Here is a 57,671-nt window from a genome sequence, read left to right as displayed (position 1 = left end):
GGTCGAGGGCATGGATTCCCGCCGTCATGAGCATGCCTCCTCCGGTCCGTGGGTCAAGATGCCAAGGCCGGCGGTTGGATTCCATCCATAGTTTGACGAGGCTGCTCATGCCCGTCATGGGGCGGCCGAGCCGCCCGCTCGCGAGGATCTCGCGTGCCACCATGATCGGGCGGAAGAAGTGCATCACGTGGCCGATCGTCAGGATCGTATTTGAGCGACTTGCTGCGGCTTCAATAGCGCCGCAATCCCAAGGCGTTGGTGCCATCGGCTTCTCGAGCAGGACATGCTTGCCGGCCTCGATCGCCGCAACGGCAATCTCAGTATGCATATGATGGGGAGTAGCGATCACGACCGCGTCGACGGAGTTGTTATTGAGCAGCGCGTGCCAGTCGCGGCACGGCTGGCCGCCATGCAGGGCGGCGAATGCAGCGGCCTGCGCGGGATCACTGCTGCACACGGCGTGGACCCGAGCTGCAGCCTGTCTCCCGACCGCACGAGCGTGCACGGCACCGAAATGTCCGGCGCCGATTATGCCGACGTTGATCATGGCAGCGCTTCCTCGTAGGCACGGTCGATCAGGTCCATGGCGCAGGCATAATCCGAAATCCCGACCAGGGGAGGGGCGCCCGCGGCGAGGCGGTTGATCGTGTCGATCATGAAGGCGGTGTAGCGTTCGGATGACGGCAGCGGCGGCAATGGTTCGCGACGCCGGTCATCCAGTGTGGCGGCGAGGGCAGTATCGCCGTGATCAATGAAATAGGCGTTGGCGGTCGCGATGCGCCATTCGAAATCGCCGCCCGGCTGCATAGAGGCGAAGGTATATCCCGCCTCTATCGTGAAGACGGCGCCATTGGCGTCCGTTAGCACGACGACGGCGTAATCCTCCACATCCTCCTCGCGGTGGATATGCTTGCCGATCTGTGCGCAGACGATCTGCACCGGCCCCTCGGCGAGGCTGAGTGCGCAATCGATACCGTGGATGCCCAGATTGCGCAGGGCACCACCACCGGATACGGCAAAATCGAGCATCCAAGCCACACCGTCGTCCCGATAACGCTGGGGCGGACCGTTGATGATGCGGAAGTGCGCGTGGGCGATAGGACCGGACCGTGCCTCGGCAGCCAGTCGATGGTATTCGCGCATAGCCGGCCCGAGGCGGTTGGGGAGGGGTACCGCCACAAAAACCCCGGCGGAGGATGCCGATCTTGCAAGGGCTGCAACGGCGGCTGAATCGGGCGCCGCAGGTTTTTCGAGGATCACCGGTACGCCGGCGGCAATCGCCATTTCTGCCAGTGGCGGCACGTTATCTGGCCGCCCCATGATGACAACCAATGAAGAGTGCTCGATGACCGCTTGAGGCTCATTGGAAGCAGAAATCCCGTGCTGCGCCGCGAAGCTCTCGGCGACCTGCCGGTCTGCATCCCATATCGTACCAAGTTGGGCTCCAGCGGAAACGACCGCTTTGGCGTGCATATGGGCGTGCCAGTGCCCTACTCCGATCAATCCCACACGCATTGTGACGCGTCCTTTGCTATTGACTTGCAACATATCCTACAAGTCGCTATGCTACAAGCCAGGGTCACGATAGAATGGACGCGAACGGGAAATCGGAAGGACAGGCCGTCAAGATGAAGCCGATCAAGCCGCTGGAGAGGCCACCGCTATTACACGTCAGCGTACAGGAGAGCCTCCGCAGCTATGTCGAGGACAACGGTCTTAAAGCTGGCGATCCGCTGCCGCCAGAAAGCTTTCTCGCCCAGCAGCTCGGCGTTGGGCGCAACTCGGTTCGCGAGGCGATCAAAGCCCTGGAATCTGTAGGAGTTCTCGAGACCCGTCGCGGCGTGGGCGTATTCGTCAAGGAATTCTCGTTTCAACCGTTGCTCGACAATCTGGCCTATGGACTGCGGGCATCGCTCCGGGATGTGGAGGAACTGCTCGAAATTCGCCGCGTCCTGGAAACAGGCCTGATCGACAAGACCATCGCCATGATCAGCGCGGAAGATGTGGCTGCCTTGCGCGCGGTCACGGAGCGGATGCGCGAGCGCGCCGAACACGAAAGTTTCGCCGAGGAAGACCAGCTTTTCCATCAGCTGTTGTTCCGCTGCCAGAACAACAAGATGCTGAGCACGCTGATCGACATCTTCTGGACGGCCTTCCACAAGGCTTCCGATTTCGCCAACCTGGCCAGCCCGACGCCGCTCGCCACCTGGCGCGAACACCATGAGATCGTGGAGGCGATCGCTGCAAGGGATGTCGAGGCGGCGCGACGCCGCCTTGATGCGCACTACAGCGGCATTCAGCAGGTCATCGCCATGAACCGCTCCCGCCATCAGGCGGTGAGCCAGGAAGACTAGTCAACCAGGGAGGAGACTATGCAACGACGGACTTTCGGCCGCCTTATGGCGGCAGCGGGAATTTTGCTGGCGTCAACCGCGCTGACAATCCCGACGACGATGGCGCAGGGCGAGAAGACCATCACCGGCGGGTTCGACGTGGGGCCGGGCGGTTATCCCGGCAATTTCCATCCACATCAGGCGACGGCAGGCTTCACCTGGCTCAGCACCTATTACGAGCCTCTGGTCATCTATAATCCGGATCTCAGCGAGATTGTCGGCGCCCTCGCAGCGGATGTTTCGATAAGCGAGGATAGTCTGCAATACACGTTCAAGTTGGCCGACGCGAAGTGGCATGACGGCGAGCCCTTCACCTCGGCTGACGTGAAGTTCTCACTGGAGTTGGCCAAGAACCCGGACAGTGGCAGCCTCTTTGCCGCCAGGCTCGGAGACATCGCCTCCGTTGAAGCGCCCGACGACAGCACGGCCGTGGTCACCCTCGGCAAGCCCAATGCGGCTTTCCTGGCGATCCTGACGCAGGTGATGATGTTGCCCGAGCATCTTCTCGGCCCCAGAGATCCCGCCGAGCTTGCCAATAGCGACTGGTGGTCGACCGAGCCGGTCGGCACGGGACCCTTCAAGTTCGTTAAATATGTCAGTGACCAGTATGTGGAACTGGCGGCCTTCGACGGCTACCGCAACGGCCGGCCCAAGGTCGACCGTCTGATCAACCGCTATTTCGCCAACGCGGCCGCTGCGGTCGCTGCACTGAAAGCCGGCGAGATTCAGTTCACTTATGTCGAGCCGGACGATGCCAAGACCTTCGAAGGCAATGACGGCTTCCGGGTGATCGAGGGCGATTCCTACGTCGTCAACTACATCGGATTCAACCATAAAGTCGATCTATGGCAGGATGTGCGTGTGCGCCAGGCGGTCATGTATGCCATCGACCGGGAGCAGATCATCGAAAGCCTCTATGGCGGAGCCGCGAAAGTGGCCAGCTGCGGCTATGTGGCGCCTCAGATCGTCCCGGACGGTCTCAATGACTACGCCTACGACCCGGAGAAGGCCAAGACCCTACTGGCCGAGGCCGGCTGGGATCAGATCAACGGCACCGAGACGATCCCCTGGCTCACCTATTACAACAGCCCGCAGGTCGGCAACGTCATGGCGGCGATCCAGGCGATGCTCGCTCAGGTCGGCATCAACGTTTCCCCGCGCGCGGTTGATGTGCCGACCTACAACGGCATCGTCCGCGGCACGGATTGGGAACAGTTCCTGCTGGTCTACGCCGGCGCGCAGAACGGCCCCAACCCGGCGAGCTTGAACGTCAACCTGAATGCCGCGCAGGTGCCGCCGGTGGGCAACAACATCATGCACATCGACATGCCGGAGCTGACTGAGGCCATAGAAACGGCGATGGCGGAAACCGACACCTCCAAATCCAACGAACTGTGGCAGCAGGTCTGCAGCGTCATAAACCAGAAGATGCCATGGGGCTCCATGTGGGTCGCAAGCCGCTATGGGGTCGCTTCCGCCAAGCTAGAGGACTTCTACTGGACGCCGGCTCCGGCCGGCGGGCCCTACCAGGCGCATCCCGAAAACTGGGATATCGCTCCCTGACCTAGGCAGTCGTAGCGGCGGACGGGCAATCATCTGCCTGTCCGCCGCGATGGCAGGGATCATTCCGCATGTCGCAATACATCATTCGCCGCGTCGCCGTCGGCTTCTTCATGCTGCTGGCCCTCACTGTGCTTATCTTCGGCCTGCTGCGGTTGGCGCCGGGCGACCCGATCGACGCCTATATCAACCCGTCGGTGCCGATGTCCGCATCCGATCTTGACGCCTTGCGTATCGGGCTCGGTCTCGACCAGCCGCTGCCCGTGCAGTATCTGGCTTGGCTGCGTGCGGCGCTCAGCGGCGATTTCGGCTATTCCATCCAGAGAGGAGGAATCCCGGTCCTGCCGCTCGTCTTCGATCGCATCGGTCCGACGATCCTGCTCATGTTTTCCGGGCTCGCCATCGCCATCGTCGTCGGCATAGCCACCGGCATCCTCAGCGCCGTTCGCCGGAACACGGCCACGGACGTCTCGCTTTCAGTGCTCTCCTTCATCGGCATCTCAAGCCCCGCGTTCCTGACTGCTCTGCTCGGCCTTTACGGATTTTCGGTTCTGCTCGACTGGGCCCCCTCGGGCGGCATGCTGACACCTGGAGCGCCGTTTTCCCTCGGCGATCTGCTCAGCCACCTCGTGCTGCCCGCCTGCCTGCTATCGATCGCCCACAGCGCCATGATCATGCGGTACATGCGCGCGTCGCTGCTCGAGGTCCTCTCCCAGGATTATGTGCGGACGGCCCGCGCCAAGGGCGTTCGTGAATTCTGGGTCATCGTCAAGCATGCCGTTCGCAACGCGCTTCTGCCCGTCATAACGCTGATCGGCTCGACCATCGGCATCGCCATCGGCGGCGCCATCTTCATCGAGAGCGTCTTCAACTGGCCCGGCATGGGCCTTCTCATGATCAATGCCGTGACGAGGAGGGATTATCCCGTGATCATGTGCGCGACGCTGCTCACCGGGGCCTGCGTGATCATCGTCAACCTGCTGACCGACATCATCTACGCCGCGGTCGATCCGCGCATCAAGGTGAGTTAGATGGCCGCGTCCGCATCCGCTTTCGCTGCCGAGCGCCCCAAGGGCCCCCTGCGCCGGGCGGTGGACCGGTTTCTGACCAACAGAGCCGCGGTCGCTGGCGTAGCGATCCTGCTCCCGATCGTGCTGGCGATCCTCAGCTACGATCTCTGGTGGCCCTACGCCCCCAACGACATCGACCTTGTGGCCATGAACAAGGGCCCCTCGGCGTCCCACTGGCTCGGCAGCGACGGGGTCGGCCGCGACGTGATGGCACGCCTCATGCAGGGCGGCCGCATCTCGCTGCTGGTAGCGACGGTCTCGATGGCGATTTCGACGGTCATCGGCTTCGTCATCGGTGCAGTGGCCGGCTTCGGAGGCCGGTTCGTCGACAGCGTTGCGATGCGGCTGGTCGATCTGGCGATGACCTTACCGCCCGTCATCTTCCTGCTGGTGCTGGCGTCGATCGCAGGCACCGGCATCGCCCCCACCATCATCGTCATTTCGCTCCTCTCCTGGCCGGTTCTGTCGCGCATGGTGAGGGCGCGCCTCCTGGAGCTGCGCGAGCGCGATTTCGTCATCGCCGCCCGCGGCATGGGGGCGGGTCTGCCGCATCTGTTGCTGCGGCACGGCCTGCCCAACAGTATAGACATCCTGGTGGTCTACGCGACGCTGCAGGTCGCCAGCGGTATCCTGCTGGAGGCTGGCTTATCGTTCCTCGGCATGGGGGTGCCCCCGCCGGAGGCGAGCTGGGGCAACATGCTCAACTCGGCGCGCTCGACGCTCGTTCTGGAAAGCTACCCCTGGCAGTGGATGTTCCCCGGCGCGGCAATGGTCATAACGGTCCTCGCCATCAACTTCGTGGGTGACGGGCTTCGCGATGCCTTCAACCCGCGCGCCGATCTCAACTGAATTTCAAAAAGAAGGTCTCACATGCCTCTGTTCAAAGGTGTCGTTCCACCGGTCGTCACGCCGCTCAACGAACGATTCGAAGTCGACTACGTTTCTTTCTCCAGGGTGATCGACCATCTGCTGGATGCCGGCGTGCACGGCCTGTTCGTCCTTGGCTCGACCAGCGAGGTCGTTTTTCACGACGAAGCCACCCGTGTGAAGATCATCGAGCACGCGGTCGAGCAAACCGGGGGCAGGGTGTCCATCTTCGCCGGCGTCATCGCCCCGACGACGGAGTGCGTTATCGAGCATGCGCGCAACGCACAGGCAGCCGGCGTGGATGCGGTGGTCGTGACCGCTCCATTCTACACCCGCACCAGCCAGCCGGAGATCATCGACCACTTCCGCTATGTGCGCGAAGCATTGGATGTGCCGGTCATCGCCTACGATATACCGGTTTGCGTGGGCACCAAGCTCGAGCGCGCCACGACCGTGACATTGGCACGGGAGGGCGCGATCGCCGGACTGAAGGACTCAAGCGGTGACGACGGCAATTTCCGGTATGTCCTGATGGACATGGCAGCGGATCCCAATTTTTTCGCGATGACGGGTTCGGAAATCCTGGTCGACGGAGCACTTGGCATGGGCGCGCACGGTGTGGTGCCCGGCCTCGGCAATGTCGATCCGCGTGGCTATGTACGGTTGTGGGATCTTTGCCAGGCGGGAGACATCGCAGCAGCGCGCGCGGAGCAGGAGAGGCTGTGCCGTCTGTTCGAAATGGTCCGGGTGAGCCTGCCGCGCACCAGCACCGGCTCCGCCGGCATCGGTGCGTTCAAGACCGCGATGCGCAGTCTCGGGATCATCGACACCAATCTCATGCCCCGTCCGCAACGTGCACTCAACGGCGAAGAAGCTGCGCGCATCGACACGATCCTGCGTGCAACTGGCCTCCTGGAGTAGTTGATGGCAGGTCTGCCCGTCATCGAGATCAAAGGACTGACGACGACGTTCCGCATCGGCGGCCGCGAGGTGGCGGCAGTGCGCGACCTGGACCTCACCATCGCCGCCGGAGAGACCCTGGCTCTCGTCGGCGAGTCCGGCTCGGGCAAGTCGGTGACCAGCCTTTCCATCGTCGGGCTGTTGCCCAAAGGGATCGGGCGGATCGCGTCGGGCCGCTTGATGCTGCGACGCAAGTCCGGCGAGACGGTCGAACTTCAGGCCCTCGATAACGAGACCCTGCGCTGCATCCGAGGCAACGACATCGGAATGGTGTTCCAGGAGCCGCTGACAAGCCTCAACCCGGTCTATACCATTGGTGAGCAGATTGCTGAGCCGATCCGTATCCATCTGGGAAAGTCTCGTCGTGAAGCCATCGCTGATGCCGTTCGGCTGCTGGTCGACGTCGGTATTCCCGACCCGCAGCGGCGGGTTAGGCAATACCCGCACGAGCTGTCGGGCGGCATGCGCCAGCGCGCCACCATCGCCATGGCGCTCGCCTGCAATCCAGCCCTGCTCATCGCCGACGAGCCGACCACGGCGCTCGATGTCACCATCCAGGCCCAGATCCTCGACCTCCTGGCCAAACTCCAGGCCGAGCGCGGCATGGCGATGCTGTTCGTGACCCACAATCTCGGCGTTGTTGCCGAGATCGCCGACCGGGTTGCGGTGATGTATGCCGGTTCGATCGTCGAAGCGGGGAACGTGCCCAGCGTCTTTTCCCACCCCCGTCACCCCTATACCAAGGGCCTGATGCGCTCGGTGCCGCAGCTCGGTGAAGCGACAGCGCTCAAGGAGGCCGGTGCTCCGCTGCAGACGATTGCCGGCTCCGTTCCGAGCCTTATCGACTTGCCGCCCGGCTGTGCGTTCGCGCCCCGCTGCCCTTATGCGATCGACGCCTGCACCACCGCCTTCCCGGACCTTGTCGACACGGGGAAAGGCCATGCGAGCCGCTGCATCCGATGGCAGGAAATCTGACCATGCCAGAGGAACCATTGCTTTCCGTCACCCATCTGACCAAGCACTTCGCGCCTGTCGCATTCGGCCGCGGCCCGGTGGTGCGGGCAGTGGAGGACGTCTCGTTTGAGGTTCCGCGCGGCAAGGTGGTCGGCCTGGTCGGCGAATCGGGCAGCGGCAAGACCACCATCGGCCGCATGGCAGCGCAATTGATCGAGCCGACCTCAGGCAGCGTGCGCTTCGACGGTGTCGAGACCACGCGGCTCTCGGCCCGGCAGTTGCGCCAGCTCCACGCCCGCGTGCAGTACATTTTCCAGGATCCGTTCGCCAGTCTGTCGCCACGAATGACCATCGGTGAAATCCTCACCGAGGGGCTCGAAATCCAGCGCGTCGGCACCAGGGCCGAGCGCGCCGAGAAGGCGGTGAAGGCGCTTGCCGCGGTCGACTTGCCGGCCGATGCCTTCAGCCGGTACGCGCACGAGTTTTCCGGCGGCCAGCGCCAGCGCATCGGCATTGCGCGGGCACTGGTACTCGAACCCGAACTGATCGTCGCCGATGAACCCGTATCCGCGCTCGACGTGTCGATACAGGCCCAGATCATCAACCTTTTGCGCGACCTGCAGCTGCGGCTCGGGCTGACGATGCTTTTCATCGCGCATGATCTGGCGGTCGTCGAATATGTCGCCGACACGGTCATCGTGCTCTATCTCGGGCGGATCATGGAAATCGCCCCCAGCCGGGCGCTCTATTCCAGTCCGCGTCACCCCTATACGCGGGCGCTGCTATCGGCGGTGCCGTCGCCGGACCCGGCACGCCGCGGAAAGCGGCAGATCCTTACCGGCGACATACCCAGTCCGGCCGACCCGCCCTCAGGATGCGTCTTCAGAACCCGCTGCCCCTTTGCCCTCGACGCTTGCGCCGGGCCCGTTCCCGCGCTGCGCGAAGTCGCGCCCGGACACGCGAAGGCCTGCATACGGGACGATTTGGATTGACCGGCGGTGCGCTCAAGGGAAGAGTCCTCCGACCTTCCAGAGCTTTTCCAAACCAGACATACACGCTACCAATGGTGGCGGGCCTTTGCTGGCTTGCGTGGGCTACAATCCGATTTCGCCGCTCTCCTATCTGCTAAACTCAAATGAATATTCGCCAACTCGAGTACTTTCTGACGGTCGCGGAATGTAAAAGCATGACCCTCGCGGCGACTACCTTGGGAATCGCGCAGCCGACGCTCACAAAGACCGTACGAGCGCTGGAACTCGAACTGGGCGTGAAGCTGTTCGAGCGCATGCCGCGTGGGATGGAACTGACACCCTACGGCCAGAGCCTGTTGCGGCATGCGGAAGCCATAAAGGTCCAGTTCGGCGATGCGAAGAACGAGATCGAGGCGCTCCGTGGAGGCAAGGTCGGCACCGTGACGATCGGAGCAGGACCAGCCTGGCTGAGGCGGCTTTTGCCGGCGGCCGTGGCGAAGGCTGCCGCCAAGAATCCATCGATAAGGGTCAGGATCGAGGGTGGCTTCGACGATGCGCTGCTGCGGGCCTTGCGCCACGGGGAGGTCGACCTCGTCGTTGCCGAACTGCCCGCCTCGGATGCTGCCCGCGACCTCAGGATGCAGCCGCTCTCCACTGATCGGCTGGGTGTGTGCTGCCGGAAGAATCACGAGCTTACAAGCAGGCGAAATCTCGCTGCCCCGGAGCTCTTGAAATATCCCTGGGCGATGCCGCCGGAGACGACGCGGGCTCACCAGAGACTGAAAGCCTTGTTCACGGCCATGGACCTCCCGTCCCCGAAAGCGGTCGTCGAGACCGATTCTTTGGCATTTCTTCTGCAGATGGCTCGTTTTTCCGATGCGCTGACATTCACAGTGTCGACCACGCTCAAGCTGCCCGAGGCGGTCGACCTCGTCATGCTCAAGGTGCCGGAGCTCGACGCCTTCCGCAGCGCCGGCATCGTCACACGGAAGGACGGGTGGCTCTCGCCGGCGGCAGAGGCGATCGTCGAGGAGCTGGTCGCGATCTGCAAGCAGGAGCCTACCAACTAATCATTCCGATTCGGCATCGATAAGGCCGAGTTATTTATTTGTGGGAATGGGACTTTTGTGAAAATTTCCTCTCGGAGCACGAGGTCGTCGTGAGGGAGGAAATCATGAAGAATCTGCCCGAAATCAACAGACGTCACGCCCTTGCCGGCATGGGAGCGGCCGCAGCGACGGCTGCCACATGGCGGCCTTTGTGGGCGCAGACGGTTGCGCCTATCACCATCGTCATCAACCAGTCGCCCTGGTTCGATAGCTTCCGCAGGACCGTAGAACTTTACGAATCCGAGACCGGCAACCGGGTAGAACTCGACGTCAATCCTTTCGCGGGCTCACTCGAAAAGCAGCGCAATTCGGTGCGCGCGAACGAGGGCCAGTACGACATCCTGATCATGAACTCCGGCTGGTTCACGGAGATGTACGCCGGCGGCTTCGTCGCACCCATCACGGATATCGATCCGGGCTTCAAGCTCGATCCGAAGGTCTACACGCTGGGCGACACTGTCTACTACAACGCTGAAAAGAAGACCGTCACAGCTGACGGCAAGCTGATGTCGGTGCCCGTCCAGCCCAATATCCCGATGCTCTATTATCGCGGCGACCTTTATGCCGAGGCGGGACTCGAAGCGCCGGCCACCTTTGCCGAGCTGGAAGAGAACGCGCGCCGCTTCCATGAGCCGCCGCAGCGCTACGGCATCGTCCAGCGCGGGGCGCGCGGCCCGCACACCGTGGCCTACGACTTCTACCCCTATCTCTACGGCCATGGCGGCGGCATCTTCAGGGACCAATCGTCCGGAGACTACACAGTCACGCTGAACAGCCCGGAAGGGCGGGAAGCGCTCGAATACTATATCCGACTTGCCCGTGAGGCCGGACATCCCAAGACGGCGGCAATGGACCAGGCCGAGGTCGTTCAAAGCATTGTGACCGGGCAGGCTGCCCACGTGATGATGGTGATCGCAGCGTGGTCGCAGATGGACGACCCAAACAAGTCTGCTGTCGTCGACAAGGTGGAGTGGGGCCCGCCCCCCTCGCTGCCAGGGCTGCCGACCGCGCCCGGCCTCGGCCACTGGCTGGCAGGCATCGCCCACAACATACCCGACGAGCGCAAGCGCGCCGCAGTCGAGTTCCTGCGCTGGTTCCAGACCAAGGAGGCCCAGCTCACCACGGCGGAGGCCGGCGGCATCCCCGTACACGCGGCGGTCTACGACGAGCCGATCGCCGACGAGCACCGCTACCGCTGGATGAAGCCGCTGGCGCAGGCGCTTCCGCACGCCGTCAATATCTACCAGTTCCCGGAAGCGAGCGAGGTGATCGCCGTGCTGGAGCTCGGGCTCAACCGAGCCATCGCCGGTGAGATCTCCGCCGTCGAGTCGCTGAACGGCATGGCCGACGAGATCCACGCCATCATGGACAAGCACCAGTACGATACCAGCCAGATAGAGCCGCTCTGAGGCGGAAAGGGGGAGTCACGATGAGCACGGCCTCGGTCGCCACACTGGTGGGAGACCGGACAGGCGGGCGCAAGGCTGGCGCCGCGTTCGGCGATGACCGGTTGTGGCGCTGGCTGACGATCTCACCGGCATTGGCGCTGATGCTGTTGCTCAGCGTGCTTCCCCTGGCCAACCTGTTCGTAAGCAGCTTCCAGGACATCACCTGGGCTGGCGGCGACTCCACCCGCAGCTTCGTGGGCCTGTCGCATTATCGTGCGCTCGGCTCCGACGCGCTGTTCAGGGCAGGGCTCGTCAACACCTTCATCTTCGCCTTCTGCGCCGTTGCTGGCCAGATGGTGCTGGGGCTCGGGCTTGCGCTTTTGTGCAGCAAGGTGACGCGCGGCCGCGTCCTCTACCGCGCGATCTTCATCCTGCCGATCCTCATTCCCGGCATCGTCATTGGCGCCATCTGGAAGCTGATGCTCAACTACGATTTCGGGCTCATCAACCAGGGGCTCGCGCTCCTAGGCGTCATGCAGCACGACTGGCTGGGCTCCGCCGAGACGGCCCTCCTGTCGGTGATCGTCGTCGACATCTGGCACTGGACGCCATTCTGTTTTCTGCTCTTTCTCGCCGGCATCGAATCGCTGCCGCAGGACATCTTCGAGGCTGCGAAAGTGGATGGCGCGAAGCCCTGGCAGGAGTTTCGCTACATCACGCTGCCGCTGATGATACCCACCATAGTCGTAACGTTCGCCTTCCGCCTCGTGCTGGCCTTCAAGGTGTTCGACGAGGTCTACCTCCTGACGAGTGGCGGTCCAGGGACGGCGACGGAGGTGGTCAGCTTCACGCTTTACCAGCGCTTCTTCACCGAAGACCGCATCGGCTACGGCTCCGCCATGTCCGTTGCCGTCATCTTCCTCGTTTCGCTTCTGCTCGTCATCGCCCTTTCGGCCCGCCGCGGCCTCGGGAGGACATGATGAACGGCCCCGTCTCTCGCCAAGGGCGCATCGCGCTTACCCACCTCGTCCTCGTTGCCGCGGCGGCCATCGTCATCGCGCCGGTCGCCTGGACGGTCGCCGCCGGTTTCCGCACGCAGATCTCGCTGCTCATGGGCGAGTTCTTCTTCAGTCCCGTCTGGTTCAATTTCGCCGAGGTCCTGTTCTCGAAGACATCGGATTTCCTGCTCAACTACCGCAACTCGCTGATCGTCGGCATCGCCAGCACCGCGCTCTGCCTGGCGGTCGCCACGCTGGCGGCATGGTCGCTCCACCGCATGCGCTGGCCGGGCTGGATCGTGCATGTATTCCTCGCCTGGACACTGATCTTCCACATGATCCCGCCGGTAGCGCTCGCCAGCGCCTGGTACGCGATGGCGCGGCCGGTCGGGCTAGACAACACCTTCATCGGCCTCATCCTGGCGCACACCACACTGAACCTGCCGATGGCGCTGTGGCTGATGAGCGTCTTCGTGCGGGATGTGCCGCGGGAGCTGGAGGAAGCCGCCAGGATGGACGGCGCCACGACGCCCATCCTGCTGCGGCATGTGGTGCTGCCCATCATCGCGCCCGGCCTGGCGGCGACAGCGGTGCTCACCTTCGTCTTCTCCTGGAACGAGTTTGCCGTGGCCCTGACCCTGAGCATGAAGCAAACGGCAACGGTCCCGGTGGCCATCGCCAAATTTGCCCAGGATTTCGAGATCCAATACACGCAAATGGCGGCGAGCGCAGCGCTGTCGATCCTTCCAGCGCTGCTGCTGCTTCTCGTCGCACAGCGCTATATCGTCAAGGGGCTGACCCAAGGGGCGGTGAAATGACGGGCGCCCATATTCGAACGTTCGGAAAATCTCGGGGATAACAGTGAAATGAAGGTCGTCTTCGTCCTCTTCGACTCGCTTAACCGGCACATGCTTTCGCCCTATGGGGGAAAGCGCGTCCCGACGCCGAATTTCGACCGCCTCGCCCGGCGCGCCGTCACTTTCGACAAACATTATGTCGGTAGCCTGCCCTGCATGCCGGCGCGGCGCGACATGCTGACGGGCCGGCTCACCTTCCTGCACAGGAGCTGGGGGCCCCTGGAGCCCTTCGACAATGCCTTTCCCGAGCTGCTGCACAAGAGGGCGGGGGTCTACAGCCATTTGGTCACCGACCATTTCCACTATTGGGAGGATGGCGGCGCGACCTACCACAACCGCTACGATTCCTACGAGTTCGTGCGCGGACAGGAGGGCGACCGCTGGAAGGCGATGGTCCAGCCGCACTGGGAGCGGCTGCGCGAAATGTATCATGCGCGCCAGTTCACGACCGAGCGGCGGCAGTATTTCTCGCAGAATGTCGTCAACCGGGAATTCATCCGCGAGGAGAAGGATTTCCCTTCCGTCCAGTGCTTTGCGCACGGCTTCGACTTCCTCGACGTAAACCGCGACGCCGACAACTGGCTCCTGCAGATCGAGACCTTCGACCCGCACGAGCCGTTCCACGCGCCGAGCCGCTTCAAGGAGCCGTTCGACACCGGCTGGGAAGGGCCGATCCGCGATTGGCCGCGCTACGGCCGCGTCGATGAACTGCCCGAGGAATGCGAGGAGCTGCGCGCCAACTACTACGCGGTGGTTGCCATGTGCGATCACCTGCTGGGAGAGCTTCTCGACTATTTTGACCGGTACGACATGTGGAAAGACACCACCTTGGTGGTGACCACGGACCACGGCTTCCTACTCGGCGAGCACGACTTCTGGGCCAAGAACCGCATGAACCTCTACGAGGAGGTCGCGCGCATCCCGCTCTTCATCCATGATCCGCGCCAGCCGGATCGCGCGGGATCGCGCTCCTTCTCCTTGACGCAATCGATCGACCTTGCGCCCACCTTCCTCGACTTTTTCGGCGTCGAGGCGGCCGAGGAAATGGAAGGCTATCCGCTCACGTCCATGATGGCAGGCGAGCGGCGGCGGGAAGGCGCGCTGTTCGGTTATTTCGGCGGGGCGGTGAACATCGCCGACGGCCACTATACCTATCACCGCTTTCCTGAAGATCTGGCGCAGCAGGAGATATATCAGTACACGCTGATGCCGACGCACATCTTCGCCCCCTTCACGCCGGAGGAACTGGCCGACGCCGGCATTGCCGATCCGTTCTCCTTCACAAAGGGCGCGCGGCTCCTCAAGGTGCCGGTGGTCGAGCGCTCACCCATGTACAACAACTACGGTCCCGGTGCGCTCCTGGAATCCGGCACGCGGCTCTACGACTTGCAGACGGACCCGGGCCAGCAGCAGCCGCTGAACGACAAGGAGCAGGAGGACAGACTGGTCGCGCTTATGGTCGACCTCATGCGTGCCAACGACGCACCGTCGGAAGCCTTTGCGCGCCTGGATCTGCCTCGCAGCGACCAAGCCCGCCTGGCGGTCACCGAGTGAGCTCGCAGCTGCTCGATTCACTGAGAATGCGCGTCGGCGACCTGCGGCAGGTCGCAAGCGTGCGACGGATCGTGCTCGACGACGGCGCGGAGCGCGGCGTGCGGGCCCTTTCCTTTTCCACCGGCGGCGGGCTCGACTTCTGGGTCCTGACCGACCGGTCGATGGATATCGGCACGCTATCGTGGCAGGGCGTTCAACTTGCCTGGCAGACGGCCGCAGGGTTCCGCGCACCCGCCCTCATCAATCCGGAGGACGACGGAGGCCGCGGCTTCAACCGGGGCTTTGGCGGTTTCCTGATTACATGCGGCCTCAATCATATCCGCCAGCCGATGAACGGGGAGCCGCTGCACGGCCGGCTGCCCTTCACGCCCGCCAGGCTGACCGGCTACGGCGAAGAATGGGAGCGCGCGGAGCCGACGCTTTTCTGTGAAGGTGAAGTGGTGCAGAGCCGCTATGGAGGCGAGACCCTGCGGCTCAAGCGCCGCATCGAGGCCCCGATCGGCGGCGCGTCCATGCGAATTCTGGATACCGTGGAGAACCTGGGCGCGGAGCAAGTGCCGCAAGCCATTCTCTACCACTTCAATCTCGGCTTCCCTGCGATTGCCTCAGGAAGCACCATTGAACTGAACGGCGACCGCCTATTGGGGCCGACGGAGCTTCCCGACGGCGGTCTGATGCCAGCGAGAACCTGGCCGACCGGCGGGGAGGGCGAGGCGCGTTGCGTCGTCAAGTCCCCGTCGAACGCGGGTGCGGCCGGCCTCGCCGTCACTTTCGCCTTCGACACACGCACGCTCGGCCACCTGCAAGTCTGGCACGACCTGCGCAAGCACGCCGGGGTCCTGTCCATCGAGCCGTGCAGCAGTCCGTTTCCGGAAAAAGGAGATGGTCCGCCGGAAGCGCTCGCGCCCGGGGAACGACGCGAATACCGGCTTGAGGTTTCCCTCGCGGGTACACCAGCCACCGCTTTTGCTCCGAATTGCCAGGTAGTGGAGAAAGCCGATGGCTTCCTTCCCAATCAGTAGCACCAGGAAATCGCTTGGCTCGCGCCTGCTCCATCGCATGCGCGACCTCTTTAAGCGTCCCGGGAGATACAGGCCCGAGCGTCACTACATGCGCGGCCCTGGCCCTGCCAGCTTGTCGAAGCAGGTCCACGAAGCTGCTCAAGCTCGTGGGACTGGAGAGCGCCGGGCGGGGCAGTGCTCGACGGATGGTACCGTCGATGGCGCGAACGCCCCGGCCGCAGATGAAACGATCGAGTGGTGATCGCGGACCTTAGCGCTCCGTGGCCATCCGGGCGGCGTATTGCTTGAGGTAGAGCGGCCAACCCTGATCGCCTGCCACGCCCTCGCGGACGCCTTGCCAGCCCTCGCCGTGGCGGTCGAGGTTGCGGTGCTCGATCTCGACCCAGGTGCGTTGCGGGGTTTCGGCGATGAACCGTACTTCCCACTCGCTTGTTTTGAGCGGGTCGTCCTCGATTTGCCACTGCGGGCTGATGTCCCAGCTCAGCAGCACGCTGTTGGGCGGGTCGTAGGCCAGTACCCGCGCCCAGCGGCATACGCTCCCGTCAGCCCCGCGGTCGTAGAGAAAGCCGCCGACCTTCGGCTCGAACACGGTCTCAGCGATCTCGACTTTGAGCAGGTTGTGTTCGGCGGGTTTGAAGCTGCCGAAGTCTTCGATGAACACCTTGAATGCGCGCGAGATCGGCACCTCGACGACGATCGACGCTCGCACGGACGTGTCTGCTGCTTCGATACTCATCGGATCTCCTTTCGTCGGTTGCTCGACGACCGTCTTGTAGGCCGCGAGAGTCTTGGTCCAGAAGCGGTCCAGCTCGGCCCGAAGTGCTGCCAGCCCATCGGGGTCGACCTGGTAGATGCGCTGCTTGCCGGCTCGTTTGTCGACGACCAGACCGGCGTCCTTCAGCACCTTCAGATGCTGCGAGACCGCCGGCCGGCTGACAGGCAGCTCACGGGCCAACTCGCCGACCGCGCTGGGGTGCTCGATCAGCCGCTCGAAGATCGTTCGCCGCGTCGGGTCAGCCAGTGCCGCCCAGCTGTTCATTGCGTAAGTCATCACTAACGGTAAGTATAGACTTACGCGTACCGCAGAGTCAACCCGGCCCGCTTCGGCCTCACAGTCGTTCTAGATTCCAGAACATTATCTTCGAAAATGTTCTGGTTTTTTCGACATTCTGTTCCTGATATGCCGTCCTGCCAAGCGATACCGGTCTCCCGAGACACTCGCGACGCATGCACCGAGATGAGATTTCCCTGCCACGCCCATATGCGCCGCCGGCAAGGTCATCATAGCCCCCACCCGGGGCGGCCGCCGCCGAAACGGTTGTAACGCGCGCGATCCAAGCGCGAGGCTCTATTCCCCGCCTTTACCGAGGTGCTTCCGCGCGATCCAGGAGGACAGTGGTTCAGAAATGCCTATGCTTTGCTTCGCCGGAGGGCGGGCGAAACTGCCCGCATTCGCGCCGTCCGGGCGGAGATGATGCAAGGCTAAGACCTGCAGGACTGCTGTCTGAACCGGATCTATCAGCACGGCAGGGACCTCGTCTGCAATGTCTCCGGCAAGGCCCGCGATCGGCGCGCCCGCAAGGATGAGAACATCGGCGTGGGTGGCGGCGCGACGGCATGTGTGTACGAGCGGGTGCCGCAGTTCCTCCGCCACGTCGGAAATGGAGCCGAAATCGGCATCGGGGGTGAAGGTTCCAGCGAAGCGGCGTTCAAGACCGACCCGTGTGACCTGCTCCTCATACCAGGCAGAGAGCCGGGGCGAGAACGTGACGAAGGCGAAGCGCTGCCCGAGTGTGAGGGCGGTCAGCATCGCGGACTCGGACATTCCAGTGACCGGCAGGTCGAACAGTTCCCGCGCCGCGCTGAGACCGGGATCGCCGAAGGCGCCGATCACTGCGGCGTCGAAGCTGCCGACCCGCTCGGCAAGCATCGACAGGATCGCCGTGCCGGCGATCTGCGCTTCGGCGCGGGACGAGATGTAGGGGAACCCCTCACGCGCGGTGACAGGAAGCAGTGTCATCGTTGGCGGCAGAACGCGTCTGGCCGAGGCGGCAAGTCTGTCGGTCAGCGCCTGCGTCGTGTTCGGGTTGCAAAGCAATAGCCGCATCAGTAGCCGAGCCTTTCCGGCAACCAGGTCACGACGCTCGGAAAGATCATGCAAAGCAGCAGCACCGCATACATGGCGGCGATAAACGGCCAGCTTTCGCGGACAAGTTCGCCCATCCTGACCCCCGTAATGCCGCACACGACGAACAGCACGACACCCACCGGCGGCGTCAGCATGCCGATCACGAGGTTCAGCACGAAGAGGAAGCCAAAATGCAGCGGGTCGATCCCGTACTGCAGCGCGATCGGGTGAAACAGCGGCACGAGCATGATGTAGGCGGCGTTCGATTCCAGGAACATGCCGACCACCAGCAGCATCAGCGCGATGAGGCAGAGGAACAAGAACGGGCTGTCGGTGATCCCCTGCATCAGTGCGGCGAGCTTCATCGGCAGGAGGTCGATGGTGAACAGGAACGTCACGGTGGAGGCGAAAGCGATCATCGCGCCGACGAGGGCAGAGGTCTTTGCTGCACTCAAGAGAACCACGGTCAAGTCTGCGAGCCTGAGCTTGCGCGTCACGAAAAACCCGAGGAACAGCGCGTAGCAGACACCGATCGCCGCGCCCTCGGTGGGGGTGAAGACCCCTGCGACGATACCGCCAATGACGATGACAGGCATCAGAAAGATGATGAAGCTGCGGCGCAGTTCGAGCAGGATGTTGGACAATGTCACGGGATTGCCCGCCAGCGGATAGTCCCGTTTCCATGCGATGAGCCAGCACAGGACCATGAAGGTGGCGAAGAGGATCAGACCCGGTATCACACCCGACATGAACATGCCGCCGACCGAAACGCTCGATCCGGCCATGAAGGCATAGACGATCATCGCACCGGAGGGCGGGATGATCGGACCAAGATTTGCCGCCGCCGCAACGATCCCGGTGGAAAAGCCGAGGCCGTATTGTTTCCTCAGCGAGGGCACCAGTGTCGAGGACAGCGCCGATGCATCCGCCACCGCCGCGCCGGACACCGAGGCGAGGCCTGCTCCCGAGATGATGGTGACCTGCGCCAGCCCGCCCCGCACCCGTCCGATGAAGGCGTTCGCGAAATCGACGAGCCTATCCATGATCCCGCCCTTCAGCATCAACTCGCCCGCGATCATGAAGAGCGGAATTGACATGAGTGGGAAGGAATTGACTGCGTTCATCAGCCGGGGCGGCAGCACCAGAAGATCGAAATCAGCTAGCCACAGCCCCGCCAGTGCCGAGACTCCGAGCGAAAAGGCCAACGGCATGCCAAGGAACGCAAGGATCAGGAAGGTGGCGATGACGAAGAGGCTCATGCGCGGGACTCCGTCGGGAAAAGGGCGAGATGAGCAAGGTGAAGCGCCGAATGAAGCGCGCCGAGGATCACAGGGAAGAAGAAGACGCTTGAAGTGAGATTGATGGCGCCTAGCCGTTCGGACCATGTAGCCAGCGCGACAACGACCGAGGTCCAGAACACGACCGCCATCATCACGGCCGCGAGAGCGCTCATGAGCCGGGCGATGAGGCGGCGCAGGCCGGCGGGAAAGCGCTCCACCAAGAGCTCGATCCCGACATGGGAGCCGTCACGGATGCCAAGCGGGATGGCGAGGAAGATCGTCCAGACGAAGGCGATTCGGCTGACCTCGTCCGCCCAATCGAAGGAACCGTTGAAGACATAGCGCATGACCACCTGCGCCGAGACCACGACCACCATCATGGCCGCGCCAAGGATGACGAGGAGGCGCGCGCCAATGTCAGCGCGCGCGAGGAGCCAGGTCAGGAGGCGATCGAGCACCATCGGATCACATGCCGAGCCGGGCGATCTCGTCCTCGAGCAGCTTCGTCAGCTCCGGGTCGAGGCGCGATTTAGTCTCGGCGGCAACATTCGCGGTTCTTTCGCGCAGGGCGGCGGCCAATTCCGGCGAGACTTCGGTATAGGTCATGCCCTTCCCGGTCAGTTGGGCAAGCCCCGCAGCGTCCTGCTCCGCCGCCAGTTCGCGCTGGTACGCCACGGCGGTCGCCATTGCTTCCTTCACCATCGCCTGCTTGTCGGCGTCGAGACCGTCGAACCAGTTCTTGTTGGCGACGACCGAGATGAAATCGAAGAAGTGCCCGGTGTTCGAGACGTGTTTCTGGACTTCGGCATAGCCGGCGACATTGATGATGGCGAAGGGGTTCTCCTGCCCGTCGATCACGCCCTGTTCGAGAGCGGAGTAAAGTTCCTTGACATCCATCGCCACCGGGTTTGCACCAAGAGCGCGGAAGGTGGCCAGATGCGTCTCGTTCGGCTGGAGGCGGATCTTCAGACCTTCGATGTCCCCGATGTTTTCGATTGGGCGGACGTTGTTGGTGAGTTGACGAAACCCGAGTTCCATGTAGCCCATGGAGGTCATGCCCTCGTCCGCCAGTTTCGCGTCGAGCGCGGCGCCGACGGGGCCGTCGACCACGGCGAAGGCCAGTTCGCGGTTCGGGAACTGGAACGGCAGGCCAACGATCTCAAGCTCGGGGACGGTGCGGGTCAGATAGGCTGTGCCGACCCACATCAGCTCGATCGCGCCGATCTTGACGGCCTGCACATTCTCGGCCGCGCCGCCCAATTGCTGAGCCGGAAAGATGTTGACGTCGATCTCGCCGTTCGACAGGCGCTCCAGCTCTTCCTCGAACTTCGCCATGGCGAAGGAGGAGGAATGCTCGGTCGCGAAGTTGCCGGCGACGCGGATGGTGTCCTTCGCTTCGGCCACGACGGCTGAAAGGGCGATGGCGGATGAAGCAATGAGAGGCAGAAGGGCTTTCATGGGGTTACTCCAGGGTTGTGGCGGCGAGGTTCGGAGGCGTATTCGTGCCCGCCCCGAAGGCGCGGGCGGCACGGGACCGGATCACCGAGGCGATCTCGGCCAGTGTGGCGGTATGCTCTCCAGGCGGCGTCGCGGCGAGGCGGCGCTCGAATGTGGCAAAAAGTGTTTGCAGGTCCGGCACGCGGTGCAGCGCGACGATGAACGGGTGGCCGAAGCGGGTGCGGTAAGCCGTATTCATTCGGGTCAGCCGCGCGGCATCGGCGGCGGACAGCGACAGCAATCTCAGACGGCCCTGTTCGCTGGTCGAGGCCTCGGTCATTCGACCTTCGGCCGCCTCATGCCCGGCTAATTCGGGGTGGACGTTGAACAGGGCGATCTGGCTGCCGGAATCGGCGCGGGTGATCGTTTCCACCAAAGCTCCCGCCAGGGCCTCGTCATCGGCAAAGGGGCGCTGGTCCACGATCGCTGCGGCGACCCAGGGTGAACGCTCGACCAGCGGCTCGATCATGGCGAGCGCGGCGGCGCGGGGCACGGTGTTGAGAATGTCGAGGGCGGAAGTCATAAAGTCGGGCTTGCCATCTGATCTGTGTCAGCTTGACGCTAGCCGCATTGCCGCATTGCATTCCATGACATTATCGACAATCCTGCATTCTATTTTTTGGAACGCAGGCACATGTCGTTGCACCTTGTCCCGCGCGGTTTGCAGTATATCGAAGCGGTTGCCGAGCACGGCTCGATCCAGGCGGCTTCGCGCGCCATCGGCATCGCCGCCTCGGCCATCGACCGGCAGATCAAGCTCCTGGAGGATCGCCTCGGTGTGCAACTCTTCGACCGGATGAACACAGGCATGACCCTGTCGCCCGTGGGCGAGATGTTCGTCGTGCTGGCACGCCGCTGGAAGGCGGACGAGAACCGTATTTGGTCGGACGTCAAGCAGATGCAGGGGGTCGATCTTGGCCATGTCCGTCTGGTCACGATGGACAGCCTGGTGAACGGCGTCCTCCCGCGTTTCTTGCACCATGTCGCCGAGGTATATCCGAAAGTTCGCATCGACGTGGAGGTCGCCACGCCGGATGATGCGATGTCGACGCTCGACGCGGGCAATGCCGATGTCGCGCTTACGTTCAACCTTCGCGCACAACGGGATGTTCACGTCATCTGGAGTGCGGAACTGCCATTACACTGCGTTGTTGCTCCCGACCACCCGCTGGCAGAGCACCGGCAGATCGGCCTGGCGAAGGTGCGCGATCATGCCATCGCGGTACAAAGCCCGGCACTTGCGATCCGCCGCATACTCGAGGCGCGCCATGGCTGGATGTTCTCGGAAGGCCGCCCGCCGGTGGTGACCAATTCCCTGCAATTGCTGAAGCAGCTTGTCGTGTCGGGCAGCCACGTCGCCCTGACTTCGGAACTGGACACGGCACAGGAACTGCTCGACGGCCGGCTCGTTGCCATTCCGGTGACGGGGCAGAACATTCTTCTACAAAACATCGCTCTTGCCATCAGTTCCCGCCGCGCTTTGCCGCGCATTGCGATCATGGTGGCCGATCTGCTGGTCGGTGACACCGCGACCATGCTGGATGAAGTCAGGGCGCGCTGCCTTGAATCGCGTTCAGAGAACGCTGACTGGGCCCCACCAACGGATTCGAGTTGAATGCTCGCATTGATGGTCGTGGAGCCAACGCAAACGGTTTGCTCGACGAGGCAGCCAGGATGATCGGCGTACGCAATGCGGTGGGACAACAACTGCCTGACGGACTTTCTGGCCAAAGCCATCACACCGTGAGGGGGCTCGGTCTTGGTCTGACGCTTCCGTCAGTCTCCCCAGGCGCGCTTTTTGACACTGAAAGCACCGACTTGGCTGATGTTCTTATAGTGTTCCTGGATGTATTCTGGAACCCATTTTGCAAGGTCATCGCGGTTTTCAAACTTAAAGACGCCCCAGTTAGGGTCGAAAAATTTCGGATTGTCTCCAAATGTCAGGCCGACAGCATGGCCGGCCCCTGATTCTCCAATAAAAAACATGTATATATAATCCCTATTATTAGAAGAGTTTATGATATTTTGAATTGTATTATGCCTACTTTGTGGGATTTCTTTGTAAATGTACAATTTTCTACTTTCTAGAAGGGATTTATCGGATATTCGACCGCGAAAATTTTTGATATAATCTGATTGGGCAGAAATAAGGTTGTTTTGAAGTTTTAAATCTAATGCAATATTCTTTGAGTCATAAAGGTATTGTATCCATCTTATAACAAAAGAAGCGCACAATCCACCACCGTTTGATTGTATTCTAGCTGTAAAAGATGTAAGCTCTGGTACTACATTTTCATATTTTGGTGTATCGGCAATAACCAAATACTTCGGCATTTTCACTTTAAGTTTTCTTTTGAAAATTCTGCCAAATAGAGATCGTGATCCCAGAAAGGAATTGTTTTCCGCTTCGCTTGTATTCAGGTGCGCCGGATCTTCGGTCGAAGCGGTAGCGAAGTTATCTCTGGTTTCCCTGGAAAATCCGCTGCTTCCTTTGGAAAGGAGCGTGTCTGTTTCGTCGGGGGTGAGGCGTCGGCCATAGGACAGGCCGGTCTGCGGGTTCGCCAGCGTATAGAAACTTTCTCCGGCTTCGTTGAAGTGCTCGTTGAGGAAAAGGATCTGGTCCTCGTCGGTATACCTGATTGTCAGCCTGGCATCGTCAAGATCGATGCTCCCCTCGCCAAGCGGGAGGTGAATAGCGTCGAGCTTGATGGTCTCGACGCCATTCGCACCCTTGGTTACCTCGACGCCGGGTGCCAGCTTCTGTTGGCCGTCGGCGGTCATCTCTATGATGTCGGAGCGCTTCGAGACCTGCTCCAGCGCATCGGCCAGCTCCGGCTGCGTGGCTCTAAGACCTTTCACAACGCGCGCGGTGTTCCCCGCACCGGCGACCGAAATATGGGAGGCAAGGCTGGGCATTGGGATCGGCATGACACTTTCCAGGCCGGTCACGGCAGCTTTGAGCGTTTGCCCGCCAAACTCACGGCCGAAGGAGGCGGCGGTGCGAAGGCCGGCTGAGATACCCTTGCTCAGGCCCTGTTTGAGTGATGTCTTGAGTGCGGCGGACAGGCCGGTCACAACCGCTTTGCCCCCTACCTGAAGGGCTTTTATCCCTTCCCCGACGAAGGGAATGAAGGACAGGACGTCGAACAATCCGTTAAAGATCGCCCCCGCCACGTCACCCTTCTGGATGGCGACGACTATCGCGCGGAAGGGAATGAGATCGAGGAAGAAATTGCTGATCGCCTCGCCGGGGGTCTCTCCGCGGGCTTGATCGTGATACTGCTGGATCTGGGCCGCGAAATATTCATTGATCTTGCCCCGAATCTCGGCCCCTGCGCCACTGCAAAGCTCTTTTATGGTAACTGAGTTCTCAGCCACGTGAAAGCCGGGCGCATTCAAAAAATTCGTGTACTCGTCTACTTGCTCTTCGGTATAGAATGTACTGGAATTGTTATATACCCAATCGTTCACCGATGTTTCCGCTGGGATGTCTTGCAGGCCTTTGTCGAGCTCCGGGAGCGAGAAAAACCCATAGCGGGAGCCGGCCTCCGGAATGGTCATCTCCACGATCAGTACGCTGTTGCTTTTTTCGGTTTTGTCGGACCACCAGTTACCATTGTTGATGGAAGCGGTGGCCTGAGGTTGGGAAAGCTTTATAGCGGCACCCGTCAGGTCGAGGTTGTTGCGCTCGGCATAGTCGTCGAGGAATCGGCCGAAGATGGTTGTCATCCCTGCCGCATATTGGGATTTATAGGTTTCGAAGCGCGTCTCGAATTCCTCGGTTAGATTCGGCAGGTCGCAGTCACGGTAACCATCCAGGTTTCCCTGTTCGAAATAAATCTCGGCGAGTGTTCTCTCACGGGTGGAATTGTAGCGATATGTGATCCCGTCCGGCGAGTGGCGCCAATCCGTGATCTTCTCATCCGGGTCAAACTTGTGCTCTTCCAGGATCTTTCTGGCGACTTCCTCGCGGGTAGGCATCTCCTGGCCGAGTGTCTCGAAGGCCTCGGCAATCGCGAACTCCTCCTTGAACACTTCCTCGGCGACGGATTGCAGAACCTCTTCCACTTCCGCGCGGTTCTCCTCGGTGATCTCCTGGCCGTCGAGCTTGCCCTTGGCCCGGGCGATCAGGGCGAGGAGCTTGGTGACCGAGTAGGCGGCCGCCGCCGCGTCGTCCTCGGCGGTATCGCCGTTTGTTACCGCCTCCGTTGCTTCCTCGTCCGTCGCGGGATCGGTGATCGTGGCTGCCCGGCCAAGCGCGAGAAGCTGGTCGATGGTAAGCTTTGCCGGATCAAGGGATTGGCCTTCGGCATATTCTATGCCGATCCAGAGCTGGGCCCATTCCAGGCTGCCATAGAGAATCTTGCCCGACGCCTTGGGTAGGAACAGCGTTGGATCATTGATCAGGACGGGCGCCAGCGCATCCGCTATGGGCACGGCCCAATCGCCGAGCTTTGACGTAAGCGTTTCGCGGATATTGTCTTTGGCCGCCGCTGCGGCCTGCGCGATCGTCATCTCGTTGGCGCCGTGCAGCACCTTAGCGTCTGTGGTGACGCCATTCGCGACATCGGTGGCCGGCGTGGCAAGTTCGGTCTTCCAGTCGACGTCCGAAGTCAAGGCGAGCAACAAGCGCTCTACGAGTGCCTTCTTCTGAGCCGGGGCGACATTGTCTTCGCCTTCCTCGCTGCCATAGAGGCCGGCCGCACCGGCCAGCCGGCGCATCAACGTGCTGTCATTCAGATTCGGGAACGCAGTGATATGCTCGAGCACTTGGTCATCGCTGAGACCGCTATCGCCGAGCTGCTCGCGCATATAGGACACGAACACGCCGCGCAGCTTCCCTCCGAGCTCCGCCTCGGCCCCGCCCACCGCATCGGCCGCTTCCGTCTGCGCGTCGTCGGCTTCCTGCGCCGCCGCCGCCCTCTTGCCCCGGGTCTTGGTGATACTGGCGTGGACATCTCCCAGACGGCTCAAGGGGGCGTGCATCGACGGTTCGGGAGAAAATACGGCAGCTCCGACATCCGAATTCGGAAACAGCCTCTTCTCGACGCCAAAAGTAGCGTCGGTGACGGGGTTAACAGGCGATGGGCCAAGCATTAGATGATATCCTTATAAATAAATAACTTTCAAATAGTATATAGAAGATAGTATCAATGCCTGCGAATATAATTATGGTCCTCATAATAGGTTGGTTTTCTTGCTTAAGCAAGAATCTCCATTGGTTGGCCGCTATTCGATTTGATCGCAAGGCGCCACATGCATTACGCCTACTCATCGCTCGCCGCGTCGATCGCCAGCTCAGATGCGGATTAGCGGTCTGCCATCTTGCCAAATTATGCACAGATCGTTTATATAAACCAAAGGGACGCCTATATAAACAAGAGAGGTGCCCTACCTCGTTGTCGTCACTTAGGGACAGGGCACGCATATGTGTCGGGATTTGCTTAGACTATTTTAGCGCGGAGTTTCGTTCAGCCTCCTTCCGGATATGTGGTACGAACGAGATTCAGTCATCAAACGTACTTTATATCATTGATAACACATGAAAATTTCTGGATACTCACAGCCTTCTGAGCGAACGGCATCCCTGCTCGCATGTGTGCTGACGATAGGCACTATCACGCAGTGCATCGACGATCCGGCTGAGGCGGAAGCAGTTGCGTCGTCCCTGGTCGACCTGAGTCCGGAGGCAGCTGTCCGCCTCTTATGTAAACGGCTGGGATTGCGGGCGCGCTGGCGCCGCAGGGATCTACGCAAGATAAGGGCAGCAAGCCTGCCCATTGCCTGGCGGCCCGTCGGAGGCGGATGGGCGATCCTGGCGAAGAAGGACCAAGGGAGGGCGCTTATCCAGCGCGAAGACCGCCCGGGGCCGGAACTGATCCTTCTTGATGAACTGGAGGCGATGTGGAGCGGTGAGGTCGTCGAAATATCCGGCAAACGGGGCGGGCTCGGCGGCGTCCGATCCTTCGATATCACCTGGTTCATTCCCGAGTTGCTGCGCTATCGCAACATAGCCTGGGAGGTTTTGGCGACGTCCGCCGTCATGGAGTTGCTAGCGCTTCTTTCTCCCCTCTTTTTTCAAGTGGTCATGGACAAGGTTCTGGTCCATCACGCTATGGCCACCTTGGACGTGCTGGCGATGGTGCTGGTTGTGGTATCGGTGCTGGAGGTGGGCTTGAAATGCCTGCGCCAATATGTGGCCTCGCAAACGGCCACGCGCATCGATGCGCGGCTGGGCGCCGGGCTTTTCGGGCACCTCATGAACCTGCCCCTATCCTATTTCAAGGCGCGCAGCGTTGGCGTCACCGTCATGCGCGTGCGCGAACTGGACTCCTTGCGCGAGTTTCTGACGGGCGCGGTCAATACGCTGGCGATCGATCTCGCATTCACCGGCATCTTCTTCGCCGTCATGTATCTCTATTCCCCCTTCCTCACGGCAATCGTCGCCGTATCGATCCCCTGCTACTTCCTTCTGGGCTATTTCACCACACCACCGCTGCAGCAGCGCATCGAGACGCTCTATCGGGACGGCGCCATCAACGGCGCTTTCCTCAATGAAACGCTCAACGGCATGGAAACCGTGAAGTCCCTGGCGCTCGAGCCGCAGCTTGCCCGGCGCTGGGAAAGGCAGACCCAAGCGTTTGTCGCCTCGAACTTCGAGGTTCAGCGCCTGATGCAGCTTTCAGGCAACGTGGTCCAGGCGATCCAGAAAGTCACGTTGGTCCTCGTCACCTGGTTTGGCGCGCGCATGGTCATCGATCTCGAATTGTCCATCGGACAGTTGATCGCCTTCAACATGATGGCCAATCACGTGAGCCAGCCCGTCGTGCGCCTGGCCGAGCTTTGGCGCAAATATGTGCAGGCCAGGGTCTCCATCGACCGCCTTGGCGACGTGCTGAATACACCCGCCGAGCGCAACGCAGAGCAGGAAGTGGTGGGACGGAGGTCGACGGGTGCCATCCACATCGACAACGTTACGTTCCGCTACAGGCCGGATCTGCCGCCCATTTTGAAGGACTTCAGCCTGGACATTCCCGCGGGCGCCACAGTTGCTCTCGTCGGTCGGTCCGGTTCCGGCAAAAGCACGATCGCCCGCCTGGTCCAGAAGCTTTACGTGCCGGAAGAGGGGCGGGTTCTTCTCGATGGTCTGGATATTGCCCGCCTGAATGCCGTGTCGCTGCGTCGGCAGATGAGTGTGGTCCTCCAGGAGAATTATCTTTTCAACCGGTCTGTCCGGGACAACATCGCACTTGCCGACCCGGCGGTTCCTTTTGAGAGAATCGTCAACGCGGCACAGACGGCCGGTGCCCACGAATTCATCCTGGAACTACCGGAAGGTTACGACACAGTATTGGCGGAAGGAGGCGCGTCGCTTTCCGGAGGACAGCGGCAGCGCATTGCGATCGCGCGTGCCCTCGTCACGGATCCCGCCATTCTGATCTTCGACGAAGCGACCAGCGCGCTCGACGAGCATTCACAGGCGATCGTCCAGCGCAATATGCAAGCGATCCGTTCTGGCCGGACGGTGCTTATCGTCGCCCATCGGCTCTCCACGGTGCGGGCCTGCGACCGGATCTTCGTCATCGACAAGGGACGTGTGATCGAAAGCGGCAGCCAGCAGGGCCTGCTCGCCCAAGGGGGTGCCTATGCCCGGCTCTGGCGCCTTCAAGCGGGCGGATTGCAAGACGAGACCCCCTTGAACTCAGCCCCAATCGGGCATGGCTTTGCGGACGCGGAACCGCTGTCGGCGCAAACCGCTGAAGCACCGGAGGGGTAAACCGCATGATGCTCAAATGGCTCCGGCAGCACGTCGGCATCGTCCGGCAAACGCTGAAAGCGCAGCGCAAGGCAGAGAAGTCGCCGCAGAAGAAGGATTTCGAACTCGAGTTCCTGCCGGGCTACCTGGAGATTCTGGAGCGTCCGCCATCCCGTGTGGGGCGTTTCTTCGGATGGGCGATCATGGGCCTGTGTGCGCTTGTGCTCCTCTGGGCGATTTTCGGAAGGATTGACATGATCGCCTCGGCGCCCGGCAAGATCATCATCAGCCAGTACTCCAAAATCGTGCAGGCCCCTGAGGCGGGCGAGGTCGCGAATATACACGTAGGCAACGGCCAACCCGTCGCCCGCGGTGACGTTCTGATAGAGCTAAACCCCACCACCGCAGGGGCAGAAGCGGAGCGCCTGCGCACGCAGGTGGAATTTTCCGCACTCGAAATGGCGAGGCTGGAGGCCCTCCTCACCGACGATCCGCCGGGCAAGTTCAACCCGCCCCAGAAGGTCTCTCGTACCAGGCTGGCGATCGTACGCGATCGGCTGATGGGCGCCTATCAGGAGCAGCAGGCAGAGGAGGAGACCTTCGCAGCAAAGCTGGCTGGCAACGAGGCGCAGCAGCAAGCCGCAACGCGTGACATCGCTGAATTGGAGGCGCTGCTTGCCAATGTGCGCGAACGCTACAAGAGCCGGAAAGAACTCACCGATAAGGGGCACTTTCCGCGCCTGCAGCTCTTGGAGTTGGAAGAAACTCTGCTCAACCGGGAGCGTGAGCTTCTAGGAAAGAAGTCCGAGTTCGACGTGTTGCTCACCGATCGGAAGGCCCTTCAGACCGAGAAGCTGCAGCGCAGGACCGAACGACGCCGGAACGTCCTGGAGCAGCTCGACGAGGAGCGCAGAAAGCTGGTCGATCTCAGGCAAGAGTTGATCAAGGCGGAGGAAAGATCACGACATCTGACAATCCAAGCCCCCGTCGATGGCGTTGTTCAACAACTGGCCACACACACGCTGGGCGGCATCGTAACGGTGGGCCAGGAATTGATGGTGATCGTGCCCGATCACGCCACCCTTGAGGCCGAAGTCAACGTGCTGAACAAGGACGCCGGTTTCGTCCGGGCGGAGCAGGCCGTGGAACTGAAGATCGAAAGCTTTCCCTATACGCGCTATGGGACGATCAAAGGAGAGGTCCTTCACATCTCGCGCGATTCGATCGCGGACGAGCGGCTTGGGCTCATCTATCCTGCGCGCATCCGGATGTCGGCGGACAGTATTGCCGTCAAAAGCAAGGAGGTAGCCCTTTCCGCCGGAATGCAAGTCACCGCCGAGATCAAGACCGGCAGCCGCCGTATCATCGATTATCTCCTGAGCCCGCTGATGGAATACCAGCACGATGCATTGCGCGAGCGGTAGGTAAATGAGCGCGGTTGCCGAAACCCTTGCGGAAACGTCCTGGACCGACAGCGCGGAAGCAGGGTCGGACCTTCGCCAGGATAGTGGTCTACATGCCGTGGTGGTGGCCGCTCGTGCGTTTGGAATCGCTGCCGACGCCGGGCAGGTCTGGCACCTCCAGGCTCCCGCGAAGGGCTTTTTCCAAGAGATGGACATCCTGCGGGCCGCCAAGCAGCTGGGCTTGCGGGCACGCGCCGTCGATGTTTCGTTTAAAAGGCTACGCTTCACGCCTTTGCCAGCGCTCGTCTCTGAAAGCGGCCACGGGGAAAGCGGCCACGGGCGCTATTGCCTGCTCCGGTCAATCACGGAAGAAAGCGTTCACCTGCTCTCGCCGTTGGACGGGAAGGATATTGATCTCTTCCCTGCGGAATTCGCGCGGCGGTTCTCCAGGCGCGTGATCCTCCTGTCGCGTGCTGCGCCCGAAGCGGAGGAAATAAGGTCCTTTGGTCTGGGGTGGTTTCTGCCGTCCATTCTAAAGCATGTGGCGCGGTTTCGTATGGTGATCGTCGCCGCTGTCGTCCTCCAGCTTTTCGCGCTCGCCTCTCCCAAGCTGTCGGAACTGGTCATCGATCGCGTCCTCGTCGGCCGCGGGCTACAAAGCCTGGAAGTGCTGGCGATCGGGCTTCTGGGCATCGCTCTCTTCAACCCGCTGATGGAGTATTTTCGCGGCCTCATCTATGCGCACTTGGCAAGCTGCGTAAACGCAGAGCTCTCGACGAAGCTTTTCCGCCACCTCATTCACCTGCCGCTCGGCTTTTTCCTCAGAAGGCAGGCAGGCGAAATCATTGCCCGTGTGCGCGAGCTCGACCATATACGCAGCTTCCTCACCGGATCCGCCCTGATGCTGGTGCTCGACTTCGCCTTTGTCGGCATCTTTATCGCGCTCATGTACAGCTATGCTGTCAATCTCGCCTCGATTGTACTTGGGTCGCTTGCCGTCTATTTCATCCTTTGGATGATCATCGCCCCCTTCCTGCGCCGCCGAATGAAGCGGGAGCTGGAGCGTCAGGCCGCCAACACCGCATATCTGACTGAGACCATCGCGGGCATCGAAACGGTGAAGAGCTTGGCCATCGAGGATCGTTTCTCCCGCGACTGGGAGGACCGCCTCGCCGCCCTTCTCAAGGCTTCCTTCGGCGCCGCCATGCTCGGCAATTGGGCGGGCGGCAGCATCAATCTGGTGCACAAGGTCACCAGCGCCGTTCTACTTTGGTTCGGCGTGCACCACGTGCTCGCCGGCGAACTTACGGTCGGGCAATTGGTGGCTTTCAACATGCTGGCCGGTCACGTCACTATGCCGATCCTGCGCCTTGCCCAGATATGGCAGGACTTCCAGCACACGGGTGTTTCCCTCAGGCGGATCGGCGATATTCTCGATGAGAAGACGGAGACTACGTCGGGCGCGGGACGCTCTTCCCTTCACCGGGTCCGCGGCGAGATAGAACTGCGCAAGGTCACGTTCCGCTACACCGAAGCCGGGCCGGAAGTGCTACGGCGCCTAAGCCTGAAAGTCGCTGCCGGGGAGAAGCTCGGTGTCACCGGTCGCAGCGGTTCCGGCAAGAGCACGATCACGAAGCTGATCCAGCGGCTCGATGTGCCGCAGAGCGGCCAGGTGCTCATCGATGGCGTCGACCTCGCCATGGCCGATACCGCCACGCTGCGCAAGAACATGGGCATCGTCCTGCAGGAGAGCTTCCTGTTCAACGGGTCCGTTCTTGAGAACCTCAAGCTCGGCAATCCACAAGCGACCGAGGAGCAGCTTATGAAAGCCGCACAGCTAGCCGGTGCGCACGACTTCATCGTCAATGACCTGCCGCGCGGATACGAGACCGAAGTAGGCGAGCGTGGCAGCCTACTTTCGGGCGGTCAGCGCCAGCGCATCGCCATCGCGCGCGCTCTGACGGCGCAACCGCCGATCCTCATCTTCGACGAGGCAACGAGCGCGCTCGACTACGAATCCGAAGCGGCAATCATCGAACGGCTGCCGGAAATCCTGAGGGATCGGACGGCCATCATGATAACGCACCGCCTCAACGCCATGCGCCTGTGCGATCGGATCGTGGTGCTCGAGCACGGCGAAATCGTCGAGGAAGGCTCACATGCGGACTTGTTGAGCCGCGAAGGACACTACGCTGATCTGTGGTGGCAGCAGAACGGATAATCACCGTCGGAGCACACGCAGGCAACCTGGAAGGTACACCCGGACGCCGCCAAACGCCGAAGCGAAAAGGCCGTCCGGGTGTGACCGGTCATTCAGGCTGCCGGGATGGCGATCGACTGCGGCATATTCCCTGCAGTATTCACGGGCAGCGCCGCAGCCGCTGAAAAATCGGCATTCATCTCCATGAGCGCCAAGGATGTCATAAGCTGGTCGGTCCGCGCCTTCCAGATCGCCATCGGAACATATTCGTCGGCCGGCGACTGTTCGCAAGGTGCCTTCTTGGCGTAGTTCTCGCTCAGGTCATCCGGGCCGTATTCCGTAGGCGTGCGAAGCGTGATGGGCGGAATGCTAGCATCGATGTCGACGAAATAATCCTTCAGTATCACGGTTAGTGCACTTCCGCCTTGGGACTCCGGCGCTACCCCATTAATCGCGAGAGAGTCGTCAATGCGCGTGAAGTTTTCCAGCGTCACATCGAACGGCAGGTTGATGGTCAGCGAGCTGCCGGCAGCGCTTGAAAAGGAAACGATCTTATGGCCGGAGGCTTTCCGGCCGAACACAACCGTGTCGACGCCGGTTCCCGGGGCGATCAAATCATCGCCGCCGGTATCGGAGATCACGTCGTCGCCGTCGCCGCCGATAAGGTAGTCGTCACCCTCGCTACCGACGATCGTGTCGTTGCCTTTTCCGCCGTCCAGGTAATCACCGAACATTGCCCCGGTTTCGGAATAGGCGGTGGCCGTCAGTTTATCGTCAAGCTCACCGCCTATGGCTTCCACGCAAGCTTGCGGCGCGATGTATTCGTTGGGTGCGTTCACCTTTCCATACCATATATGCCTGTTCTCGCCGAAGGTACCCTCGTCCGAAAGATAGGGGTTGCCTTCCTCGTCCAGGCCCATCTCGAAACGGGCACCGCCGGCGTCGACCAGCGTGATATGGCGGTGTTCCTCGCCAAGCATATAGTTCTGCAGACGGAAACTCGCCGGATCTTCCACGCCGCCGCGCGTGTCGCGGACGACGACATCGTTCCCGTCCCGTTGCAGACCGATATATTGCCGGCTGATCGGGGAGCGCAGATGGGAGCGAGTGGAATCAGCCGTCCCGCTGCCGGGCTGGGTCTGTTCCGCTGCGTCTTCCTTGCCCGCGGAAATCAGTTCGAAGACGCCGCCGATGCTATCCGCCGGGGTGTCTCCGCTTTGCGGGGCACCGTCACCGAAGCCGCCGTAGAGGAAATCGGTTAGCTCGTCGCCCTCGAAGTAGAAAGTGAATTTGTCCGGCAACGTATATATGCGATCGCCGCTTCCGGCTCCTTCTATGTGCAATTGCTTGCGCGGACCGGAATCCGTTTGGATTTCCGTGAAATGAACCATGAGTTCGTCAAGATTGGTGCCTTCCGGAACGGTGCGGTCGTTCATTGGAAGATAGAGGACTTTCGCGCCGCCATCGAAACCGCCGCCTGTGGGGATCACCTCCGGCCACAGGGGCTCGATCAGAAATCCGTCTCTCGTCTGGAAGGTGAACGCGCTCCTGAGACGCTTTGTGCCGTCCGCGTTATCCGCATAGGCATCCTTCAAGCGCAGACTGGTTGACGAGCCGTCGTCATTCGCCAGCTTGATAACAACATCGTTGCCGTCCAGTTCGGGGCGTCCCATCTCGCCAAGCGAGAAATCGAGGTGAACGGTGTTGCTTTCCTCCTCTTCGTCCGCCTCCTCGATCGTGACGGTCGCATCCGTGGGCGCGCTCTGCGCGGATTTACGCCCCAGATGGTATTCGTCGCTGCCGGTTCCACCTTTTGCCAAAACGCCATCATCGGCAGAGAAACGCAAAACATCATCGCCGCCTCGGCCTTCGAGCGTGTCCCGACCACCCCCGCTGCTCAGCTCGTTCGCCGCTTCGTTGCCGATGAGGCAATCGTCGCTTGCCCCACCGACGGTCACGTTTTCGATATTCTTTAGATTCGCGACAAGCTTACCGTCCGCACGGTATTTCAACGCGCCATTCTCGCGGTCAAGATTGACATCGATGCCGCCAGCCTCGGCAGGGAGTGAATTTATTTCGATCCAATCCGCGCCTTCACCGCCATCGAAACTGCTAGGCTTATCCGGCGCCGGCGTGCCATCCAGCACGAAATGATCCTTCACCATTCCGCCGGTGAAATATTTCGTGCCGCTTTCGACCTCAAACCAATTCTGGCGGAGTTTGTGACCCCGGGCCCAGTCCGTGCCACCGCCCAATTCAAATCTGGTGATCCCAGTCGGATCGAACTCGGCGAAGCTTTCACCTTTTACGATGTACCTATTGGTCGGTACTTGCACGGTGTCCAGGGTTCTAACCGGCACGGCAATGTGAGTGGGATCCTGATTGCGTTTGTTCCACTCTGCCGCGCTCGCAAGAGATTCTTCCTCCGAAATGCCTGTTTTCAGCTTATCCCAAGGAGTAATGTTGATATCATTTTCTCCTTCACCTTTATCAGCACGATGAACATCCCAAATATAGGTTGATTCGTATTCCACATCAGCACCCAGGGATTTTGCAGTGTCAACGGTATCCTTCCAGGAATTATTGTCATATAAATCATAGTAATCTGATCTATCATCAGATGACGAGAAATTAAATATATGAACGTTACTCTTCATAGAAAAATAAATGAATCCTCGGCTTTTGTTTTCTTCAGTTAGTTGAGCTGACTTCTCTATCGCTTTGGCCTCACTGTACTTCTCATCAAGAATTACAAACGAATCGTGCCATATTTCAACGACGCTATAAAGATACTCCTTTGTCGTAGAAATGTTTTGCCCGCTATAGGTGATTTCGTTCACACTGCTTCCAAGAAGCTCGTTCAGGCGCTTTTCGTTTTCTGCCCTCAGATTCTGATCGAGTTCGGCGCGATAGGCCATCTGCGCCTTTACCTGAAGAACTGCCTCCTGCAGGTCCGAGTCCATGGGGGCGCCGAACAGCATCTTGAGGATATTCAGGATGTATCGTCCGGCGGGGACGTCCATTATCTTCTCGGCAAGTTTGATATCCTGATACGCGGAATAAGCCTGGTTGAAGGCGAATAAGCCAAGGGCAACGATCCCGGTCACCACCCCGATCGGTGTGGCGAGGGTAGCGCCGAGCAGGGCGCCCGCCGCCAGCCCCCCTGCGCCAATCACGCCGGACGCCAAGGAGACCCAGTACGACGTAAGCTTCTTCTGTCGCTCGACCGGATCCTGTGAATGCAACCCCTCATCAAGGCTTTTGAATGCGAAATAGAAGTCGGCGAGGAATCCGAATACGCGAAAGAAGCCCTTTGCAGCCTTTGCAAAGCCCAAGCCAATTTTTGTAATCGACCTTCCCATTTTTGAAGCGACTGTCGCCGTCGTCGAGGCTGCGTCTTCCACCTTCTGGCTCAGATTTTTGATAATATTGTCGAGGTGGTTGCTTGATTCCACGCCATCGGAGATATAGTTCGCAGTAAGGGTAGTCGAAGCTGTACTGACCCCAAACGTTGCGCCGTATTCCGCGATATTCCTGATTGCAGCGGTACGCTGCTCTGGCGTCAGGTCGCTGTCAAAAAGTCGCCTGGCCGACAGAAACGTGTAGAACCCTCCTCGGAGATTACCAAAAACGCGTAGACCGATACTTATCCTATTAAAGGTCTTGCTTTCTGAGGGTGATCCTGCTGCCGGTGTGTCCGCTGTTGATGCAATTTGTTCTGGAAGAATTTCGTTTGTCGCACTGCTCATGGTATGCATCCTCCAATAAACTATGCTGAAAAAGAATGGGAAGACGGCTATCTCCGCTCCAACCTCAGATTTAAAATATCCATAGGGTGCGGCGCAAATCTATATGTATTCCTATAATTATTATGCATAACTATCGTTTGATCGGTAGTCTGCAATATTCCTTCACGGTGCCGGTTTAGCAAGGAAAATTTGTAATAGTTATATATCATTCATACTTATACAAAATCGGGAACTGTTGAATCCTTCCGCCATGGCACGAACGAGTTTACGGAAATCGTGACCCATTTCCACCGCAAGGCCACTTCCGCAATCCAGCCTTCTGAGACGGATAGCAACCGGAAGATCGACCCGTTGTTCCCATCGACAGCGGACGCGACGAACGTCTCAATGCTCCAAAGCGATCACTGCGACGGTCTCGGGGTGTGCCAGTGGCGAACACTTCCGAGGGTAGCCACCGATCCCCCCGAAAAGAAGGCTAGCGCCGGTCACCGTTGTCGGCTTCACCGCTCAGCGGCGCGGTCATGAAATTGGAGCGGGGAGGCGTTATCGGCGCTCCCATGAGGTAGGCTCGCCAAGTGGTTGGTCATCCCCGAATGAAAGCGTCGGGAGGCGATGTAGACGGCGACAACCGCTTCGACGTGGCACCACGCGCCATGCAATTCCGACGCCCGGCTTGGTCGCATTCCCACGTCGTATACGCTAATCTGGCAAGGGCACCGTGTTGCCTCTTGTGGGAGGAACAGATGGAGTGGGTCACTCGACGGAAAAGGGCAAGTCTTTCGCGCCGTGACTTTACACGAGGCGCGGCAGCGACCTTGCTGATTGCATGTTCCGGCAGACAGCTCCGCGCGGATGAGGACATATTCAAGTTCGGCCTGACACCGGTTTTCCTGACCAGCGATCTTGAGCTTCTTGGGCATCTGAGGGCCTATCTCTCCTCGAAAATTGGCGGCCCCGTAGAGCTTGTCATGCGACGGACATATCAGGAAATCACGGCGCTCCTGGTTTCCGGACAGATCCATTCGGCCTGGATCTGCGGCTATCCCTACGTCCAGTACCGGGACAGTCTGGACCTGGTGGCAACGCCCTGCTGGCATGGGAAGCCGCTCTACCAGTCCTACCTGATCGCTCCTTCCGACCGGACGGTCGACGACTGGCGAGAACTGCGCGGAGACATCCACGCCTTCTCCGATCCGGATTCCAATTCCGGTTTTCTCGTCACGCGGACACTGCTGGCAGAAAACGGGATGATGCCGGACCAGTTCTTCGCGCGCCATTTCTTCACTTACGGACACCGCAACGTCGTCCGTGCGGTTGCATCCCGGCTGGCGCATTCGGGAAGCGTCGACGGATATGTGTGGGAAGTGATGCAGAAAACCGAGTCGGCTCTCGTCGCCCGAACAAGGATCGTCAGGCGCTCCGAATGGCTGGGCTTCCCTCCGGTCGCTGCACCGAAGTCCCTGGCTGGCGAACCCCGGCTTGCCCGTTTCAAGGACGCCCTTATGACAATGGCCGATGATTCCGAAGGACGTAAGGTTCTCGACCTTCTGAAGCTGGACGGCTTCGTCCCGACGAAACCTTCCCTGTTCGATGCGATCGCGGCCAAGGTCGAAACCGTCAGGCGGTTCGGATGAAGCTGGTCAATCGCCTCAGGTCGATACCGATCTCCTATCGCATGCCGTTGATCGTGGCATTGCTGATGGTGGCGGTCAGCGCGGCAATCTCCGAACGTGTCCTCGATCGCCTGTCGCGCACCCAGGGGCGATTCCTGGACGGCTTGGCGGAGACATATCTCGACGGCCTCTCGTCCGCGGTGGTTCCTGCCGTGTTGCGCGCGGATGTCTGGGAGGTTTTTGACGCGCTTGATCGGTCCGCCTCTTCCTATGGGGCTCTGGCTCCATTGGAAACGATTGTGACCGGCGCCGACGGGCGTGTGCTGGCGGCGAGCGATCCTGGCAGGATTGCCGCTTATTCCGAATTGCCGAAGGCTTATGTCGAACGTTATGGTTCCGGCCTGGTCACCATCGACGAAACCTCGATGACCGGCTTCGCGCGCCGCGATCTTGTCTATCAGGGGCTGCCGATAGGGACGATTCACGCGACATTTGACGTGGCACATCTCTTTGCCGAACGGCGTGAAATCCTGATTACGCTTCTCGTCACCAATGGAGTGCTTGCCGCCCTTTTTTCGCTGGGGGGATTCCTGCTAGTCAGGCGGATGATTGGTCCGATGCGGATCCTCGAAAGCCATATGCGAGCGGCGGCGAACGGGACTGCCGAACCGATCTCTTTGAACGAGTTCCCCTCGCGAGATCCAGAGGTTGCCAGCCTCTTTCGCGGCTACAATGTCCTTGTTCATTCCGAACGTGAACGCGCCAATCTGGCCATGCAGCTCGCCGAGGAGGAGAAGCTGGCGAGCCTCGGGCGCCTCGCCTCGGGCATGGCGCACGAGATAAACAATCCGCTGGGCGGCCTCTTCAACGCAATCGACACACTGAAGACGCATGGTTCGACTCCCGGCGTCCGTGACACGTCCATCAGCCTGATCGAGCGGGGCCTGCAGGGTATCCGCGAGGTCGTCGAGGCCGCGCTCGCCACCTATCGTCCCGAGCGGTCCTCACGCCTGCTCTCTGCGGCGGACCTGGAGGACGTGCGCCTGCTCGTTAAGCCGGAATTGGTACGTCGCCGTCAGCGTTTGAACTGGGCTGTGGATTGGACGGTGCCGCACGAATTGCCGGTCAAGAGCGGTCCTGTTCGCCAGGCTGTGCTCAACTTGCTCCTGAATGCAAGTGCGGCGACAGTCGAAGGCGGTGAGATCGGCTTTGCCGCATCCGGATCGACCGACCGGCTCAGACTGGAAATCCATGACGAAGGGCCTGGTATTCCCGATGATATCGCCGGCATCCTCGTCGACAGCGATCCTGGACCCGCCGTGCGCGTCGGCCGCGGGCTGGGTCTCTGGATGGTGCGGCGCGTGGTTGACGAACTCGCCGGGTCGGTGACAATTGCCGGAAAACCTGAGGGCGGGACCGTGGTGACGCTGGTCTTGCCCCTTTCAAGGGAGGATAGGCGGGCGAATGCTGCCTGAGCGCGCGCGCATAGGACTGGTCGAGGACGATCCGGTTATGGGTGGATCGATCGTCCAGCGGCTGGAACTGGAAGGTTGGGACGTGACCTGGTGGCAGACGGGGCGGGAAGCGGTCGATGCCATAGATTGCGTTGCCGCGCTCGACCTCGTCATCTGCGACATTCGGCTGCCGGATATGTCGGGCGAAGCGGTCTTTGGCGAGTTCACCAAGCAGCCGAACACGCCGCCATTCCTGTTCGTAACCGGCTATGGTGAAATCGACCAGGCGGTCAGGCTGATGCGTTCGGGGGCTGCCGACTTCATGACCAAGCCGTTCGCCATGGATGAGTTCTTGAGGCGCATCGAGGCCGGCCGCAGGACCTCGGCTTTGGGCGCCCGGATGGCGGGGTGTCTCGGCGAGTCCCCGGCAATCCGGCAGGTGGAAGACCTGCTCCACCGCTATGCCGGGCACGACCTGCCGGTGCTGATCACCGGTGAGACGGGGTGCGGCAAGGAAGTGGCGGCGCGGCTTCTGCACCAGATCTCGCCACGCGCGTCGGAACCTTTCGTTGCAGTCAACTGCGCTGCGATCCCGGCCGAGCTTCTGGAAAGCGAGATCTTCGGGCATGAGAAGGGCGCCTTCACCGGCGCCCAGACGCGGCATCTCGGCTATGCCGAGCGCGCGCGTAAGGGCACGCTCTTCCTCGACGAGATCGGCGACATGCCGGCAGCGTTGCAGGCGAAGCTCTTGCGGTTGATCGAGGATGCCAGCTTCACATGCGTTGGCGGGGAGGCGGCCATCCCCTTCCAGGCGCGTGTCGTGTCAGCCACCCACCGCGACCTCGCCAGGGGGAGCGCTGCGAGCGGATTCCGCGACGATCTCTATTTCCGGCTTGCCGTCCTGCCGGTCGAGATACCGCCCTTGCGCAAACGGCCGGAGGACATCTCCTGGCTGATGGATCGCTTCCTCGATAACGCCGCAAGCCGCTCCGATGCGCGTATCCGCGGCTTAAGTGCGCTGGCCGAAGAGGCGGCGCTCGCGCATCCCTGGCCCGGCAACATCCGCGAACTGCGCAATCGGATTGAGCGCGCAGTGGCGCTGACCAACAATGAATGGATCATGCCGGGCGACCTCTTCCCCGAGCAGGCGTCGAAGCCGGCCCAGGCCGCCTTCGCACCCTTGGCCGATGTCAGGGACGCCGCCGAACGCCGGCAGATCGAGCGCGCGCTGGACGAAGCAGGCGGGCGGGTCGGCAAGGCGGCGGGATTGCTTGCCATCTCGCGCACCACGCTTTGGGAGAAGATGACGCGCTTCGGTATCGGAGACCGGACGCGTTCGGGTTCCTGAACCTTCGGCAGTGCAGCATGTCCGGAATTTCAAACATTCCGGCTCCCGGCAGTCATCGGCTGCAGCCGCAAACCTGCTGAAATGCAGCTTTCCTTCGTCTGGCACGCAGCTTGCGCTGCTCCTCCCACGGTCATTGCATCGCGAGGGAGGAAAGCATGTCACGTTGCGACAAGCTGGTGGACGTTGGCCGCCGGCAGTTTCTGAGGGGAGGAGCGCTTACAGCGGCCGGCGCCGCTGCCGCCGCCACGCTTCCGTATGAAGCCAAGGCGCAGGTCGCTATGGCGCGGGTCGAATATCCGGCCAATCGCCTGGCGAATGTATCGGACCTTGCCGAGAACGAGCCCTTCGACGTCACCTATCCGGACGAAAACGCACCCGGCGTGCTCCTGAAGCTCGGGACGCGCGTCGAGGGAGGCGCCGGGCCTGACGGCGACATCGTCGGATTCTCGACGGTCTGCCCGCACAAGGGATATCCGCTCAACTACAATTCTGAAGACCGGACGCTCAATTGCTCCGGCCATTACTCGCGCTTCGACTGCGAAGCGGGCGGGCAGCAGATCTGGGGTCAGGCAACGCAGAACCTGCCGCAATACACACTCCGGGTTGACGATAAGGGCGATATCTATGCCGAGGGGCTCGACGAGCTCCTCTACGGCCGCCTGTCAAACGTGCTCTAAGGGGAGGGGAAGATGGCCTACAAGAGACAGATCGACCGCCTGCCCATCATCCCGGCGGGCGCGACCAAACACAATGTCGTCTGCCACTATTGTATCGTCGGCTGCGGCTACCACGCCTATTCCTGGCCGGTGAACAAGCAGGGCGGCACGGATCCTTCGGCGAATGTGTTCGGGGTCGACCTTTCCGAGCAGCAATATGCAGAGACGGATGCCTGGTACTCGCCGTCCATGTACAACATCGTCAAGCAGGGCGGGAAAGACGTTCACATCGTCATCAAGCCCGACCATGAATGCATGGTCAATTCCGGCCTCGGCTCCGTTCGCGGCGCCCGAATGGCGGAGATGAGCTACTCGCAGGCTCGTTCCACGCAGCAGCAGCGGCTCACCGCCCCGCTGGTCTGGCGCTATGGCCAGATGCAGCCGACGAGCTGGGACGACGCGCTCGATCTCGTCGCCCGCGTCACCGCCCGCGTGGTAGCCGAGAAAGGCGAGGACGCGCTCTTCGTCTCCGCCTTCGACCATGGTGGTGCCGGCGGTGGATACGAGAACACCTGGGGCACCGGAAAGCTCTATTTCGGGGCGATGAAGGTCAAGAACATCCGTATCCACAACCGCCCTGCCTACAATTCCGAGGTCCACGGCACGCGCGACATGGGCGTGGGCGAGCTCAACAATTGCTACGAGGATGCCGAGCTCGCCGACACGATCATGGTGGTCGGGGCGAATTCGCTGGAGACGCAGACCAACTACTTCCTCAACCATTGGGTCCCGAACCTGCGCGGGACCTCGCTCGGCAAGAAGAACGAGCAGCTTGCGGGCGAGCCGCACGATCGTGGCCGCATTGTCATCGTCGATCCTCGGCGCACGGTCACGGTAGCGGCCTGCGAAGCGGAGGCAGGCACGGAGAATGTCCTGCACCTGCAGATCAAGTCCGGCACGGACCTCGCACTCTTCAACGCGCTCTTCACCGAGATCGCCGACAGGGGCTGGGTCGACCAGGATTTCATCGACGCCAGCACCACGAGCGAAGCCGGCACCGGCGACGGAAGCGACCCGGCGCATCCGGGCGTGCTGACGAGCTTTGCCGCCGCGCGCGAGGGCAACCGCATGTCGATCGAGGAGGCAGCCAAGATCACCGGCCTCGCTCCAGACGACATCCGCAAGGCGGCGAGATGGATCGCCGAGCCCAAGGAGGGTGGTGCCCGCCGGCGCACCATGTTCGCCTATGAGAAGGGCCTGATCTGGGGCAACGACAACTACCGCACCAATGGCGCGCTGGTGAATATCGCTCTTGCCACCGGCAATGTCGGACGGGCCGGCGGCGGCGTCGTTCGCCTCGGCGGCCACCAGGAAGGTTATGCCCGCCCGGGTGACGCGCATGTCGGACGTCCCGCGGCTTATGTCGACAAGCTTCTGATCGAAGGGCAGGGCGGCGTCCACCACATCTGGGGCTGCGACCACTACAAGACCACACTGAACGCGGCCGAGTTCAAGCGCGTCTACAAGATGCGCACCGACAAGGTGAAGGACGCGATGAACAAGGTGCCCTATGGCGATCGCGAGGCGATGGTGGACGCCATCGTCGCGGCGATCGACGATGGAGGCCTGTTCGCCGTCGACGTCGACATCGTGCCGACCAGGATCGGCGAGGCCTGCCACGTAGTGCTTCCGGCCGCTACCTCCGGTGAAATGAACCTCACCTCCATGAACGGCGAGCGGCGCATGCGGCTGACCGAGCGCTATATGGATCCGCCCGGCCAAGCCATGCCCGACTGCCTGATCGCCGCGCGTATCGCCAACCACATGCAGCGCGTCCTCACCGACCTTGGTAAGCCCGAGATCGCTGCAAACTTCGACGGCTTCGACTGGCAGACCGAGGAAGACGCCTTCGTGGACGGCTATCATGCCACCGCCGGCGGGGGCGAACACGTCACCTATGAACGGCTGCGCGCGATGGGCACCAACGGCTTCCAGGAGCCTGCCATCGGCTACGAGGACGGCAAGATCGTCGGCACGAAGCGCCTCTACGAGGACGGCAAATTCGGCACCGAGGACGGCAAGGCCCGTTTCATGCATGCCGCTTGGCGGGGGTTGCAGGCGCCGGGCAAGCAGGAGCAGCAGGCGAACTATCCGTTCCTCATCAACAACGGCCGCGCCAATCTCGTCTGGCAGTCAGCCTATCTCGACGTGGAGAACGATCTGGTCATGGACCGCTGGCCGTTCCCCTTCATCGAGATGCACCCGGACGACATGGCGAAGCTGAGCGTCAAGGAAGGCGATCTGGTCGAGGTCTACAACGACGCCGGTTCGACCCAGGCGATGGTCTATCCCGCGCCCTCGGCCCGCCCGGGCGAGACGTTCATGCTCTTTGCCTTTCCTACCGGCGTGCAGGGCAATGTCGTCAACGCTGGCACGAACGAGCTGATCATCCCGAATTACAAGCAGACCTGGGGCAATATCCGCAAGATCGCGGATGCTCCCGCCTCGGTCGCCCACCTGTCGTTCAAGTCCAAGGAATACAGCGCCATCTGACCCATGGACGCGGTCATGGCCGTCGCGGACAAGCTGCGGCGGCCTTCTTCCGCGCAAGCGACGGACGTGGTTTGGTTAGCGCCGCGGGAATTCTTCTGCAACGGCGCTATGATATGGCGACCTGATATCTTCGCCCTGGGGGTCTACGCCCTGAACCTGGCCGGTCTCAACCAGAAGAGGGGTCGTTCGACCAGAGTGCAGATGATCTGGATAGGCGGCGGGTGCGCTGAAACGAAACTTCGACTCTTGCCGAAATAGGTTGACTGGGCAACGTTGCGACACTACCATAATTCGATTAGAGTCGAAATATGGTAGTGTGCACTCGATGCGTGCACCCAGAAGGACAAGTCCAAAAGGACAAGCATGGCCGAATCCACTCTTCCCATGGATACGTTCCCCAACATCGTCGACGAGAAGTTCCGACAAATCGATCCAGTGGCATTGTTCGACGCCCCGCGTTCGACGCATGCGCCCCGCATTCTCATGCTCTACGGCTCATTGCGTGAGCGTTCCTATTCACGCTTAGCGACGGAGGAAGCCACGCGAATCCTTCGACGCCTGGGAGCGGAGGTGCGCATCTTCAATCCCGCCGCTTTGCCGCTGCCAGACTCCACCTCGGCCGATCATCCGAAGGTGAAGGAACTGCGTGAGCTGTCGCTATGGTCGGAGGGGCAGGTCTGGTGCTCGCCGGAGCGCCACGGCTCAATGACCGGCATCATGAAGGCGCAGATCGACTGGCTGCCGCTCTCCATGGGTGGCGTCCGGCCAACCCAGGGGCGCACGCTCGCCGTCATGCAGGTCTGCGGCGGCTCGCAGAGTTTCAACGCCGTCAACCAGCTTCGCGTGCTCGGCCGCTGGATGCGCATGTTCACCATCCCCAACCAGTCCTCGGTCGCCAAGGCCTTCGCGGAGTTCGACGAGACGGGGCGGATGAAACCATCGCCCTACTACAACCGCATCGTCGACGTGATGGAGGAGTTGATGAAGTTCACGCTGCTTCTGCGCGACTGCACCAGCTACCTGACGGACCGCTACTCTGAGCGGGTGGAAAGCGCCGAGGAGGTTTCAACTCGGGTGAACCAGCGATCACAGTAACAATAATCGGTCCAGCGTGGCAATTTCCATGTTAATGGAAGTTCGATTGACCTGCCGAAAACGCTCACCTAAACTATTTCCATGAAACACGAAGAAGCCGCCGCACAACTCGAAGCGCTGGGCAACCCGACCCGGCTCAAGATCTACCGCATCTTGGTGCGGGCCGGAGGGGAAGGGATGTCGGTGGGGCAGGTTCAGAGGAAGCTCGGCATCCCTGCCTCAACATTGTCGCATCATTGCAAGCGCTTGTGCGAGACTGGGCTGGTAACGCAGGAGCGGCAGGCGACGACGCTTATCTGCCGGGCGAACTACCTCACAATGCAAGCGCTGTTGGGCTATCTCGCCGATGAGTGCTGTGCGGACGGGACCTGCCCGCCCGTCGTCATTGCACGCGCGGGAGCATCCTGAAGCCCAGCTTTTTTTGCGTTTATAATTCGAATTTTCTGGAAGGACAGTAGAAATGAACAACATGGCCCATCGAGATCATCCGGTCGCCGTCATCGGTGCGGGGTCGGTCGGCCTCGCCGCCGCTGCCCATTTCGCGCAGCGTCGTCTGCGCCCTCGCGTCTTCTCACAGGGTGTGGACGCGTGCTGTCCCAAGAATGCCGGCGCCAAGGCCCATGGTGAAGAGGGCTGCGGCTGCGCTACAAATGCGGCTCCGGCCGAGAGCGCATCGGCGCCTCAGGCCGCCTGTTGCCGGAGTGCCGCGTGACGACAAGTGCCATCGAAGGCCAATCCCGAACACGCGATGCCGAGGTCGGCTGGCTGATCACGGCGCTCGGTATCGCCCAGATATGTTCCTGGGGTTCGCTGTACTACAGCTTCCCGCTGCTGGCCGAAGCGATGCGCCTCGACCTTGGCTGGTCCAAGCCGGAGATCTATGGAGCGGCGACGCTGGGCCTGGCGCTGGCGGGGCTGGCTGCCTATCCGGTCGGAGCGGCGATCGATCGTGGCCGGGGGCGCTATGTTATGGGCGCGGCGGCGGTTGCGGCCGGCCTACTGCTTGCCGCCTGGTCGCAGGTTTCGAACATCGTCCTGTTCTATGTCATCCTGGCGGGGATCGGCTGCCTTCAGGCCGCCAATCTTTACGAGCCGGCCTTTGCCGTGATCACGCGGCGCGTGGGCGCGAGCGGGGCGCGGCGCGGCATCACCGCCCTGACGCTCTGGGGCGGTTTTGCCTCCACCGTCTTCATCCCGCTCATCCAGTTGCTGATCGACGTGTTCGGATGGCGTGGCGCCTTGATGGCGCTGGGCGCCATCAACATCGTCATCTGCGGTGGTCTCTACTTCTTCGCCATCGACCCGAAGAAGGACCATCCGGTTCCCGTTCGCGAGCCGCACGAGCCATTGCCGCTGACCGGCCGCAAGGCTGTCGCGTGGACGGTCCGCCGTCCGGTCTTCTGGGCGCTGATGCTGGCCTTCGTCGCCTATGCCGCGGCTTTCTCCACCCTGACTTTCCACCTCTATCCGCTGCTTCTGGAGCGCGGGCTCAGCGCCGCCGGCGTCGTTGCCGTGATGGCGGTGATCGGTCCCGCCCAGGTCGCCGGCCGTATCCTGATCTGGGTCTTCGCCCCGCACGCTCCCGTCCGCTCCATCGGTTCCATGATCGTCATCATTTTTCCGCTCGCCGTCGTCGGTTTTGCCTGGGCGCCGCCGGAAGTGATCGTCATCGCGGCCATAGCCGCCTGCTACGGCGCGGCGAACGGCATGATCACCATCGTGCGCGGGCTGGCGGTGCCTGAAATGGTGAGCCGCGAAGGCTATGGCTCGATCAACGGGGTCCTGGTCGCGCCGATGAACCTCATGCAGGCGGTCTCGCCGCTGGCAGCCGCCTGGCTGTGGTCGGTCACAGGAGGATATGACGCGGTTCTGATCGCGGTGGGTGTGGGCGCGCTCGTCTTGTGCATCGGCTTCTGGACAGCGGCAGCTTTGGCCCGGTCGCGTTGAGAGACGAGGCGAACAAGCACGCATTTGCGAGGTGGGCGGACGATCAAAGATGAATACCGATTTGAAGAAGCTGGTTTGGCTGACTGATCTCCACCTCGTGGAGATGCGACCGCGGCGCTTACGCGCCGGACTCCGGCTGATCTCCCTCCGGGATATCAAACAGCACGCGCTCGGCCGCTCCGTCGAGATCTTCGTATTGCCCGCTCCTGAGCGTCCATAGAAAGGCGCCGAGTCCCAGAGCACCGAGGAACAGTGCAACAGGGATGAGAATCGCAAGGTTGGTCATATAGCCCTCGCAAGCGCGCTGGAACGCGCTTCTTCCTGTTTCATTGCGGCCCGATATGCGCCGCTGAGCCTCAGGGCGTTGCCGATGACCAGGAGTGAGGAGACCGACATCGCCACTGCTGCCAAAAGAGGCGTGACATAGCCCAGGACGGCAATGGGGACAGCCAGCGCATTGTAGCCGATGGCAAGCGCGAAGTTCTGCCGGATGAGCCGCCCCGACCGGCGGGCGACGTCGAGCGCCACGGGGACGGCCGTCAGTTTTTCGCGCAGGAAGACGAAGTCTGCCGCGTTGCGGCCGATGTCGGCGGCGGTCACCGGGGCCATCGATACGTGGGAGGCCGCCAGCGCCGGTGCATCATTGAGGCCGTCGCCCACCATCAGCACCTTGTGGCCCGCGGCTGCGAGCACGGCCATGCGGTTAGCCTTGTCGTCCGGGAGGACGCCGGAACGATAGTGCTCCACGCCGAGCCGCTTCGCCGTGAGGGCCACCCTGCTCTCTTCGTCGCCGGACATGATCTCGACCGGGATGCCGTCGGCCTCGAGCCGGCCCACAGCTTCCTCCGCACCCGGCCGCACCCGATCCTCGAAACGAAAGACGGCGATCCCGATACCATTGCGCGCAAGCACCGTACCGTCCGCTTCATCACGTCCGAGCGCCCATTGCGCGCGGCCGAGCCGCCACGTGACGGCGCCGGCCTTGGCCTCGATGCCACAGCCGGGGATTTCTTCCACGCGATCGAAGCGCGGGGCTCCACCGTCCAGGCGGCCTGCCGCCGCTGCGACGGCCTGCGACAGGGGATGGCGCGAATGCGCGGCGATAGCGCCGGCCAGCGCCAGCGCCCCGGCATCGATCTCGCCGGCGTTTTCAAGCCTTGCCGATCCCATGGTCAGTGTGCCCGTCTTGTCGAACACGGCCATGTCGATCTCGGCGAGCCGCTCCATCGCTGAGCCGTCCTTGACCATGATGCCGTTCTCAAAGAGACGCCGCGCGGCGACCACTTGGACGATGGGAACCGCAAGGCCCAACGCGCAGGGGCAGGTGATGATGAGGACGGCGATGGCGATGGTGATAGCGCGATGCCAGTCGCCGGTGGCCAGCATCCAGCCGGCGAAGGTGAGGAGGGCTGTCAGGTGTACCAGCGGCGAGTAGAGCGCGGAGACGCGGTCTGCAAGCCGGCGATAGCGGGCGCGCCCGCCTTCCGCCGCCTCCATCAGCCGCATCATCTCGGCAAGGAAGGAATCCTTTGCCGCTGCCAGCGCCTCGATGGTGACGGGCTGGGTGAGGTTGAGCATGCCGGCTCGAACCGAGGCACCCGGTTCAGCCACCTGCGGCGCACTCTCGCCCGTCGCCATCGAGCAATCGATGTCGGAGGTACCGCCCCTTACGATGCCATCCACCGGGATACGCTCGCCGGCGGCGATGAGAAGCCGCATGCCGGGGGCGATCTCGCCAAGCGGGAGGTAGTCGCGACCGCCGTCCTCGCGGACGACCATCGCCCCGCGCGGCGAAAGCCGGGCGAGGCCCGTTACCGCAGTACGCGCACGCTGGCGCATCACATGGTCGAGCGTCCGGCCGATGAGCAGGAAGAAAAGCAGTGAGACGGAGGCGTCGAAATAGGCGTGCTGCCCGTGATGGATCGTCTCGTAGAGGCTCATGCCGTAGGCAAGCGATACGCCGAGGGCGATCGGCACGTCCATGTTCATGCGTCCGTGGCTGAGCGCGTTCCAGGCGGAGCGGAAATAGATGCGGCCGGCGTAGACAAGGGCGGGAATGGCGATCAGCGCGGAGATCCAGTGGAACAGGTCGCGCGTTGCTTCGTCCGCCCCGGACCAGACGGAGACCGACAGAAGCATGATGTTCCCCGCAGCAAAGCCCGCTACCGCCACGGCGCGGATCAGCTCCCACAGCGTCTCGTCCTTGCCGGCGTCGTCTTCGAAGAGATGCGCTGCGTAGCCGAGCCGGTTGAACGTTTCGGCGATCGGCGGCAAGACCTCCCCGCGCCATTTAACGCTCACGCGTTTCGTGGAAAGGTTGACGCGCGCGTGGACGACCCCGTCGAGCTTTCCGAGCGCGCTTTCGATGGCCTGGATGCAGGCGCCGCAATGGACGCCGGGGACGGCAAGGTCCGTCTGCATCAGGCCATCGCCGAGTGCGCGGCTGGCGAGGCGGATTTCGTCGGGCGCGGGGCCGGCCGCCTTAGCAAGGTCGAGCGCGCTTTCCGCGCCGGGCGCGCAGCAGCTCATCTGAGTGCTCCGTCACGGATAGTGACGCGGCGCACGTCCCGGTACGGATGGTCGAGCCCAGCCTCCGCCTCGATCCTGACCACCCATGTGCCGTCACCCGGTCCGTGCCGTGCTGCGAAAGCGCCGTCTCCCACGGGATCGAGCTTAAGCAACATGTCTTCGTCGGCGGTCACCGGGCGGTGCAGGTTGATCGTCACGCCTTCGAGCCGGACGGTGCCGCCCCCGGCGTCGCGCATGCGATAGCTGATTGCACCATCGGCCACCTTCAGTTCGCCCTCCCAACCGAGGGCTGTCTGGGCACGGCCTTCCGCCGCCCGCTCGTTGAACTGCTGGCTGGCAACATAGGAGTTCCTGACGACAAAGCCGGTCCAGCTCGCGCTCGCCAGAACCGCCATTGTGACGTTCACGCCGATGATGATGCCGAAGAAGGCCAGCATCAAAAACAGCATATGCCGGCCCGTGAACTCGCGGGGAGTGGATGCCTTGTTCATCGTCTTCCGTCCTCGGGCGTTATGAATTTGGCGCGATAGGCGGCATTTTCGCTGCTCGCCTTGTCCTCGACCACGAAGGTGAACCGGCTGTCCTGCTCCTCGACGTAATCGGCGGGCTGACGCACGAAGATGCGCAGTTCCTTCAGCCGGTCCGGATCGAGCGCTACATCCAGCGAACGGCCTTCCGGCAGGTCGACGCCAACGGCATGCATGGTGGCGCCTGGCAGACCTTCGAGGCTGAGCGTGATGATGCGCGGCTCCGGCACCATGTTGAGCAGCTTCACCGTATAGCCGTTGCGGATCGCGCCGTCCGACAGCATCACGAACTGCGGGTTGCGGTCGTGCAGCACATTCACCTCCAGCCGGTCGCGCGTAAGGAGGGAATAGAGCATCACGAGGCCCGCAAGCGAGAAGACAGTGAAGTAGACGAAGGTGCGCGGCCGGAAGATCTTCTGCCAATGAAACTCCGCGACCTTGTCGGAGAGCCGTCCGCCATCCTCGCGCACACGCGCTGGATCGATGGCTTGCGTCCCGCCTGCCGTCGCCAGCGCCATGTTGGCATTGTAATCGGAAAGCGTGGCGTAGGAGATCAGGCCGCGCTCGCGGCCCAGCTTGTCCATGACGGCATCGCAGGCGTCGATGCACAGCGCGCAGGTGATGCATTCGAGCTGCTGGCCGTCGCGGATGTCTATGCCCATGGGGCAGACGGCCACGCAGGCGTTGCAGTCCACGCAATCGCCAACGGTGGCACCCGCGGCAAGCGCCTTCTTGGCGTGGCGCGAGCGCGGTTCGCCGCGCCAGTCGTTATAGGTGACGGTGAGCGAGTTCTCATCAAGCATGGCCGCCTGGATGCGCGGCCAGGGGCACATGTAGGTGCAGACCTGCTCGCGCATCATACCGCCGAAGACGTATGTCGTGGCGGTGAGCACGGCGACGGTCATGTAGGCGACAGGTGCGGCCTGGCCTGTGAAAAGGTCCACGAACAGCGTTGGAGCGTCGGCGAAATAGAAGATCCAGGCGCCCCCCGTCGCCACCCCGATCACCAGCCAGATGCTGTGTTTCAGGACGCGTTTAAGCACCTTGTCGAGAGACCAAGGGGCGGTGTCGAGCTTGATGCGGGCGTTGCGGTCGCCTTCGATGGCGCGCTCGACCACGAGGAAGAGGTCGACCCACACGGTCTGTGGGCAGGTATAGCCGCACCAGGCGCGGCCGACCGTGGAAGTGATGAGGAAGAGGCCGATGCCGGCCATGACGAGAAGGCCGGCGACGTAGAAGAACTCTTGCGGCCAGATTTCAATGAAGAATAAGTAGAAACGCCGGTTCGCCAGGTCCACCAGCACGGCCTGGTCCGGCGCGTAGGGGCCGCGGTCCCATCTGATCCAGGGCGTCAGGTAGTAAATGCCTAGGGTGATGATCATGACGAGCCACTTGAAGCTCCGGAAACGGCCGACGGCTCGTTTGGGAAAAATCTTCTTGCGTGGCGCGTAAAGCGGCTGGCGCACTTTGGCCGAGTTGACGGCTTCCGCCTCGAGACGTTCGATTTCGGTCTGGTTCAACATGAGCGAGGTATTGGACTGCCGGGGCGCTTCGGGCCTTGATCGAAATCAAGAGCTCACCGTTCCGCTCCCGGCAGTCCTCTCCCGGCTGTGCTACGCGCTACTCGGCTCCCCCAAGCGAATGCACGTAGACCGAGAGTTGCTTCACGGTGGTCTTACCCAACCGTGCCTGCCAACCCGGCATCACGCCATGCCTGGGTTTGCGGATTTGAGCGGCAATATCCGCCTCCGTCGCACCATAGAACCAGATCGCATCGGCCAGGTTCGGTGCACCGAAGGTCTGGTCTCCCGTTCCGTCTTCGCCATGACAGGCGGCGCAATTATCGGCGAAGAGCGGCGCACCGGCGGTAGCACTTGCGTCGTCAGACGGGTCGCCGGTGAGCGAGGCCACATAGGCCGCTATCTGCTGTGTTTCCTGCGCGGAGAGCATGTCGCCGAAGGGCGGCATCTCGGAGAAGCGCGTCTCGGCGTCGCCGGTGAAACGCACGCCGTGGGCGATGGTCTGGTAGATCGCTTCGATGTCGCCGCCCCAGAGCCAGTCGTCGTCGTTGAGGTTCGGATAGCCCGCGGAACCTTCGGCGCCTGAACCGTGGCATTGGGAGCAGTTCACATTGAAGGCGGCGGCACCCGCCGAAGCGGCGAACCGGCGCAGCGTTTCGTCGGCAAGGATCTCCTCAAGCGGCTTCTCGCCGATCGCTGCCCGCAGATCGGCCTGATCCGCGGCCACGCGATCCAAGGTTGCGGTAAGCTCCTGCCGGCTGGAATAGCCGAGAAGGCCGCTGGTCGCGGACGAGATGAGCGGCCATGCCGGATAGGCGACCGTGTAGCCGATCGACCAGATGATGGTGGCATAGAAGGTCCACACCCACCAACGGGGTATCGGATTGTCGAGTTCCCTGATGCCGTCCCACTCATGGCCGGTGGTCGCGACGCCGGAAACCTTGTCGATATTCTTCTCCGTGTCACTCATTGCAGTCATCCTTCAGCGGAATGCGGGCAGCCTCCTCGGCCTGTTTTTTCGCACCGGGGCGGAAAACGAAGAGGACAGCGCCAAGGAAGAAAATCATCATGAAGAGCAGGCCCCAACTATCGGCGAACTCGCGCATCACGTGGTAGTCCATCGTGCGGTCTCCTCAGCGGTAGCCTGCAGCATCGTCATAGGTCGAGAAGTCGACCAGGGTGCCGAGCATTTGCAGATAGGCGACGAGTGCATCCATCTCGGTGAGCGCCTGCGGGTCGCCATCGAAATCGCCGAGTACTGCCTTTGGGTAGCGCTCCTCCACGCCCGAGGTGTCGGCGTTGGGGTCGGCCTGCGCATGCAAGTCGGCGCTGGCATTTGCGATCATCTCGTCTGTGTAAGGAACACCGACGCGTCGGTTGGCGATGAGCTGCGTGGAGAAATTGCGCACGTCGAGCCGCGTATCCTTGAGGAAGGCATAGCTCGGCATGATCGATTCCGGCACCACCGAGCGCGGCTCGATCAGGTGCTGGACGTGCCACTCGTTGGAGTAGCGCGCGCCGACGCGCGCCAGGTCCGGGCCCGTTCGCTTCGATCCCCATTGGAAGGGGTGGTCGTACATGGATTCAGCGGCCAGGCTGTAGTTGCCGTAGCGCTCCACCTCGTCGCGGAAGGGGCGGATCATCTGGCTGTGGCAGGTGTAGCAGCCCTCGCGGACGTAGATGTTGCGGCCGGCGAGCTCCAGCGGCGAGTACGGCCGCATCCCCTCCACCTTCTCGATTGTGTTCTCGAGGTAGAAGAGCGGTGCGATCTCGACGATGCCGCCGATGGTGACCACCAGGAAGGAGCCCGCGAGCAGCAAAGTCGCATTGCGTTCCAGGATCGCGTGTTTGTCCATCAAAGCCATTTTGCAGGTCCTTATTCGGCGGGCTTGAGTACGGATTCAGGGCTGGCAAGCTGACCGCCGATCGGCTCCTCCTCGCGCTCGTAGCCGAGGATGGTCATGGTGATGTTGTAGGCCATCACCAGAGCGCCCGAGAGGAACAGCAGGCCGCCGATGGCGCGCACCACGTAGTAGGGATACATGGCTGCCACGGTTTCCGCGAAGGAGTAGACGAGGAAGCCCTGGTCGTCGTACTCGCGCCACATCAGGCCCTGCTGGATGCCCGACACCCACATGACGGCGGCGTAGACGACGATGCCGAGCGTGGCGAGCCAGAAGTGCCAGGTGACGAGCCGCAGCGAATAGAGCCGCGGGCGCCCCCAAAGCTTCGGCACCATGAAATAGACGGCGCCGAAGGTGATCATGCCCACCCAGCCGAGAGCGCCCGAATGCACATGGCCGATCGTCCAGTCCGTATAGTGCGAAAGCGAATTGACGGCCTTGATGGACATCATCGGCCCTTCGAAGGTCGACATGCCGTAGAAGGCGATGGCGAGCACCATCATGCGGACGATGGGATCGGTGCGAAGCTTGTCCCAGGCGCCCGACAGCGTCATCAGGCCGTTGATCATGCCGCCCCAGGAAGGCATCCACAGCATGACGGAAAAGACCATGCCGAGCGTCTGCGCCCAGTCGGGCAGTGCGGTGTAGTGTAGGTGATGGGGGCCGGCCCAGATGTAGAGGAAGATCAATGCCCAGAAGTGGATGATCGACAGCCGGTAGGAATAGACCGGCCGGTTCACCTGCTTGGGCACGAAATAGTACATCATGCCGAGGAAGCCGGCCGTCAGGAAGAAGCCCACGGCATTGTGGCCGTACCACCACTGGGTAAGCGCATCCTGCACGCCGGAAAAGAGTGAGTAGCTCTTGGAGCCGAAAATGGAGACGGGCATCGCCAGATTGTTCACCACATGCAGCATCGCGATGGTGACGATGAAGGAGAGGTAGAACCAGTTGGCGACGTAGATATGCGGTTCCTTGCGGCGGACGATAGTGCCGAGGAATACCAGGAGATAAGCCACCCAGACGATCGTCAGCCATAGGTCGACGTACCATTCGGGCTCGGCATATTCGCGACTTTGGGTGATGCCGAGCAGATAACCGGTGGCCGCCATGACGATGAAGAGTTGGTAACCCCAGAAGACGAACCAGGCGAGATTGCCGCCGAAGAGCCGGGCCCGGCAGGTGCGTTGGACCACATAGAACGAGGTGGCGATGAGCGCGTTGCCGCCGAAGGCGAAGACGACGGCGGAGGTGTGCAGCGGGCGCATGCGGCCGAAGTTGAACCACGGCTCGATATTGAGGTCCGGGTAGGCAAGCTGCAGCGCCACAACGACGCCCACCAGGAAGCCCACCACGCCCCAGAACATGGTCGCCACCGTGCCGTAGCGCACCGGGCCGTCCATATAGGCGCTTGCGTGCGGCCTAAGCGGGATGGCGGCATCCTGCCGCGGCGCGAAGGTGGTGTTGCGCATCAACACGATCACGGTGCCGAGCAGCACGAAAAACAGGATCCACACATGCTGCTGAAAGGGAACGTCCTGTGCCATTGCCACGGCAACAAGCGCAGCGAACGTCGCCAGCGCAAGGACCACGATCTCGGTGCCATATTTCATTGTGCTTCCCCGGTAACGGTGTTTGCGCAAGGCCGGCCCTCTCGCAGGCTCCGGCGCCTGTCACCCATTCCGGAAGGCGCGATCGGGCGCTTTGATCTGCGTCAAGGCTGGCCGTCCCGATCGCAGGCAACTGGCTCCCTCGAAGGCAGAGGAGCAGCCATGCAACGGGCAGGCGGGCAGATGAGTGGAACGATGCCGGCGGCCGCGGCCGCGCGGCTTTCCGAATCCGTGCCGCGCTACACAAGCTATCCCACCGCCCCTCACTTCCATCGCGGCGTCGATGCTGAAAAGTTTCAGGAATGGCTAGGCGAGATCGGCGGGGGAGAGGACATCTCGCTCTATGTCCATATTCCTTTCTGTGATCGGCTCTGCTGGTTCTGCGCCTGCCACACCAAGATGACGCGGCACTACGAGCCGGTGGCGGCCTTCCTGGAAGGGCTGCATCAGGAAATCGCCACCGTAGGTAGCCTCGTCGGCCATGCGAAGGTGCGTGCGGTGCATTTCGGCGGCGGGTCGCCCACAATCCTCAGGCCGGCGGATATCGTCGCGCTGGATGCGGCACTGCGCCGCGCGTTCGATTTCCGGGCGGACGCCGAAATAAGCGTCGAACTCGATCCCAACGACATGGATGAGGGGCGGTACGACGTCTTCGCCACGATCGGCATGACGCGGGCGAGCCTCGGTGTGCAGGATTTCGCGCCGAAAGTGCAGAAGGCGATCAACCGTGAACAGAGCTTTGCGCAGACGAAGGCGGTCGCGGACGGCATGCGCGCACGGGGCGTGCACTCGCTCAATCTGGATTTGCTTTACGGTCTGCCGCACCAGACGGAGATAAGCCTGGAAGACACAATCCGACAGGTGCTCCTCCTGTCGCCGGACCGGATCGCGCTCTTCGGGTACGCGCATGTGCCGTGGTTCAAGAAGCACCAGACGATGATCGACGAGGCGTATCTGCCGGGACCGCAAGAGCGCTTCGCCCAGCAGCAGCTTGCCGGCCGCCTGATCACCGGGGCGGGCTACCAGGCGATCGGCCTCGACCATTTCGCCAAACCTGCCGATTCTCTTGCCGCCGCCGCACGAGAAGGCCGGCTTCACCGCAATTTCCAGGGTTATACGGATGACGAGTGCCGGACGCTGATCGGTCTCGGGCCGTCGTCGATCTCAAGGCTGCGCCAGGGTTACGCGCAGAATACGACCGCCACCAGCAGCTACCAGCGCCTGGCAAGCGAGGGGCACCTGGCCACCGCACGCGGTATTGCATTTACGGACGAGGATCTGGCGCGCGGTTGGGTAATCGAGCGGCTCATGTGCGATTTCGCCTTTTCCGGTAGGGGGGCCGTACTGCGGTTCGGCGCCCATGGCCGGGACATCCTGCAGGAGGCGGCGGCTTATGTCGTGGAAGAGAGCGGTCGAATGCTCGACCGCCACGGTGAATATTTTGTCGTGCCCGAGGAGGCTCGACCCTTGGTGCGCTTCATCGCCGCCCGCTTCGACCGATATCTGGCACGCGGAACAGCACGTCATTCCGTGGCGGTATAGAACCGCCGGCAGCGCCGATTTCTTTGCGCAAGCACAACGATTTGCCGCACGGCAGGCGCGATGCTGCCTGTTGTCGCAAGGAGGTCAAGACGTGCACAAGCCGCGCCTCAATCCGGATATGTCGCTTGAGGAGATCATGGCTACCTGGCCGGCCGCCGTGGCCGTGTTCCTGCGTCATCGCATGCTCTGCGTGGGTTGCCCGATTACGGCGTTCCACGCCGTTACCGACGCCTGCCGCGAGCACGGCGTCGGTGAGGATGCCTTCATGAAGGAGCTGCAGGCGGTCATCGCCAGCGCTTGAGGATCGGCGGCTACGTCTTGTCGCGGCTTTCCGCCTTGAGCATCAGGCGGTGGGGGTCGCACACGGTCACACGTTTGCGCCCGCTCTTCACGATGTCCTGTTCTTCCCAGGCGCTCAGCAGACGGCTGATGGTGTGCAGCGTCGCTCCCGTCATCTCGGCGATGTCCTGGCGGGTGATGGGGAAGTCGATTTCGATTCCCTCCTCAGTCTTGCGGCCGGTCTGCTTCACGAGACGCAGGAGCGCATGCGCCACGCGCTGTTCCACCTGCTCGGTCGACATCTCGATGACGCGCGTGTGCGCATCCTGGAGCCGGCTGCCCACGGTCTTGTACGTGTTGGCGCCGAGTGAGGGAAACCGCGAGGAAAGCTCCGGCCACAGCACGCTCGGCCAGGCCAACGCCACGCAATCCACCGCCGCGACGGCGGTCGCGGGATAGGTCGTGCGACCGAGGGCCGCCGCGATGCCGAAGATCTCGCCTTCGGAGATGTAGCGCACGATAACCTGCTGCCCCTCAGGCGTCGTGCGCACAACGCGCACATGCCCATCAAGCAGCACGAAAAAAGACTCGGCTTCGGCTTCCTGATCAAAGATCGCGGTACCGGCGGCGAACCGCACCGAGCGGGCCGAGGCAAGCACTTTTTCCAGTTCGTCCCGCTGCAGGCCCTCGAACGGCGGCAGGCCGGCGATCAGCGACGCATCGAGCCTCGGCAAATTAACCTCCCGCGATCGGTTCTCGACATTTCCAACCTCACTTTGCGCGAGCGCAAATTTTCCACCTGCGATTGGCGATAGGCAAAATGCAACACCTATTTCGACAAGAAAGGAACCAAAATGAAAAAGATGATCCTAGCTGCCACCTGCGCCCTCCTTGCCACGGTCGGGGCTGCCATCGCCGAAGAGCACGTCATCGAGATGCACAACAAGGGCGAGAAGGGTGTCATGGTGTTCGTTCCTGATATCGTTCGCGCCGCGCCAGGCGACACCGTGCGCTTTGTCGCAGTCGATAAGGGGCATAACGCCGAGACGATCAAGGGCATGGTTCCCGAGAACGCTGACGGCTTCAAGGGCAAGATCAACGAGGAATTCACCGTGACGCTGGAAAAGGAAGGCATCTACGGCGTCAAATGCGCCCCGCATTATGGCATGGGCATGGTGGCGTTGATCACGGTCGGCGAACCCGTCAACACTGCGGAGGCCGAGACGGTGAAGCATCCCGGAAAGGCCGGCAAGGTCTTTGCCGAGCTGTTCGGCCAGGTCGTCGCGTCGAACTAGAGCACGTCCTGTTTAATCCGGGTCATATCCTGCGGCCCTGAAGTAGTTGGCGCATTCGGCCGGCGTGAAGAGGTCGATGATAG

Annotated in this window: 47 protein-coding genes and 1 pseudogene (1 of these 48 running past the window's edge); 29 read left to right on the top strand and 19 right to left on the bottom strand. The window is 61.8% G+C overall.

Annotated elements, in window-relative coordinates:
- Positions 1-547 carry the 5' portion of a Gfo/Idh/MocA family protein gene (locus GM910_RS13090; protein WP_159588002.1) on the bottom strand. The gene continues 443 nt to the left of window position 1, outside the view, so the window shows 547 of its 990 coding nt (coding positions 1-547); it begins with the start codon at positions 545-547; its stop codon lies off the left edge, out of view.
- Complete coding sequence (locus tag GM910_RS13085; protein ID WP_159588001.1) at positions 544-1,515, bottom strand: Gfo/Idh/MocA family protein; 972 nt, start codon at positions 1,513-1,515, stop codon at positions 544-546. The genes GM910_RS13090 and GM910_RS13085 overlap by 4 nt, the downstream gene beginning before the upstream one ends.
- Before the next feature lie 113 nt (positions 1,516-1,628).
- Between GM910_RS13085 and GM910_RS13080 the strand changes: the two genes are divergently transcribed.
- From GM910_RS13080 to GM910_RS13020, 13 genes are all read left to right on the top strand, one after another.
- A complete protein-coding gene (locus tag GM910_RS13080) occupies positions 1,629-2,354 on the top strand; it encodes a FadR/GntR family transcriptional regulator (protein WP_159588000.1) in 726 nt (241 codons plus the stop codon).
- Between the two features lie 18 nt (positions 2,355-2,372).
- On the top strand, positions 2,373-3,956 hold the full coding sequence (locus GM910_RS13075; protein ID WP_159587999.1) for an ABC transporter substrate-binding protein: 1,584 nt from the start codon (positions 2,373-2,375) through the stop codon (positions 3,954-3,956).
- 68 nt (positions 3,957-4,024) lie between these two features.
- On the top strand, positions 4,025-4,984 hold the full coding sequence (locus tag GM910_RS13070) for an ABC transporter permease (RefSeq protein ID WP_159587998.1): 960 nt from the start codon (positions 4,025-4,027) through the stop codon (positions 4,982-4,984).
- The gene (locus GM910_RS13065; protein WP_159587997.1) at positions 4,985-5,872 is read left to right on the top strand and encodes an ABC transporter permease; all 888 of its coding nucleotides are present in this window, start codon (positions 4,985-4,987) and stop codon (positions 5,870-5,872) included.
- Between the two features lie 21 nt (positions 5,873-5,893).
- Entirely contained in the window at positions 5,894-6,811 is a 918-nt protein-coding gene (locus tag GM910_RS13060; RefSeq protein ID WP_159587996.1) for a dihydrodipicolinate synthase family protein, read from the top strand.
- 3 nt (positions 6,812-6,814) lie between these two features.
- Positions 6,815-7,825: an ABC transporter ATP-binding protein gene (locus GM910_RS13055; RefSeq protein ID WP_159587995.1), complete on the top strand. Its 1,011-nt coding sequence runs from the start codon at positions 6,815-6,817 to the stop codon at positions 7,823-7,825.
- Positions 7,826-7,827: 2 nt separating this feature from the next.
- On the top strand, positions 7,828-8,796 hold the full coding sequence (locus tag GM910_RS13050) for an ABC transporter ATP-binding protein (protein ID WP_159587994.1): 969 nt from the start codon (positions 7,828-7,830) through the stop codon (positions 8,794-8,796).
- Between the two features lie 143 nt (positions 8,797-8,939).
- The gene (locus GM910_RS13045) at positions 8,940-9,845 is read left to right on the top strand and encodes a LysR family transcriptional regulator (protein WP_159587993.1); all 906 of its coding nucleotides are present in this window, start codon (positions 8,940-8,942) and stop codon (positions 9,843-9,845) included.
- Positions 9,846-9,949: 104 nt separating this feature from the next.
- The gene (locus GM910_RS13040) at positions 9,950-11,293 is read left to right on the top strand and encodes an extracellular solute-binding protein (protein ID WP_159587992.1); all 1,344 of its coding nucleotides are present in this window, start codon (positions 9,950-9,952) and stop codon (positions 11,291-11,293) included.
- A gap of 20 nt (positions 11,294-11,313) precedes the next feature.
- Positions 11,314-12,252, top strand: coding sequence for a carbohydrate ABC transporter permease (locus tag GM910_RS13035; protein WP_159587991.1), 939 nt, complete (start codon positions 11,314-11,316; stop codon positions 12,250-12,252).
- Positions 12,252-13,088 (top strand): carbohydrate ABC transporter permease, encoded by an 837-nt coding sequence (locus GM910_RS13030; RefSeq protein ID WP_159587990.1) that lies wholly within the window; start codon positions 12,252-12,254, stop codon positions 13,086-13,088. The genes GM910_RS13035 and GM910_RS13030 overlap by 1 nt, the downstream gene beginning before the upstream one ends.
- A gap of 48 nt (positions 13,089-13,136) precedes the next feature.
- Positions 13,137-14,681 (top strand): sulfatase, encoded by a 1,545-nt coding sequence (locus tag GM910_RS13025; protein WP_159587989.1) that lies wholly within the window; start codon positions 13,137-13,139, stop codon positions 14,679-14,681.
- A gap of 26 nt (positions 14,682-14,707) precedes the next feature.
- Positions 14,708-15,703 (top strand): DUF4432 family protein, encoded by a 996-nt coding sequence (locus GM910_RS13020; protein ID WP_159587988.1) that lies wholly within the window; start codon positions 14,708-14,710, stop codon positions 15,701-15,703.
- Between the two features lie 757 nt (positions 15,704-16,460).
- Here the strand turns inward: GM910_RS13020 and GM910_RS26940 are convergent.
- The 6 genes and pseudogenes from GM910_RS26940 to uraD all read right to left on the bottom strand — a co-directional run.
- Positions 16,461-16,754 (bottom strand): annotated as a pseudogene (locus GM910_RS26940) (ArsR/SmtB family transcription factor); the annotation flags it as partial.
- A gap of 297 nt (positions 16,755-17,051) precedes the next feature.
- Complete coding sequence (locus GM910_RS13010) at positions 17,052-17,864, bottom strand: aspartate/glutamate racemase family protein (RefSeq protein ID WP_246226079.1); 813 nt, start codon at positions 17,862-17,864, stop codon at positions 17,052-17,054.
- Positions 17,810-19,090, bottom strand: a complete 1,281-nt coding sequence (locus tag GM910_RS13005) for a TRAP transporter large permease (protein ID WP_159587986.1) — start codon at positions 19,088-19,090, stop codon at positions 17,810-17,812. Before GM910_RS13005 ends, GM910_RS13010 begins: the two co-directional genes overlap by 55 nt.
- The gene (locus GM910_RS13000) at positions 19,087-19,572 is read right to left on the bottom strand and encodes a TRAP transporter small permease (protein WP_159587985.1); all 486 of its coding nucleotides are present in this window, start codon (positions 19,570-19,572) and stop codon (positions 19,087-19,089) included. The genes GM910_RS13005 and GM910_RS13000 overlap by 4 nt, the downstream gene beginning before the upstream one ends.
- 4 nt (positions 19,573-19,576) lie before the next feature.
- Entirely contained in the window at positions 19,577-20,569 is a 993-nt protein-coding gene (locus GM910_RS12995) for a TRAP transporter substrate-binding protein (protein ID WP_159587984.1), read from the bottom strand.
- Positions 20,570-20,573: 4 nt separating this feature from the next.
- Positions 20,574-21,131, bottom strand: a complete 558-nt coding sequence (gene uraD / locus GM910_RS12990) for a 2-oxo-4-hydroxy-4-carboxy-5-ureidoimidazoline decarboxylase (protein WP_159587983.1) — start codon at positions 21,129-21,131, stop codon at positions 20,574-20,576.
- A gap of 111 nt (positions 21,132-21,242) precedes the next feature.
- On the opposite strand from uraD, the gene GM910_RS12985 reads away from it, so the two are divergent.
- Positions 21,243-22,223, top strand: a complete 981-nt coding sequence (locus GM910_RS12985) for a LysR family transcriptional regulator (RefSeq protein WP_159587982.1) — start codon at positions 21,243-21,245, stop codon at positions 22,221-22,223.
- A gap of 161 nt (positions 22,224-22,384) precedes the next feature.
- Here GM910_RS12985 and GM910_RS12980 read toward each other — a convergent pair whose 3' ends face one another.
- Positions 22,385-25,705, bottom strand: coding sequence for a YopT-type cysteine protease domain-containing protein (locus tag GM910_RS12980; protein ID WP_159587981.1), 3,321 nt, complete (start codon positions 25,703-25,705; stop codon positions 22,385-22,387).
- Between the two features lie 502 nt (positions 25,706-26,207).
- Here GM910_RS12980 and GM910_RS12975 point away from each other — a divergent pair.
- From GM910_RS12975 to GM910_RS12965, 3 genes are read left to right on the top strand one after another with little or no spacing between them, the layout of a single operon-like run.
- Positions 26,208-28,385: a type I secretion system permease/ATPase gene (locus tag GM910_RS12975; protein WP_159587980.1), complete on the top strand. Its 2,178-nt coding sequence runs from the start codon at positions 26,208-26,210 to the stop codon at positions 28,383-28,385.
- Positions 28,386-28,390: 5 nt separating this feature from the next.
- Positions 28,391-29,788 carry an HlyD family type I secretion periplasmic adaptor subunit gene (locus tag GM910_RS12970; protein ID WP_159587979.1) on the top strand — a complete coding sequence of 466 codons (1,398 nt, stop codon included), beginning with the start codon at positions 28,391-28,393 and terminating at the stop codon, positions 29,786-29,788.
- Between the two features lie 4 nt (positions 29,789-29,792).
- Positions 29,793-31,988 (top strand): type I secretion system permease/ATPase, encoded by a 2,196-nt coding sequence (locus tag GM910_RS12965; RefSeq protein ID WP_159587978.1) that lies wholly within the window; start codon positions 29,793-29,795, stop codon positions 31,986-31,988.
- 92 nt (positions 31,989-32,080) lie between these two features.
- On the opposite strand, the gene GM910_RS12960 is transcribed toward GM910_RS12965, so the two are convergent.
- Entirely contained in the window at positions 32,081-35,716 is a 3,636-nt protein-coding gene (locus GM910_RS12960; protein WP_159587977.1) for a hypothetical protein, read from the bottom strand.
- 815 nt (positions 35,717-36,531) lie between these two features.
- Here GM910_RS12960 and GM910_RS12955 point away from each other — a divergent pair.
- The 9 genes from GM910_RS12955 (at position 36,532) to GM910_RS12915 (ending at position 46,382) form a co-directional block, all read left to right on the top strand.
- Positions 36,532-37,350 carry a substrate-binding domain-containing protein gene (locus GM910_RS12955; protein WP_343032988.1) on the top strand — a complete coding sequence of 273 codons (819 nt, stop codon included), beginning with the start codon at positions 36,532-36,534 and terminating at the stop codon, positions 37,348-37,350.
- Between the two features lie 65 nt (positions 37,351-37,415).
- Positions 37,416-38,804 carry a sensor histidine kinase gene (locus GM910_RS12950; RefSeq protein ID WP_281354895.1) on the top strand — a complete coding sequence of 463 codons (1,389 nt, stop codon included), beginning with the start codon at positions 37,416-37,418 and terminating at the stop codon, positions 38,802-38,804.
- Positions 38,794-40,131, top strand: a complete 1,338-nt coding sequence (locus GM910_RS12945) for a sigma-54-dependent transcriptional regulator (RefSeq protein ID WP_159587974.1) — start codon at positions 38,794-38,796, stop codon at positions 40,129-40,131. The genes GM910_RS12950 and GM910_RS12945 overlap by 11 nt, the downstream gene beginning before the upstream one ends.
- 155 nt (positions 40,132-40,286) lie before the next feature.
- Entirely contained in the window at positions 40,287-40,808 is a 522-nt protein-coding gene (locus tag GM910_RS12940) for an arsenate reductase (azurin) small subunit (RefSeq protein ID WP_159587973.1), read from the top strand.
- Between the two features lie 12 nt (positions 40,809-40,820).
- Positions 40,821-43,340 (top strand): arsenate reductase (azurin) large subunit, encoded by a 2,520-nt coding sequence (locus tag GM910_RS12935; RefSeq protein WP_159587972.1) that lies wholly within the window; start codon positions 40,821-40,823, stop codon positions 43,338-43,340.
- A 363-nt stretch (positions 43,341-43,703) separates the two neighbouring features.
- Positions 43,704-44,435: an arsenical resistance protein ArsH gene (gene arsH, locus GM910_RS12930; RefSeq protein WP_281354893.1), complete on the top strand. Its 732-nt coding sequence runs from the start codon at positions 43,704-43,706 to the stop codon at positions 44,433-44,435.
- An 81-nt stretch (positions 44,436-44,516) separates the two neighbouring features.
- Positions 44,517-44,843 (top strand): ArsR/SmtB family transcription factor, encoded by a 327-nt coding sequence (locus tag GM910_RS12925; protein ID WP_159587971.1) that lies wholly within the window; start codon positions 44,517-44,519, stop codon positions 44,841-44,843.
- 52 nt (positions 44,844-44,895) lie between these two features.
- The gene (locus GM910_RS12920; RefSeq protein ID WP_159587970.1) at positions 44,896-45,147 is read left to right on the top strand and encodes a hypothetical protein; all 252 of its coding nucleotides are present in this window, start codon (positions 44,896-44,898) and stop codon (positions 45,145-45,147) included.
- The gene (locus GM910_RS12915; protein WP_246226077.1) at positions 45,144-46,382 is read left to right on the top strand and encodes an MFS transporter; all 1,239 of its coding nucleotides are present in this window, start codon (positions 45,144-45,146) and stop codon (positions 46,380-46,382) included. Before GM910_RS12920 ends, GM910_RS12915 begins: the two co-directional genes overlap by 4 nt.
- Before the next feature lie 118 nt (positions 46,383-46,500).
- Here GM910_RS12915 and ccoS read toward each other — a convergent pair whose 3' ends face one another.
- The 8 genes from ccoS to ccoN all read right to left on the bottom strand — a co-directional run bounded on the left by ccoS (position 46,501) and on the right by ccoN (position 54,475).
- Positions 46,501-46,668, bottom strand: coding sequence for a cbb3-type cytochrome oxidase assembly protein CcoS (ccoS, locus tag GM910_RS12910; RefSeq protein WP_159587969.1), 168 nt, complete (start codon positions 46,666-46,668; stop codon positions 46,501-46,503).
- Complete coding sequence (locus tag GM910_RS12905) at positions 46,665-48,911, bottom strand: cation-translocating P-type ATPase (protein WP_159587968.1); 2,247 nt, start codon at positions 48,909-48,911, stop codon at positions 46,665-46,667. Before GM910_RS12905 ends, ccoS begins: the two co-directional genes overlap by 4 nt.
- Complete coding sequence (locus GM910_RS12900) at positions 48,908-49,402, bottom strand: FixH family protein (RefSeq protein WP_159587967.1); 495 nt, start codon at positions 49,400-49,402, stop codon at positions 48,908-48,910. Before GM910_RS12900 ends, GM910_RS12905 begins: the two co-directional genes overlap by 4 nt.
- Positions 49,399-50,961 (bottom strand): cytochrome c oxidase accessory protein CcoG, encoded by a 1,563-nt coding sequence (ccoG, locus tag GM910_RS12895; RefSeq protein WP_159587966.1) that lies wholly within the window; start codon positions 50,959-50,961, stop codon positions 49,399-49,401. The genes GM910_RS12900 and ccoG overlap by 4 nt, the downstream gene beginning before the upstream one ends.
- Before the next feature lie 97 nt (positions 50,962-51,058).
- Entirely contained in the window at positions 51,059-51,928 is an 870-nt protein-coding gene (ccoP, locus tag GM910_RS12890; RefSeq protein ID WP_159587965.1) for a cytochrome-c oxidase, cbb3-type subunit III, read from the bottom strand.
- The gene (locus GM910_RS12885) at positions 51,921-52,079 is read right to left on the bottom strand and encodes a cbb3-type cytochrome oxidase subunit 3 (protein ID WP_159587964.1); all 159 of its coding nucleotides are present in this window, start codon (positions 52,077-52,079) and stop codon (positions 51,921-51,923) included. Before GM910_RS12885 ends, ccoP begins: the two co-directional genes overlap by 8 nt.
- Positions 52,080-52,091: 12 nt before the next feature.
- Entirely contained in the window at positions 52,092-52,823 is a 732-nt protein-coding gene (gene ccoO, locus GM910_RS12880; RefSeq protein WP_159587963.1) for a cytochrome-c oxidase, cbb3-type subunit II, read from the bottom strand.
- A gap of 11 nt (positions 52,824-52,834) precedes the next feature.
- Entirely contained in the window at positions 52,835-54,475 is a 1,641-nt protein-coding gene (ccoN, locus tag GM910_RS12875) for a cytochrome-c oxidase, cbb3-type subunit I (RefSeq protein ID WP_159587962.1), read from the bottom strand.
- A gap of 192 nt (positions 54,476-54,667) precedes the next feature.
- Here ccoN and hemN point away from each other — a divergent pair, with 192 nt between their 5' ends.
- Positions 54,668-56,014, top strand: a complete 1,347-nt coding sequence (gene hemN / locus GM910_RS12870) for an oxygen-independent coproporphyrinogen III oxidase (RefSeq protein ID WP_201285495.1) — start codon at positions 54,668-54,670, stop codon at positions 56,012-56,014.
- A gap of 91 nt (positions 56,015-56,105) precedes the next feature.
- Positions 56,106-56,315: a DUF1858 domain-containing protein gene (locus GM910_RS12865; protein ID WP_343032987.1), complete on the top strand. Its 210-nt coding sequence runs from the start codon at positions 56,106-56,108 to the stop codon at positions 56,313-56,315.
- A gap of 10 nt (positions 56,316-56,325) precedes the next feature.
- Here GM910_RS12865 and GM910_RS12860 read toward each other — a convergent pair whose 3' ends face one another.
- Positions 56,326-57,027: a Crp/Fnr family transcriptional regulator gene (locus GM910_RS12860; protein ID WP_159587960.1), complete on the bottom strand. Its 702-nt coding sequence runs from the start codon at positions 57,025-57,027 to the stop codon at positions 56,326-56,328.
- 120 nt (positions 57,028-57,147) lie between these two features.
- On the opposite strand from GM910_RS12860, the gene GM910_RS12855 reads away from it, so the two are divergent.
- Complete coding sequence (locus tag GM910_RS12855) at positions 57,148-57,588, top strand: pseudoazurin (protein ID WP_159587959.1); 441 nt, start codon at positions 57,148-57,150, stop codon at positions 57,586-57,588.
- Positions 57,589-57,671: the final 83 nt, after the last annotated feature.

The organism is Chelativorans xinjiangensis (assembly GCF_009812055.1).
In the GTDB taxonomy this organism is placed as follows: domain Bacteria; phylum Pseudomonadota; class Alphaproteobacteria; order Rhizobiales; family Rhizobiaceae; genus Chelativorans; species Chelativorans xinjiangense.
The sequence above is the reverse complement of the archived record's forward strand: the minus strand, read 5'-3'. Positions and strand labels throughout refer to the sequence as shown.

Excerpts from the sequence above, each read along its gene's own strand:
- GM910_RS12970 (WP_159587979.1), top strand. The coding sequence starts at position 28,391 with ATGATGCTCAAATGGCTCCGGCAGCACGTCGGCATCGTCCGGCAAACG.
- GM910_RS12920 (WP_159587970.1), top strand. The coding sequence starts at position 44,896 with ATGAACAACATGGCCCATCGAGATCATCCGGTCGCCGTCATCGGTGCG.
- GM910_RS13065 (WP_159587997.1), top strand. The coding sequence starts at position 4,985 with ATGGCCGCGTCCGCATCCGCTTTCGCTGCCGAGCGCCCCAAGGGCCCC.
- GM910_RS12960 (WP_159587977.1), bottom strand. The coding sequence starts at position 35,716 with ATGAGCAGTGCGACAAACGAAATTCTTCCAGAACAAATTGCATCAACA.
- ccoG (WP_159587966.1), bottom strand. The coding sequence starts at position 50,961 with ATGTTGAACCAGACCGAAATCGAACGTCTCGAGGCGGAAGCCGTCAAC.
- GM910_RS13020 (WP_159587988.1), top strand. The coding sequence starts at position 14,708 with ATGCGCGTCGGCGACCTGCGGCAGGTCGCAAGCGTGCGACGGATCGTG.
- ccoP (WP_159587965.1), bottom strand. The coding sequence starts at position 51,928 with ATGAGTGACACGGAGAAGAATATCGACAAGGTTTCCGGCGTCGCGACC.
- GM910_RS12940 (WP_159587973.1), top strand. The coding sequence starts at position 40,287 with ATGTCACGTTGCGACAAGCTGGTGGACGTTGGCCGCCGGCAGTTTCTG.
- GM910_RS12855 (WP_159587959.1), top strand. The coding sequence starts at position 57,148 with ATGAAAAAGATGATCCTAGCTGCCACCTGCGCCCTCCTTGCCACGGTC.
- ccoO (WP_159587963.1), bottom strand. The coding sequence starts at position 52,823 with ATGGCTTTGATGGACAAACACGCGATCCTGGAACGCAATGCGACTTTG.
- GM910_RS13080 (WP_159588000.1), top strand. The coding sequence starts at position 1,629 with ATGAAGCCGATCAAGCCGCTGGAGAGGCCACCGCTATTACACGTCAGC.
- GM910_RS13050 (WP_159587994.1), top strand. The coding sequence starts at position 7,828 with ATGCCAGAGGAACCATTGCTTTCCGTCACCCATCTGACCAAGCACTTC.
- GM910_RS12945 (WP_159587974.1), top strand. The coding sequence starts at position 38,794 with ATGCTGCCTGAGCGCGCGCGCATAGGACTGGTCGAGGACGATCCGGTT.
- ccoN (WP_159587962.1), bottom strand. The coding sequence starts at position 54,475 with ATGAAATATGGCACCGAGATCGTGGTCCTTGCGCTGGCGACGTTCGCT.
- GM910_RS12935 (WP_159587972.1), top strand. The coding sequence starts at position 40,821 with ATGGCCTACAAGAGACAGATCGACCGCCTGCCCATCATCCCGGCGGGC.
- GM910_RS13060 (WP_159587996.1), top strand. The coding sequence starts at position 5,894 with ATGCCTCTGTTCAAAGGTGTCGTTCCACCGGTCGTCACGCCGCTCAAC.
- GM910_RS13025 (WP_159587989.1), top strand. The coding sequence starts at position 13,137 with ATGAAGGTCGTCTTCGTCCTCTTCGACTCGCTTAACCGGCACATGCTT.
- GM910_RS13030 (WP_159587990.1), top strand. The coding sequence starts at position 12,252 with ATGAACGGCCCCGTCTCTCGCCAAGGGCGCATCGCGCTTACCCACCTC.
- GM910_RS13055 (WP_159587995.1), top strand. The coding sequence starts at position 6,815 with ATGGCAGGTCTGCCCGTCATCGAGATCAAAGGACTGACGACGACGTTC.
- GM910_RS12900 (WP_159587967.1), bottom strand. The coding sequence starts at position 49,402 with ATGAACAAGGCATCCACTCCCCGCGAGTTCACGGGCCGGCATATGCTG.
- GM910_RS12965 (WP_159587978.1), top strand. The coding sequence starts at position 29,793 with ATGAGCGCGGTTGCCGAAACCCTTGCGGAAACGTCCTGGACCGACAGC.
- uraD (WP_159587983.1), bottom strand. The coding sequence starts at position 21,131 with ATGACTTCCGCCCTCGACATTCTCAACACCGTGCCCCGCGCCGCCGCG.
- GM910_RS13000 (WP_159587985.1), bottom strand. The coding sequence starts at position 19,572 with ATGGTGCTCGATCGCCTCCTGACCTGGCTCCTCGCGCGCGCTGACATT.
- GM910_RS12980 (WP_159587981.1), bottom strand. The coding sequence starts at position 25,705 with ATGCTTGGCCCATCGCCTGTTAACCCCGTCACCGACGCTACTTTTGGC.
- GM910_RS12905 (WP_159587968.1), bottom strand. The coding sequence starts at position 48,911 with ATGAGCTGCTGCGCGCCCGGCGCGGAAAGCGCGCTCGACCTTGCTAAG.
- GM910_RS12950 (WP_281354895.1), top strand. The coding sequence starts at position 37,416 with ATGGTGGCGGTCAGCGCGGCAATCTCCGAACGTGTCCTCGATCGCCTG.
- GM910_RS12995 (WP_159587984.1), bottom strand. The coding sequence starts at position 20,569 with ATGAAAGCCCTTCTGCCTCTCATTGCTTCATCCGCCATCGCCCTTTCA.
- GM910_RS13035 (WP_159587991.1), top strand. The coding sequence starts at position 11,314 with ATGAGCACGGCCTCGGTCGCCACACTGGTGGGAGACCGGACAGGCGGG.
- GM910_RS13005 (WP_159587986.1), bottom strand. The coding sequence starts at position 19,090 with ATGAGCCTCTTCGTCATCGCCACCTTCCTGATCCTTGCGTTCCTTGGC.
- hemN (WP_201285495.1), top strand. The coding sequence starts at position 54,668 with ATGCCGGCGGCCGCGGCCGCGCGGCTTTCCGAATCCGTGCCGCGCTAC.
- GM910_RS12925 (WP_159587971.1), top strand. The coding sequence starts at position 44,517 with ATGAAACACGAAGAAGCCGCCGCACAACTCGAAGCGCTGGGCAACCCG.
- arsH (WP_281354893.1), top strand. The coding sequence starts at position 43,704 with ATGGCCGAATCCACTCTTCCCATGGATACGTTCCCCAACATCGTCGAC.
- GM910_RS13075 (WP_159587999.1), top strand. The coding sequence starts at position 2,373 with ATGCAACGACGGACTTTCGGCCGCCTTATGGCGGCAGCGGGAATTTTG.
- ccoS (WP_159587969.1), bottom strand. The coding sequence starts at position 46,668 with ATGACCAACCTTGCGATTCTCATCCCTGTTGCACTGTTCCTCGGTGCT.
- GM910_RS13045 (WP_159587993.1), top strand. The coding sequence starts at position 8,940 with ATGAATATTCGCCAACTCGAGTACTTTCTGACGGTCGCGGAATGTAAA.
- GM910_RS12885 (WP_159587964.1), bottom strand. The coding sequence starts at position 52,079 with ATGGACTACCACGTGATGCGCGAGTTCGCCGATAGTTGGGGCCTGCTC.
- GM910_RS13070 (WP_159587998.1), top strand. The coding sequence starts at position 4,025 with ATGTCGCAATACATCATTCGCCGCGTCGCCGTCGGCTTCTTCATGCTG.
- GM910_RS13040 (WP_159587992.1), top strand. The coding sequence starts at position 9,950 with ATGAAGAATCTGCCCGAAATCAACAGACGTCACGCCCTTGCCGGCATG.
- GM910_RS13085 (WP_159588001.1), bottom strand. The coding sequence starts at position 1,515 with ATGCGTGTGGGATTGATCGGAGTAGGGCACTGGCACGCCCATATGCAC.
- GM910_RS12985 (WP_159587982.1), top strand. The coding sequence starts at position 21,243 with ATGTCGTTGCACCTTGTCCCGCGCGGTTTGCAGTATATCGAAGCGGTT.